Source organism: Hymenobacter saemangeumensis (genome assembly GCF_039541835.1).
In the GTDB taxonomy this organism is placed as follows: Bacteria; Bacteroidota; Bacteroidia; order Cytophagales; family Hymenobacteraceae; genus Hymenobacter; species Hymenobacter saemangeumensis.
The window spans coordinates 1-57,671 of record NZ_BAABGZ010000074.1 but is presented as its reverse complement, the minus strand read 5'-3'; the positions used below and the strand labels follow the sequence as shown (position 1 = coordinate 57,671).

Annotated in this window: 47 protein-coding genes and 1 tRNA gene (1 of these 48 running past the window's edge); 30 read left to right on the top strand and 18 right to left on the bottom strand. The window is 60.9% G+C overall.

Annotation, left to right across the window (positions count from 1 at the left end; all coding sequences use genetic code 11):
- The 10 genes from ABD919_RS18355 to ABD919_RS18310 form a co-directional block, all read left to right on the top strand.
- Window positions 1-743, top strand: partial view of an MbnP family protein gene (locus tag ABD919_RS18355; protein ID WP_345237511.1) — the 3' portion only. The gene continues 7 nt to the left of window position 1, outside the view; only the last 743 of its 750 coding nucleotides appear in the window; the start codon falls outside the window, past its left edge; its stop codon occupies window positions 741-743.
- A 163-nt stretch (window positions 744-906) separates the two neighbouring features.
- A complete protein-coding gene (locus ABD919_RS18350; RefSeq protein WP_345237510.1) occupies window positions 907-2,019 on the top strand; it encodes a cytochrome-c peroxidase in 1,113 nt (370 codons plus the stop codon).
- Window positions 2,020-2,272: 253 nt separating this feature from the next.
- The gene (kaiC, locus tag ABD919_RS18345; RefSeq protein ID WP_345237508.1) at window positions 2,273-4,021 is read left to right on the top strand and encodes a circadian clock protein KaiC; all 1,749 of its coding nucleotides are present in this window, start codon (window positions 2,273-2,275) and stop codon (window positions 4,019-4,021) included.
- Window positions 4,014-4,352, top strand: coding sequence for a circadian clock protein KaiB (gene kaiB, locus ABD919_RS18340; protein WP_345237507.1), 339 nt, complete (start codon window positions 4,014-4,016; stop codon window positions 4,350-4,352). Before kaiC ends, kaiB begins: the two co-directional genes overlap by 8 nt.
- Before the next feature lie 9 nt (window positions 4,353-4,361).
- Complete coding sequence (locus ABD919_RS18335; protein WP_345237506.1) at window positions 4,362-4,700, top strand: circadian clock KaiB family protein; 339 nt, start codon at window positions 4,362-4,364, stop codon at window positions 4,698-4,700.
- On the top strand, window positions 4,693-6,411 hold the full coding sequence (locus ABD919_RS18330) for a sensor histidine kinase (RefSeq protein WP_345237505.1): 1,719 nt from the start codon (window positions 4,693-4,695) through the stop codon (window positions 6,409-6,411). The genes ABD919_RS18335 and ABD919_RS18330 overlap by 8 nt, the downstream gene beginning before the upstream one ends.
- Before the next feature lie 59 nt (window positions 6,412-6,470).
- Window positions 6,471-6,893 carry a response regulator gene (locus ABD919_RS18325; protein WP_345237504.1) on the top strand — a complete coding sequence of 141 codons (423 nt, stop codon included), beginning with the start codon at window positions 6,471-6,473 and terminating at the stop codon, window positions 6,891-6,893.
- Window positions 6,894-6,939: 46 nt separating this feature from the next.
- Window positions 6,940-8,244: a sugar MFS transporter gene (locus tag ABD919_RS18320; RefSeq protein ID WP_345237503.1), complete on the top strand. Its 1,305-nt coding sequence runs from the start codon at window positions 6,940-6,942 to the stop codon at window positions 8,242-8,244.
- A 3-nt stretch (window positions 8,245-8,247) separates the two neighbouring features.
- On the top strand, window positions 8,248-8,961 hold the full coding sequence (locus ABD919_RS18315; protein WP_345237502.1) for a DUF92 domain-containing protein: 714 nt from the start codon (window positions 8,248-8,250) through the stop codon (window positions 8,959-8,961).
- Between the two features lie 179 nt (window positions 8,962-9,140).
- Window positions 9,141-10,022, top strand: a complete 882-nt coding sequence (locus ABD919_RS18310) for an ATP-grasp domain-containing protein (RefSeq protein WP_345237501.1) — start codon at window positions 9,141-9,143, stop codon at window positions 10,020-10,022.
- A 225-nt stretch (window positions 10,023-10,247) separates the two neighbouring features.
- Here ABD919_RS18310 and ABD919_RS18305 read toward each other — a convergent pair.
- Window positions 10,248-10,319: transfer RNA gene (locus tag ABD919_RS18305), tRNA-Glu, on the bottom strand.
- Between the two features lie 285 nt (window positions 10,320-10,604).
- On the opposite strand from ABD919_RS18305, the gene gap reads away from it, so the two are divergent.
- From gap to ABD919_RS18290, 3 genes are all read left to right on the top strand, one after another.
- Entirely contained in the window at window positions 10,605-11,612 is a 1,008-nt protein-coding gene (gene gap / locus ABD919_RS18300; RefSeq protein WP_345237500.1) for a type I glyceraldehyde-3-phosphate dehydrogenase, read from the top strand.
- Between the two features lie 122 nt (window positions 11,613-11,734).
- Window positions 11,735-12,604 carry a diacylglycerol/lipid kinase family protein gene (locus ABD919_RS18295; RefSeq protein ID WP_345237499.1) on the top strand — a complete coding sequence of 290 codons (870 nt, stop codon included), beginning with the start codon at window positions 11,735-11,737 and terminating at the stop codon, window positions 12,602-12,604.
- 100 nt (window positions 12,605-12,704) lie between these two features.
- Window positions 12,705-13,040 (top strand): translation initiation factor, encoded by a 336-nt coding sequence (locus ABD919_RS18290; RefSeq protein ID WP_345237498.1) that lies wholly within the window; start codon window positions 12,705-12,707, stop codon window positions 13,038-13,040.
- Here ABD919_RS18290 and kdsB read toward each other — a convergent pair.
- The gene (gene kdsB / locus ABD919_RS18285) at window positions 13,037-13,789 is read right to left on the bottom strand and encodes a 3-deoxy-manno-octulosonate cytidylyltransferase (protein WP_345237497.1); all 753 of its coding nucleotides are present in this window, start codon (window positions 13,787-13,789) and stop codon (window positions 13,037-13,039) included. The genes ABD919_RS18290 and kdsB overlap by 4 nt on opposite strands.
- Window positions 13,790-13,972: 183 nt before the next feature.
- On the opposite strand from kdsB, the gene ABD919_RS18280 reads away from it, so the two are divergent.
- Both ABD919_RS18280 and ABD919_RS18275 read left to right on the top strand, forming a co-directional pair.
- Complete coding sequence (locus tag ABD919_RS18280) at window positions 13,973-14,947, top strand: LysM peptidoglycan-binding domain-containing protein (RefSeq protein WP_345237496.1); 975 nt, start codon at window positions 13,973-13,975, stop codon at window positions 14,945-14,947.
- Window positions 14,948-15,235: 288 nt separating this feature from the next.
- Window positions 15,236-16,000, top strand: coding sequence for a TIGR02757 family protein (locus ABD919_RS18275; RefSeq protein WP_345237495.1), 765 nt, complete (start codon window positions 15,236-15,238; stop codon window positions 15,998-16,000).
- Window positions 16,001-16,096: 96 nt separating this feature from the next.
- Here the strand turns inward: ABD919_RS18275 and ABD919_RS18270 are convergent, their stop codons facing one another.
- The 3 genes from ABD919_RS18270 to ABD919_RS18260 are packed head-to-tail and all read right to left on the bottom strand — an operon-like array spanning window position 16,097 to window position 19,497.
- The gene (locus ABD919_RS18270; protein WP_345237494.1) at window positions 16,097-17,809 is read right to left on the bottom strand and encodes a hypothetical protein; all 1,713 of its coding nucleotides are present in this window, start codon (window positions 17,807-17,809) and stop codon (window positions 16,097-16,099) included.
- 29 nt (window positions 17,810-17,838) lie between these two features.
- Window positions 17,839-18,480 (bottom strand): hypothetical protein, encoded by a 642-nt coding sequence (locus ABD919_RS18265; RefSeq protein WP_345237493.1) that lies wholly within the window; start codon window positions 18,478-18,480, stop codon window positions 17,839-17,841.
- Between the two features lie 3 nt (window positions 18,481-18,483).
- Entirely contained in the window at window positions 18,484-19,497 is a 1,014-nt protein-coding gene (locus ABD919_RS18260; RefSeq protein ID WP_345237492.1) for a WD40/YVTN/BNR-like repeat-containing protein, read from the bottom strand.
- Between the two features lie 319 nt (window positions 19,498-19,816).
- Here ABD919_RS18260 and ABD919_RS18255 point away from each other — a divergent pair, with 319 nt between their 5' ends.
- The 5 genes from ABD919_RS18255 (at window position 19,817) to ABD919_RS18235 (ending at window position 28,689) form a co-directional block, all read left to right on the top strand.
- Entirely contained in the window at window positions 19,817-22,246 is a 2,430-nt protein-coding gene (locus ABD919_RS18255) for an endonuclease MutS2 (protein ID WP_345237491.1), read from the top strand.
- Between the two features lie 228 nt (window positions 22,247-22,474).
- Window positions 22,475-22,903 carry an inner membrane protein YiaA gene (yiaA, locus tag ABD919_RS18250; protein WP_345237490.1) on the top strand — a complete coding sequence of 143 codons (429 nt, stop codon included), beginning with the start codon at window positions 22,475-22,477 and terminating at the stop codon, window positions 22,901-22,903.
- A 102-nt stretch (window positions 22,904-23,005) separates the two neighbouring features.
- Complete coding sequence (locus tag ABD919_RS18245; protein WP_345237489.1) at window positions 23,006-24,346, top strand: cation:proton antiporter; 1,341 nt, start codon at window positions 23,006-23,008, stop codon at window positions 24,344-24,346.
- A gap of 226 nt (window positions 24,347-24,572) precedes the next feature.
- The gene (locus tag ABD919_RS18240; RefSeq protein ID WP_345237488.1) at window positions 24,573-25,175 is read left to right on the top strand and encodes a CDP-alcohol phosphatidyltransferase family protein; all 603 of its coding nucleotides are present in this window, start codon (window positions 24,573-24,575) and stop codon (window positions 25,173-25,175) included.
- Between the two features lie 655 nt (window positions 25,176-25,830).
- Entirely contained in the window at window positions 25,831-28,689 is a 2,859-nt protein-coding gene (locus ABD919_RS18235) for an MSEP-CTERM sorting domain-containing protein (RefSeq protein ID WP_345237487.1), read from the top strand.
- An 80-nt stretch (window positions 28,690-28,769) separates the two neighbouring features.
- Here the strand turns inward: ABD919_RS18235 and ABD919_RS18230 are convergent, their stop codons facing one another.
- The 5 genes from ABD919_RS18230 to ABD919_RS18210 all read right to left on the bottom strand — a co-directional run bounded on the left by ABD919_RS18230 (window position 28,770) and on the right by ABD919_RS18210 (window position 35,746).
- Entirely contained in the window at window positions 28,770-31,151 is a 2,382-nt protein-coding gene (locus ABD919_RS18230) for a phospholipase D-like domain-containing protein (protein WP_345237486.1), read from the bottom strand.
- 120 nt (window positions 31,152-31,271) lie between these two features.
- Entirely contained in the window at window positions 31,272-32,267 is a 996-nt protein-coding gene (locus tag ABD919_RS18225; RefSeq protein WP_345237485.1) for a hypothetical protein, read from the bottom strand.
- A gap of 241 nt (window positions 32,268-32,508) precedes the next feature.
- Window positions 32,509-33,546 (bottom strand): UDP-N-acetylmuramate dehydrogenase, encoded by a 1,038-nt coding sequence (murB, locus tag ABD919_RS18220; protein WP_345237484.1) that lies wholly within the window; start codon window positions 33,544-33,546, stop codon window positions 32,509-32,511.
- A gap of 113 nt (window positions 33,547-33,659) precedes the next feature.
- Window positions 33,660-35,057 (bottom strand): sugar MFS transporter, encoded by a 1,398-nt coding sequence (locus ABD919_RS18215; RefSeq protein ID WP_345237483.1) that lies wholly within the window; start codon window positions 35,055-35,057, stop codon window positions 33,660-33,662.
- Between the two features lie 128 nt (window positions 35,058-35,185).
- Window positions 35,186-35,746, bottom strand: coding sequence for a hypothetical protein (locus ABD919_RS18210; RefSeq protein ID WP_345237482.1), 561 nt, complete (start codon window positions 35,744-35,746; stop codon window positions 35,186-35,188).
- 172 nt (window positions 35,747-35,918) lie between these two features.
- On the opposite strand from ABD919_RS18210, the gene ABD919_RS18205 reads away from it, so the two are divergent.
- From ABD919_RS18205 to ABD919_RS18175, 7 genes are all read left to right on the top strand, one after another.
- The gene (locus tag ABD919_RS18205) at window positions 35,919-37,079 is read left to right on the top strand and encodes a THUMP domain-containing class I SAM-dependent RNA methyltransferase (protein ID WP_345237481.1); all 1,161 of its coding nucleotides are present in this window, start codon (window positions 35,919-35,921) and stop codon (window positions 37,077-37,079) included.
- A gap of 132 nt (window positions 37,080-37,211) precedes the next feature.
- On the top strand, window positions 37,212-39,470 hold the full coding sequence (recQ, locus tag ABD919_RS18200; protein WP_345237480.1) for a DNA helicase RecQ: 2,259 nt from the start codon (window positions 37,212-37,214) through the stop codon (window positions 39,468-39,470).
- A gap of 201 nt (window positions 39,471-39,671) precedes the next feature.
- On the top strand, window positions 39,672-40,319 hold the full coding sequence (locus tag ABD919_RS18195) for a DUF2306 domain-containing protein (RefSeq protein ID WP_345237479.1): 648 nt from the start codon (window positions 39,672-39,674) through the stop codon (window positions 40,317-40,319).
- Window positions 40,316-41,212 (top strand): hypothetical protein, encoded by an 897-nt coding sequence (locus ABD919_RS18190; protein WP_345237478.1) that lies wholly within the window; start codon window positions 40,316-40,318, stop codon window positions 41,210-41,212. Before ABD919_RS18195 ends, ABD919_RS18190 begins: the two co-directional genes overlap by 4 nt.
- Window positions 41,213-41,458: 246 nt before the next feature.
- Window positions 41,459-42,082, top strand: coding sequence for a hypothetical protein (locus ABD919_RS18185; RefSeq protein WP_345237477.1), 624 nt, complete (start codon window positions 41,459-41,461; stop codon window positions 42,080-42,082).
- A 116-nt stretch (window positions 42,083-42,198) separates the two neighbouring features.
- Entirely contained in the window at window positions 42,199-43,035 is an 837-nt protein-coding gene (locus tag ABD919_RS18180; RefSeq protein ID WP_345237476.1) for a helix-turn-helix domain-containing protein, read from the top strand.
- A 137-nt stretch (window positions 43,036-43,172) separates the two neighbouring features.
- Window positions 43,173-43,895, top strand: a complete 723-nt coding sequence (locus ABD919_RS18175) for a pirin family protein (protein ID WP_345237475.1) — start codon at window positions 43,173-43,175, stop codon at window positions 43,893-43,895.
- A 302-nt stretch (window positions 43,896-44,197) separates the two neighbouring features.
- On the opposite strand, the gene ABD919_RS18170 is transcribed toward ABD919_RS18175, so the two are convergent.
- Window positions 44,198-45,052: a hypothetical protein gene (locus tag ABD919_RS18170; RefSeq protein WP_345237474.1), complete on the bottom strand. Its 855-nt coding sequence runs from the start codon at window positions 45,050-45,052 to the stop codon at window positions 44,198-44,200.
- A 296-nt stretch (window positions 45,053-45,348) separates the two neighbouring features.
- On the opposite strand from ABD919_RS18170, the gene ABD919_RS18165 reads away from it, so the two are divergent.
- Together ABD919_RS18165 and ABD919_RS18160 are read left to right on the top strand one after the other, a co-directional pair.
- A complete protein-coding gene (locus ABD919_RS18165) occupies window positions 45,349-46,293 on the top strand; it encodes a fasciclin domain-containing protein (RefSeq protein WP_345237473.1) in 945 nt (314 codons plus the stop codon).
- An 81-nt stretch (window positions 46,294-46,374) separates the two neighbouring features.
- Window positions 46,375-47,934, top strand: a complete 1,560-nt coding sequence (locus ABD919_RS18160) for an alpha/beta hydrolase family protein (RefSeq protein WP_345237472.1) — start codon at window positions 46,375-46,377, stop codon at window positions 47,932-47,934.
- 100 nt (window positions 47,935-48,034) lie between these two features.
- On the opposite strand, the gene ABD919_RS18155 is transcribed toward ABD919_RS18160, so the two are convergent.
- The 7 genes from ABD919_RS18155 to ABD919_RS18125 all read right to left on the bottom strand — a co-directional run bounded on the left by ABD919_RS18155 (window position 48,035) and on the right by ABD919_RS18125 (window position 56,602).
- Complete coding sequence (locus tag ABD919_RS18155) at window positions 48,035-49,870, bottom strand: M2 family metallopeptidase (protein ID WP_345237471.1); 1,836 nt, start codon at window positions 49,868-49,870, stop codon at window positions 48,035-48,037.
- A gap of 90 nt (window positions 49,871-49,960) precedes the next feature.
- Window positions 49,961-50,902, bottom strand: a complete 942-nt coding sequence (locus ABD919_RS18150) for a zinc-dependent peptidase (RefSeq protein WP_345237470.1) — start codon at window positions 50,900-50,902, stop codon at window positions 49,961-49,963.
- Between the two features lie 35 nt (window positions 50,903-50,937).
- Window positions 50,938-52,245: a hypothetical protein gene (locus ABD919_RS18145; protein WP_345237469.1), complete on the bottom strand. Its 1,308-nt coding sequence runs from the start codon at window positions 52,243-52,245 to the stop codon at window positions 50,938-50,940.
- Window positions 52,246-52,266: 21 nt separating this feature from the next.
- Window positions 52,267-52,626, bottom strand: coding sequence for a low molecular weight protein tyrosine phosphatase family protein (locus tag ABD919_RS18140; RefSeq protein ID WP_345237468.1), 360 nt, complete (start codon window positions 52,624-52,626; stop codon window positions 52,267-52,269).
- Window positions 52,627-52,635: 9 nt separating this feature from the next.
- A complete protein-coding gene (locus ABD919_RS18135) occupies window positions 52,636-53,940 on the bottom strand; it encodes a M24 family metallopeptidase (protein WP_345237467.1) in 1,305 nt (434 codons plus the stop codon).
- 95 nt (window positions 53,941-54,035) lie between these two features.
- Window positions 54,036-55,463 (bottom strand): DEAD/DEAH box helicase, encoded by a 1,428-nt coding sequence (locus ABD919_RS18130; RefSeq protein ID WP_345237466.1) that lies wholly within the window; start codon window positions 55,461-55,463, stop codon window positions 54,036-54,038.
- A 197-nt stretch (window positions 55,464-55,660) separates the two neighbouring features.
- Window positions 55,661-56,602 (bottom strand): YihY/virulence factor BrkB family protein, encoded by a 942-nt coding sequence (locus ABD919_RS18125; protein ID WP_345237465.1) that lies wholly within the window; start codon window positions 56,600-56,602, stop codon window positions 55,661-55,663.
- 87 nt (window positions 56,603-56,689) lie between these two features.
- Between ABD919_RS18125 and ABD919_RS18120 the strand changes: the two genes are divergently transcribed.
- Window positions 56,690-57,220 carry a DUF2062 domain-containing protein gene (locus ABD919_RS18120; RefSeq protein ID WP_345237464.1) on the top strand — a complete coding sequence of 177 codons (531 nt, stop codon included), beginning with the start codon at window positions 56,690-56,692 and terminating at the stop codon, window positions 57,218-57,220.
- The last annotated feature ends 451 nt before the right edge of the window (window positions 57,221-57,671 follow it).

Sequence of the window (57,671 nt, the reverse complement as noted above, 5' to 3'; positions counted from 1 at the left end):
TCTCTACGCTATTGCTAACCCTGCCGCTGGCCGCCACCCTACTCAGCAGCTGCAAAAAAGACTCCGATACCCTCACCGGCAGCGTGGGCGTGCACTTTGATGCCCAGGCCAACGGCAACTCTTTCGCCCTGGGCCGGGCCGTCACCAAGTCGGATGGACAGAGCTTTACCCCCACGGCTTTCAAATACTACGTTTCCAACGTGCGCCTGCTCCGGGCCGATGGCAGCGACTACGCCGTGCCCGAAAGCTACTACCTCATTGATGCCGCCAAGCCCCTCACGGCCCAGCTGAGCCTGCCCAGCATTCCCCTGGGCGAGTATACCGGCATCAGCTTCCTGGCCGGTGTTGATGCGGCCCGCAACAGTGCCGGCGCCCAAACCGGCGCCCTCGACGCCGGCCAGGGCATGTTCTGGGACTGGAACCAGGGCTACATCTACAGCAAGCTCGAAGGCAGCTCGCCCGACTCGCCCACCGGCGCCATCACCTTCCACATCGGTGGCGTGCCCAACATCCGGCCCATCACCATCTCCTTCGGCACCGCCAAGCTGGCCGTAGGCGACCACGGCGAGTCTTCCATCCACATACCGGTAAATCCGCTGGCCATGTTTGAGAGCAGCAACGCCGCCAACCGCATCAGCTTTGCTACCACCTACCGCGTGATGTCGCCCACGGGAATTTCCAACACCATGGCCGACAACATCGCCGCCGGTATGTTCCTGGCTGCCCACGTGCATAATCATTAGGTATTAGGTATTAGGTATCAGGTATTAGGTATTAGGTATTAGGTATCAGGTATTAGGTATTAGGTATCAGGTATTAGGTATTAGGTATTAGGTATCAGGTATTAGGAAGTTCTTTGTTCTATTCCGCTAGGGTACTAACAACACTTAACAACCGCCACTGCGCATGAGCTCACCGCGTCCTGCTCGTTTTCTGTTCTGGCTGCCGGCAGCGCTGCTGGCATTGGGGGTGCTGTCCTGCTGCAACGACCCCAACGAGCCCAACCCGGTACCAGAGCCCACGGTGTACCGGCTGCAGATTCCCGAAAACTTCCCGCAGAACCCGGCCCAGCCCGCCAACAACCCCCTCACCAACGAAGGAGTAGAGCTGGGCCGCCACCTGTTCTACGAAACGGCTCTGTCGGTCGACAACTCGATTTCCTGCGCCTCCTGCCACCGGCAGGATAAAGCTTTTGCCGATGCCCAGCCCCGCGCCGTGGGCGTGAACGGGGCCCGGCACGCCCGCAACTCCATGCCCCTGCAAAACCTGCTTTGGGAAGACAAGCTGACCTGGGACGGGGCCTCGGCCACGCTGGAGCAGCAGGCCCGCGTGCCCCTCGAAAACCCCATTGAGATGCACCTGCCCCTTACGGCCGGTGTGTCCCGCCTCAAGGGCATGCCCAAGTACGTGGACCTGTTCCGCAAGGCCTTCCGCGGGCAGGACATCACCGAGGAAAACACCCTCAAGGCCCTGGCCCAGTTCGAGCGCACCCTGATTTCCGGCAACTCCCGCTTCGACCGCTACCGCCGCGGCAACCGCACCCTGCTGAACAGCGACGAGCTGCGCGGCCTGCAGCTGTTCGTGACCCACCCCGACGGCCGCGTGCGCGGCGGCAACTGCAGCGACTGCCACGCCGGCGACCTGCAAACCGACCGCGAGTTTCGCAACAACGGCCTCGATGCCACCCTCACCGACCTGGGCCTGGGCGCCGTGACGGGCCGCGCCTCCGACAATGGCAAGTTCCGGGTACCCTCCCTGCGCAACATCGAGCTGACGGCTCCCTACATGCACGACGGCCGCTTTGGCACGCTGGAGCAGGTGCTTGACCACTACAATGAGCACGTGGCTCGCAACAGCCCCAACATCGACCCGCTCATCGTGAATGCCACCAACGACCCATTCCAGGCTCCGAGCAGTCAGCTTGGACTCACAGCCACGGAAAAGCGGCAGATTATTGCTTTCCTGAAAACCCTGACCGACTCCAGCTTTGTCCGCGACCCGCGCTTTGCCCGGCCCTAACCCGTATTTACCCGTAAAAAGGCCCGGACGCACGCTGCGTCCGGGCCTTTTGCTTTATTCAGACCGGACCAGCGGCCCGGGTTATAACTTGCATGCAGGAAGCAGGTTGATATAAACAGCGGTTCTGCTTTTCAGTTGTTATTATTCGAAAATTGAAAGACTTAGCTGGTTTAAATTAAGAGCTAGCCATTGTTTATAATCTGCTGCGTTATGCCTTGGTCCGGTTAAATTTGTTGGATTTACCTCTGTTTCCATGCCCGAAAACGAACCCCAGGGAAGCGTTGTGCTGCCCCAACTGCCAAAAGCTCGCACGGGCATTGACGGTCTCGATGAAATAACCGAAGGCGGCCTGCCGCTGGGCCGCCCCACGCTGGTGTGCGGCAGCGCCGGCTGCGGCAAAACCCTGATGGGAATCGAGTTCCTGGTGCGCGGCATCTTGGAGTTCAACGAGCCGGGCGTGCTGATGGCTTTTGAGGAAACCGCGGCCGAGCTGGCCGCCAACGTTACCTCCCTGGGCTTCGACCTGCCCGGGCTGCAAGCCCAGAAGATGCTGCGCGTCGACCACGTACACGTGGACCGCTCCGAGATTGAGGAAACCGGCGAGTACGACCTCGAAGGCCTGTTTATTCGCCTGGGCTACGCCATCGACTCCATCGGGGCCAAGCGCGTGGTGCTCGACACCATCGAGTCGCTGTTTTCGGGCTTCCCCAACCAGGGCGTGCTGCGCTCGGAAATCCGGCGCCTGTTTCGCTGGCTCAAGGACAAGGGCGTAACTACCCTCATCACCGCCGAGCGCGGCGAGGGCACCCTCACCCGGCAGGGCCTGGAAGAGTACGTGTCGGACTGCGTCATTCTGCTCGACAACCGCGTGGTGGACCAGATTACTACCCGCCGCCTGCGCATTGTGAAGTACCGCGGCAGCACCCACGGCACCAACGAGTACCCGTACCTGATTACCGAGGAAGGCATTTCGGTGCTGCCCGTCACTTCCCTCAAGCTGAAGCACGAGGTGTCCGACCAGATAGTGTCGTCGGGCGTGCCCGGCCTCGACGACATGTTTGGCCGCGGCGGCTTTTACGAAGGCAGCAGCGTGCTGATAACCGGCACGGCGGGCACGGCCAAAACCACCCTGGCGGCTTCCTTCGCCAGCAGAATATGCGAGCAGGGCAAGCGCTGCCTCTTCTTTGCCTTTGAAGAGTCGCCGCAGCAGCTGGTGCGCAACATGAAGTCGGTAGGCATCGACCTGGAGCGCTGCGTGGCCGGCGGGGAGCTGCGCATCGAGGCCTCACGGCCCACCCTCAACGGCCTGGAGCGCCACCTGGTCACCATCCACAAAGTCATTGCCGACTACCGGCCCGACGCCGTGGTAATCGACCCCATCAGCAACCTGGTCACGGTGGGCAACATCAGCGAGGTGCGCAGCATGCTCACCCGCCTCATCGACTACCTGAAGGTGAACGGCATCACGGCCCTGTTTACTTCCCTGGTGAGCGGCCGCAACGTGCAGCAGGAGATGACCGAAGAAGGCGTGTCGTCGCTGGTCGATACCTGGATTACCGTACGCGACCTCGAAGGCATTGGCGAGCGCAACCGCGGGCTGAGCATTCTCAAGGCCCGGGGCATGGCCCACTCCAACCAGGTGCGCGAGTTTATCGTGACCGAGCACGGCATACAGCTGCTCGACGTAGTAATTGGGCCCACCGGCATCGTGACGGGCGCCAGCCGCCTGTCGCAGCAGCTCAAGGAAGAAGCCGAAGCCCTGGCTTACCGCCAGGAGATGGAGCGCAAAGACCGGGAGCTGGAGCGCCGCCGCCGCCTGCTGGAAGGCACCATTGCCAACCTGCGCACCGAGTTTGAGTCGGTGGAGGAGGAGCTGCGCCAAATCAACAGCGAGGAAAAGCACCGGCAGCAAACCCAGGTGAAAAGCCGCCAGCAGGTGGCCAGCCCGTTCCCGGCGCAGAAAAACTCGCCGTCTGCCGACATGCCTACGCCCAATGTCTAACCGCGCCATGAATCAGGAAACCACCCACATTGCGCTGGCCAGCGCCGACGAAACCTGGGAGCTGCGCCTGTATGTAGCCGGCCAGACGCCCAAGTCCGTAACCGCCATTGCCAACCTGAAAAGCTACTGCGAGCAGTACCTGAAAGGCCGCTACCAGCTGGAAGTAATCGACCTGCTGAAAAACCCGCAGCTGGCCGAGGGCGACCAGATTCTTGCCATTCCCACCCTGGTGCGCAAGGTGCCCGAGCCCATCCGCAAGATTATCGGCGACCTTTCCAACGAGGAAAAGGTGCTGGTGGGCCTCGACATCCGGCCCCTGGACCACAAATAAGCCGCGGGCATGGACGAGAGGGAATTAGAAGAGTGGCTAAGCCAGCCCGTAGACGACTATGTGCTGCACCTGTTCATTACCGGCGCAACGCCCAACTCTACCCGGGCCGTGCGCAACATCAAGGAAATCTGCGAGCAGTACCTGAAAGGACGCTACGAGCTGGTGATAGTCGACATCTACCAGCAGCCCGAGCTGGCCGAGCAGGAGCAGCTTATTGGCGTGCCCACCCTGATTAAGAAAAGTCCCGGCCTGGTGCGCCGCCTGGTAGGCGACCTTTCCGACCGGCGCCGGGTGCTGCAGGCCCTGGGCCTGCGCGAATCCGACGAGCAAGACGCTGGCCATGGATAAGCCGACCGCCCTCGATAGCCTTGGCCAGCTGGCCCGCGAAAACGCGGAGCTGCGCTACCAGCTCGAAGAAGCCCAGGAGCTTATCCAGGCCATCCGGACCGGGGCCGTGGATGCGCTGGCCGTGCAAACCACCGACGGGCCGCGCATCTTCACCCTGCAGGGAGCCGACCAGGAGTACCGCACCCTGATTGAGGAGATGAACGAGGGCGCCCTGATGCTGAGCGACGACGCCACCATTCTGTACTGCAACGCCAGCCTGGCCCGGCTGCTTGACTGTGCCCTGGAAGAAGTGATTGGCCGTTCTTTCCTGGCCTTTGTGCCGGCCGACTTCCGCAGCAGCTGGCAGCAGCTGTGGGAAACGGGCTGGGCCGGCCGCGGCAAGGGCGAGCTGCCCTTGCGCACCAGGCCCGGCGTGCTGGTGCCCTTTTCGCTGAGCATGAACGTGCTGGTGTTTCACGAGATGCCGGCCCTGGCCGTTATCGTCACCGACCTGTCGGCCCAGCGCGAGATTGAAACCATCCGGGCGGTGGTGGCCGAGCAGAACGAGGTGATTGGGCGCACGGCCGAGGAGCTGGAAAAGCAGCAGGCCGCCCGCCGTGCCGTGGAGCGCGCCGCCGCCGAAGCCACCCGCGTGATGGAAGGCATCCCGCAGATTGCCTGGACGGCGAATCCTCAAGGCCAGAATACCTACCTGAACCGCCGCTGGTTCGACTACGCCGGCCCGGCCCCGCAGCCCCCCCAAGCATCCTGGCTGTCGGCTTACATCTACCCCGCCGACCTGCCCCTGGCGGCGGAGCGCTGGGCCGAAAGCCTGCGCACCGAAGAGCCTCTGGAAGTGGAGTGCCGCATCCGCCACCGCGACGGGCAGTACCGCTGGATGCTGGGCCGGGCCCTGCCCTCGCGCAATGCCGAAGGTCAGATTATTCAGTGGATTGGCACCTACACCGACATTCACGAGCACAAGCTGGCCCTGGAGCGCATTGCCCAGGCCCAGCGCCAGCTGCGCGACAACAACGAGCAGCTCACCCGCGCCAACGTCGACCTCGACAACTTCATCTACACGGCCTCCCACGACCTGAAGGCCCCCATCAGCAACATCGAGGGCCTGCTGCACGCCCTGCTGGTGGAGCTGCCCACGGGCAGCCACGGCACGGGAGAAGTTGATGTTATCCTGAACCTGATGCAGGACTCGGTGAACCGCTTCAAGAAAACCATTGAGCAGCTCACCGACGTGTCCAAGCTCCAGAAAGAGCACGGCAAGCCCACCGAAATTGCGGATCTGGCTGCCGTGGTGGCCGATGTGTGCCTGGACCTGCAGCCCCTGATTCAGGAAACCGGGGCCGTGCTCGACGTGGAAAACCTGGAGTGCCGGCAGGTGGTGTTCTCCGAGAAAAACCTGCGCTCGGTGGTTTACAACCTGCTCAGCAACGCCCTGAAGTACCGGGCTGCCCACCGGGCACCGCAGGTATGGCTGCGCTGCCACCCGGCCGGCGAGTTTGTGGTGCTCGAAGTGCAGGACAATGGCCTGGGTATTGACCTGAGCAGCGAGCAGAAGCTGTTTGGCATGTTTCAGCGCCTGCACGACCATGTAGAGGGCAGTGGCATTGGGCTTTACATGGTGAAGAAGATGGTGGAAAATGCCGGCGGCCGCATCGAGGTGAGCAGCCGGCTGGGGCACGGCTCAACATTTTCGGTCTATTTTGCCGTGTAAAACCACGCGCAAGCAGTGGTTTTCAGCACCCGACTGTTTCCCTGTTCCTCTGGCATGCCATGCAAAAGCTTTCCTGTGCCCTGTTGGTTGACGACGACCAAACGACCAACTACCTGAACCAGCTGTTGCTGCAGCGCCTCGACGTGGCCCGCAAGCTACTCGTGGCCCTCAACGGGCAGGAAGCCCTGACCCTGCTGCAGAGCCAGTGCCAGGAGGCCAGCGCGGAAAGCCCCGTGCTGGTGCTGCTGGATGTGAAAATGCCGGTGATGGATGGGTTTGGCTTTCTGGAAGCCTACAGCCAGTTTCCGCTGGCGCAGAAGAATGCCGTCATCATCGTCATGCTCACCACCTCGCTGCACCCCCACGATGTAGAGCGCATACAGCGCCTCAACATTGCCGGCTTCCTCAACAAGCCGCTTACCGAGGACAAAGTCCGCAGCATTCTGCAGCGGTACTATTCCAGCGCGGCCGACAACGCCTAGCGCCGCGCGGCCCCGCCTTCCGACTTCCATTCTTTACTGCGTTTCTATGGCTCTTGCCGCTCCTGCTTCCCAGCCCTCGGCTGCCCCAACGGCGTCTGGCCCCGCGCCGCGCTACACCTCGGCCCTGGCCTCGCTCACGGTGCTGTTCTTCATGATGGGCTTTATCACCTGCCTGAACGACATCCTCATTCCCTACCTCAAGGGCCTGTTTACGCTCAGCTATGCCAAGGTGAACCTGGTCAATTCCTGCTTTTTCGGGGCTTACCTGTTTATGGGAATCCCGGCCGGGCTGCTGGTAAAGCGCATCGGCTACAAAGGCGGCATGCTGGTGGGCTTTCTGGTGGCCGCGCTGGGCTGCTTTCTGTTTTACCCCGCTGCGGAAAGCCGCACCTTCGAGCTGTTCTTAGGCGCCTTGTTCGTGCTGGCCTCGGGCATTGTTACGCTGCAGGTGGCCGGCAACCCCTACGTGTCCATTCTGGGGCCGCCGGAGTCGGCCTCGGCCCGCCTCACCCTCACGCAGGCTTTCAACTCCCTGGCTACGTTTATTGCCCCTTTCCTGGGCGCCGCGCTTATCCTCTCGCACCTGCCCGACCTGAAGCAGCTCTCCGCCTCCCAGGCCGCAGCGCTCGACGTCTCGCCCGTGCAGATGCTCTACCTGGGCATCGGGGCCACCCTGATTCTGATTAGCCTGGCCTTGAGTGTTCTCCGCATGCCGCAGATAGCGCACGCACCGGCGGCGGCCGGCGATACCACCCGGGCCTGGAGCTACCGCCACCTGCTGCTGGGCCTGGTGGGCATCTTCACCTATGTAGGGGCGGAAGTGGCCATTGGCTCGCACATCGTCAGCTACCTCAATCAGCCCGAGGTGATGGGCATGACGGCGTTGCAGGCCGGCTACAAGGTCGGCCTCTACTGGGGGGCGGCCATGGTGGGCCGCTTCATCGGGGCCGCCGTGCTGAGCAAGCTGCGGCCGGGGCGGGTGCTGGTCTTTAACGCCGTGGGCGCGGTAGCGCTGGTGCTGCTCTCTATCAGCAGCCGCGGGGAGCTGGCCATGTGGAGCCTGCTGGCCGTGGGGCTGATGAACTCCATTATGTTTCCCACCATCTTCACGCTGGCCGTGGCCGGCCTGGGGCGCCACACGGAGGAAGCGTCGGGCCTGCTCTCGGCGGCTATCGTGGGCGGGGCCGTGGTGCCGCCCATGTTTGGCCTAATGGCCGACAGCAGCCTGGGTGGGGGAGGAGTACACGCCCTGCGCCTGGCGTTTCTGCTGCCCGTGCTCTGCTACCTCTACATTCTGTGGTATGGCCTGAAAGGGCATCAGCGGCAGGACCCAGCCGTAGCGCGGCCCTAGCGAATGACGACGCTTGCGTCTGTGCTCTGCGCGCTGCCGGTGCTGGCCCTGGGCATGGCCTACAGCTGGCGGGCCGGTAAGCTGACCGGCCCCGGGGTGGTGCTGGGCGGCTGTAGCGGCCTGGTGATTGCGCTGGGCGGCGGCCTGCTGAGCGTAGCACTCCTTACTTTGTTTTTCCTGCTGGGCTCGGCCGCCTCCGCCTGGAAAGTAGCCGACAAGCGCCGCCTGGGCCTGGCCGAAGCCAACCAGGGCCGCCGCACCGCCGGGCAGGTGTGGGCCAACGCCGGCGTGGCCACCCTGCTGGCGCTGGCTGCCTGCCTGCTGCCGGCTTACGCGCCCCTGGCCCGCCTTATGCTGGCCGGCAGCCTGGCTGCCGCAGCTGCCGATACCCTTTCCTCCGAGCTGGGCAACGTCTACGGGCGGAGCTACTACAACATCCTCAGCTGGCGGCCCGATACGCGCGGCGAGAATGGGGTGATAAGCCTGGAAGGCACCTTGTGTGGAGTCCTGGGTGCGGCTCTGCTGGCGGCGGTGTACGCCGTCAGCCATGGGCAGCTGCCGGCCTTCTGGTGGTTAATAATTGCCGGTACCGCCGGCAACCTGGCCGATGCGCTGCTGGGGGCCACCCTGGAGCGCCGTCACTACCTGGGCAACAACGCGGTTAACTTTTTCAATACGCTGGTGGGCGCGTTAGTGGCCGGATGGCTGGGGATGTGAACAGCCGAGCGGATAGCTCCCGTCAACAGGACAGAAGGAATAACTTATCGAAGCGCATTGAAGCTTTATGTTACCCGGCTGCGTAAGGCGGAGCGCCCCTCGGCCATGAGGAGACCAAACAAGCTTCCACTACATTGCCCAGCCTTGCTGCCTGGAGCAGTCAGCACTTTTCAAACTCTATGAACCTAGCTCTAGTAACGTCTCAGGTACTGGCCCAATATGCCAGCAACCAGGACGACGAAGACAGCCTGCTTCTACGCTACTTGCGCGAGCAGGGCCACCACGTCGATTACTGCCTCTGGACCGACCCGGCAGTGAACTGGCGCCAGTACGACGTTGTCGTGCTGAAGTCGCCCTGGGATTATTTCGACCGGGTAGGGGAGTTCTATCAGTGGCTGGATTCCCTCGACCAGCTGGGAGTGCGGCTGCTGAATCCTACTGCTACAGTGCGCTGGAACGCCGATAAAAAGTACCTGCGGGACATGGAGCAGGCCGGTGTGCGCATTGTGCCCACCCACTGGCTGCCCCAAGGCAGCAGCTTCCACCCCGACGAGCTGTTTGCCCAACTTGCTACCGAGCGGCTGGTGGTGAAGCCAGCCGTAAGCGGCGGGGCCAAAAACACCTTCGACCTAAACCGCGCCGAAGCCACCCACCGGGCCCCCGAGTTGACGGCCCTGCTAGCGCATGAAGACTACCTGGCCCAGCCCTTCCAGCCCCAGATTCAGCTGCAAGGGGAATGGTCGCTGATTTATTTGGGCGGCGCATTCAGCCACTGCGTCCTGAAAGCCCCCAAAGCCGGCGACTTCCGGGTGCAGCACTACCTGGGTGGCAGCATCGAGCCCCGCGAGGCGCCCGCATCCCTGCGCGCCACCGCCGACCGCATCGTGCGCGACTTTGCTCCCGGCTGCCTCTACGCCCGCGTCGATGGCCTCCAGGATACCAACGGCGAGCTGCTGCTCATGGAGCTGGAATTAATTGAGCCGTTCCTTTACCTGGAATCCGGCGGCCAGTCTGCCTATGCCCGCTATGAGCAAGGCCTGCGCCTGGCGGCAGCGCACTAAAATCTCCGGAACAGAGGCTGCAGGCTCACATAAAAGGCTAGCAGTGCTGGCAAAAGACAGCTGAAGCATGTTGAGCCTGGCTAGCAATGTTCATTCGTCGAAGCGGTGGCTTCTTCAAGTCAATTCTCCGGACTGTGTAGCTACAATTGCTCATTTAGCCCGAAAGACAGTTGAAACGCAAGGAAAACAAAAAGGCCCTCTGCGCATTGCAGAGGGCCTTTTTAGTAGTCCGTAGGGGAATCGAACCCCTGTTGGCAGAATGAAAATCTGCAGTCCTAACCCCTAGACGAACGGACCTTGTTTCGTTTTGGTGGTGCAAAGATACAGCAGCTTGTTTTCACTGCAAGGGTGTCTTCAAAAAAAAGTGCAGATAAGGGCAAAGGAGCTTGTTTTTCAGGGAGAAAAATTTTCAGCATAGGGCAGGGGCTGTCCGATAAACATGGAGTTGGCCGACGATATAGAACGAAATAAGGCTTAGCGGCGGGGTAATGATGGGCCTTCCTCTTATGCCTGCTATCTTCGCCCCGCGTTTAACGGGTTACCACGTGGGTGCCCGGTCACTTACTCTTTCCCCATTTTCCAATGGCAAAAATTAAAGTCGCCATCAACGGCTTTGGCCGCATTGGCCGCCTCACTTTTAAGTCGCTGCTCGAGCGCGACAATGTGGAAGTTGTTGCAATCAACGACCTGACCGACAACAAGACGCTGGCCCACCTGCTGAAGTACGACTCGGTACACGGCCGCTTCAACGGTTCGGTGAGCTATGACGAAAACAGCCTGACGGTAAACGGACAGCGCATCGCCGCCCTGGCCGAGCGCGACCCCAAGCTGCTGCCCTGGAAAGACATGGGCATCGACGTGGTGCTGGAGTCCACGGGCCGCTTCGTGGACGAGGCTGGTGCTGGTCAGCACATCACGGCTGGTGCGAAGAAAGTAGTGATTTCGGCGCCTGCCACGGGCAACATCCCCACCGTAGTGCTGGGCGTAAATGAGGACATCCTCACCGGCTCGGAAACCATTATCAGCAACGCCAGCTGCACCACCAACTGCCTGGCTCCCATGGCCAAGGTCCTGGACGATGCCTTTGGCATTGAGAAAGGCTACATCACCACGGTGCACGCCTATACCTCCGACCAGAACCTGCAGGACGCGCCCCACAAAGACCTGCGCCGCGCCCGCGCTGCCGCCTACAGCATCATTCCCACCAGCACCGGCGCTGCCAAGGCCGTGGGCCTGGTGCTGCCCCACCTGAAGGGCAAGCTCGACGGCGTGGCCATGCGCGTGCCCATTCCGGACGGCTCCATGACCGACCTGACGGTGATTCTGAAAAAGGAAGTAACCAAGGACGAGGTAAACAACGCCCTGAAAACCGCCGCTGACGGCGAGCTGAAAGGCATCCTGGAGTACAGCACCGACCCGCTGGTGAGCATCGACATCGTGGGCAACCCCCACAGCTGCATCTTCGACTCGGAGCTGACGTCCTGCAACGGCACGCTGGTGAAGGTAGTGGGCTGGTACGACAACGAAACCGGCTACTCTACCCGCACGGCTGACTTGATTCAGCGCCTGGGTGAGAAAATGAACGGCTAGCTGCCCTTCGCGTAAACCAAGCCGCCCGTTCCGCCCCAGTGGCGGGGCGGGCGGTTTTTGTGAGTACCCTGGCCATCTTTGGGCCTTTCATTCCTTTGCCGCAGGCTGCGCCTGTTTCCCGCATGCCCAAAACCTGTTTTATCCTCAATCCGATTGCCGGGCCCAGCCGGCGGCTGGACATGCCGGCGCTTATCGCCCGGCACTTTGGCGCCGTGGAGCCCGATTATGTCATCCGCCTGACGGAACGGGCCGGACACGCCGTGGAGCTGGCACGCGCAGCCGCTGAAGAAGGCTTTCGGGTGGTCGTGGCCATTGGTGGCGATGGCACCGTGAACGAGGTAGGGAGGGGACTGTTGGGCACCGCAACTGCCATGGGCATTCTGCCCCAGGGCTCGGGCAATGGGCTGGCCCGCCACCTGAAGGTGCCGCTGGCGCTGCCGGCCGCCCTGCGCCGCCTGACGGCGCCGGAGTTCAGCCACATGGATGTGGGCACCATGAACGGGCACCCGTTTTTCTGCACCGCCGGGCTGGGATTTGATGCCCACGTCAGCCAGCACTTTGCGCAGGCGGGCAAGCGCGGCCTGAGCACCTACCTGAGCGTGACCCTACGCGAGTACCGGCGCTACCAACCCGTGCCGGTGCAGGTGTATCTAAATGGTGAGCAGCGTCAGACCAACTGCTACGTGCTGGCCTTTGCCAATGCCTCGCAGTACGGAAACAACGCCTACATCGCCCCGCTGGCCGACCTGCGCGACGGCCTGCTCGATGTATGCCTGATTGACTCCCTGCCCGTGGGCCGGGCCCTGCGGGTGTCGCTGGGCATGGCCCTGGGCAACCTGCCCCAAAGCAAGGCCGCCGAGTATTTCCGCATCACGGCAGGACGGGTAGAGGCGCAAAGCCCCCTGGGCTTCCACGTCGACGGCGACTACATCGGCCATGCCACTACCTTCGACGTAGGCCTGTTGCCGCTGGCTCTGGAAGTGGCCGTGTAGAGGTTTCCGGATTCTGGTTGCTGGTTTCTTGTTTTCAATCAGACTGGCCTCCGACAACCAGAAACCAGGAACAAGAAACCAGGAACAAGTAACCAACAACATGAAAAAGAACCGCCAGGGAGTTGTGTACTCCACCGACCCCAGCTTCAGCTACCAGACCAATGAGGAGGGCGAAGCTGCTACCTTGCCGCCCCAGCAGCAGCAGCTGCGCGTGCAGCTCGATAAAAAGCAGCGCGGCGGCAAGCAGGTAACGCTAATAACCGGCTTTACTGGCGCCGATGCCGACCTGCAGGCCCTGGGCAAGCTACTGAAAACCAAGTGCGGCGTGGGTGGCAACGCCAAGGATGGCGAAATCCTGGTGCAGGGCGACTTCCGCGATAAAGTGCTGGAGGTGCTGCTCAAGGAAGGCTACAAGGCCAAGAAGGCTGGCGGCTAGCCAGCCGCCAGCCGCGCCCGGGCCCGCTCCACATCCTCGGGCGTATCGATGCCGAAGGCGTCGAGCTCGGTCTCGGCGCACTGAATCTGGTAGCCGGCTTCGAGCCAGCGCAGCTGCTCCAGGCTTTCGGCCGCTTCCAGCGGCGAAACCGGCAGGCGGGTAAGCTGTTCCAGCACGGCCGGCTTGTAGGCGTAGAGCCCCAGGTGGCGCAGGTAGCGGTGATGCTGCAGCCAGTCGCCAGGCACTTGCTGGCGCTGGTAGGGCAGGGGGTGGCGGCTGAAGTACAGGGCCTTACCCTGAGCACTCAGTACTACCTTGGGCAGGTGGGGGCTGAACAGCTCTTCTTCCGAAACCACGGGCTTAACGAGCGTGGCAATGTCGGGCGACTGGGCCGGGTCCTGGAATAAGTCGGTGAGGGCATTTATCTGGGCCGGGTGAATGAAGGGCTCATCGCCCTGAATATTCACGATGCAGCGCACCTCGGCCGGGCTGCCCAGCTGTTGGAATGCTTCCCAGAGGCGGTCGGTACCGCTGGGGTGCTCGGGGCGGGTGAGTACGGCCTCGCCGCCGAAGTCGTGCACATGGCGCAGGATACGCTCGTCGTCGGTGGCCACCACCACGCGGCTCAGCTGGGCCTGCCGGGCCTGGGCCACCACGCGCTGAATCATGGTTTGCCCACCTAAGTCAACCAGGGGCTTGCCCGGCAGGCGGGTGGAGGCAAAACGGGCGGGAATAAGTCCGAGAATCATGCGGGATAGAGGGAAAAGCACGAAATTAACGGCTCAAAGAACGCAACTTTGGCGTCAGAAGCCTGGCCCAATTAGTGCTTTGCACAACTGCCCGCTGCATTCTTCGTTATTTTGCCGCGTCCGGCCCCGGGGTCGTTGGCCACTGGCAGCACTTGCTGGTGTGGATTTTGATTGTTGATTCGTATGACCTTACTCGCATCTTTGTTGACAGTAATGGCCCTGAGCGGGCCCGGTACGACCAGCCTGACACGGCCCACCGTGGCCCCTCCCGATTCGATTGGGGTGGAAGTACGCGGCGGTCAGCGCTTTGTAAAGCACCGCGTAGCCAGTGGCGAAACGTTGTTTGCCCTGGCCCGCCGCTACCGCATCACCGTCGACCAGCTGAACGCGGCCAACCCGCAGCTGGCCAATGGCCTGGGGGTGGGGCAGATTGTATTTGTGCCCCGTGGGGCCAGCACCGCCGCCGCCCCAGCAACCAAGCCAGCGGCCAAACCAACCGCTGCGCCGGCCGGTACGCCTAAAACGCACACCGTGGCCAAGGGCGAAACGCTGTTTGCCATTGCCCGCAAGTACGACATGAGTCCTGCCGACCTTATCAAGCTCAACAAGCTGCCGGCCGAAGGCGGCGTTCGGCTGGGGCAGGTGCTGCTGCTCAGCGGTGGCGAAGGCACGGACGCCAGCAGCCCGGTGGCCGTAACCTACCAGCCCAAAACCAAGGCGCCTGAACCCGATACGAAAGCTCCCGACCCGGCGAAGCCCGCACAGATTGCAACGGTGACCACTACCGCACCGGCGGAGAAGGAACCCGAGAAGCGCGATGCCGATAAAAAGGAGCGCGAAAGCGAGCACGAGCGCGAAGACCGGGCGCCTACCCGCGCCAGCGAAGTGGTGACCCGCGTCACGGAAAGCGGCCTGGGGGCGGCCATCGACAAGAGCGTAACGGATAAGTACCTGGCCCTGCACAAAACCGCGCCGGTGGGCACCATCATGCAGGTGAAGAACAGCATGAACGGGCAGTCGGTGTACGTGCGCGTTATCGGCAAGCTGCCCGAAACGGGCGAGAACAACAACATCCTGGTGCGCCTCTCGCCCCGTGCCGTGCAAAAGCTGGGCACCCCCGACTCGCGCTTCCGCGTGGAGACGAGCTACGTGCCGTAGAGCCTGTCTGAACCACGGATTGACACGGATTTTTCGGATTACACGGATTTTGTAGACGATTTGCATTCGAGGGCAAGCCAAACAAAAAGGCAGCCGCAAGGCTGCCTTTTTGTTCAAGCCCGACCTTCGCCTCGTCAAGGCCGATAGGCACGGTTCTGCTGCGTTCCCAAAATCCGTGCAATCCGAAAAATCTGTGTCAATCCATGGTTCAGACATAGGGACTGAGTCGTCCACAACCGAAGGTCAGCGGAGCTAAAATCTGTGCAATCCAAAAAACCGTGTCAATCCGTGGTTCAGACAACCTTACAGGAGCTGCGCGCCCTGCTCGACGAGCGGTACGAGCGGTACAACCGCCCCGGCTTCATTGCCAACGACCCCATTCAGATTCCGCACCGCTTTACGCTAAAGCAGGACATTGAAATCAGCGGGCTGTTTGCGGCGCTGCTGGCCTGGGGGCAGCGGCCCACCATTATTAAGAAGTGCAGCGAGCTGATGCAGCGCATGGATGATGCGCCCCATCAGTTTATCACCCGGCACAGCGAAGAGGAGCTGAAAAGGCTGCTGAAGTTCTGCCACCGAACCTTCTGCGACACCGACCTGCTGTACTTCGTGCACTGGCTGCGCTGGTGGTACGGGCAGCACGACTCGCTGGAGCCGGCCTTCTTGCACGGCGGCACCCAGCGCGAGCGACTCGTAGCCTTTCACAACATCTTCTTCAGCCTGCCTGAGGCGCCGGCCCGCACCCGCAAGCACGTGGCCACGCCGGCCCGCAAGTCGGCCTGCAAGCGCATAAACATGTACCTGCGCTGGCTGGTGCGGCGCGACGACCGGGGCGTGGATTTTGGCCTCTGGACCGGCATGTCGCCTGCCGACCTTATTATGCCCATCGACCTGCACGTGGAGCGGCAGGCCCGTCCTCTGGGCCTGCTCACCCGCAAGCTCGTCGACTGGGACGCCGCCGAGGAGCTCACCGCCAACCTGCGCCTGCTCGACCCGCTGGACCCGGTGAAGTACGACTTCGCGCTGTTTGGGGCAGGAGTGGATAGGACTTAGGTATTAGGAACTTAGGGATTAGGTTTTAGAAGCCGATAGAATAAGCCCGGCGTATAACTCCTAAAACCTAAGACCTAAGTCCCTAAGCCCTACAATCTAGAACGTGTACACCTGCAGGCTGCCTCCTACCGGGGTTTTGCGCTCAACCACCAGGCCGTTGCCATCACCGGTGGGCATGAGGTGAAACTCGTGGAATGGCATTTGGCTGCCGCTGCTGCGGCGTAGCTTTTCCAGAGCCGCGTACACGGGAGGCTCGTCGGCACCGGCCCGCTCGTACACGCGGTAGTCGTGGGCATCGAACGAGTTCTTGTAGAGCCAGAAGTGCTGCGGAAACATCACCACGGTATACAGGTGCTCAGGGCCGTTGATTTTGTTGGCGTAGTCGTAGCGCTTGTACTTCATGTCCGGCGTGATGAACATGTCAATCATCTCATCTGAGCCGTACACGGAGTTCAGCCAGAAGCTGTACTGGGCTTGCTTCGAAAGTGGGTCGAGGTGAAAGCGGGTCTGGCGGCGGTAGTACATGTTGAAGCCGCCGGCAAAAAGGTTGTTTTTCTTCTTGGCGCGCATGGCTTCGCCGTATTTCAGCTGCACCTGCTCCTTAGGGCTGCCGTCGGCGGCGTAGCGGCGCTGGAAATAGCCTTTCAGGTCGTATAGCCGGCTGGCGGTGGGCAGCTCCTCCTCGTCGTACTCGCCGTAGATGATGACGTCACCGGTGGCGTAGTCGAGCCAGAAGCTACCGGTATGGCCCGTGTTGTTGTCCCAGCCGTCGTAAGTAATGGAGGAGCGGCCGGCCGAATGCGTGTAATAGAAGGGAATATGGTCGAGCTCGCCCAGGTTGCTGATGTCGCCCGAAGAGCGCGGCGCCGTGCCTTTGTCCAGCCCCAGGATGGTGCTGAAGTTGCCGGTGGTAGCGCCCTTGTCGTCGGTGGTCAGCACCTGGTACACCAGGGGCTGCTGCCCTGGTTTCTGCTCAGGCGCAGTGGTAAGCACCCGGCGCACAAAGTACGTCTGGTTGGGGCGGTGGCCCAGGTAAGCCCAATCCTGAAACCACTCCTTGAAAAAGTTCATGCCCCCGGGCTGCTTGGGATGAACCGGCAGGGTGAAAGGCTCGCGGCGCACCTTGCCCGAAGCCTGGTCGTAGTGGTCAAGGAAATACTCTTCGGTTTCCTCGCGCTTGTTGGTAACGCGCATAATCTCCACGTAGCCGCCGCCGTCGACGTAGCGGCCCAGGCAGTACTGCTCCGACTTGCGGGACTCCAGCTGGGGGCGGCCGTCGAATATGACCTTGCTTACTTTGCCCTGCCCGTCGATGCGGTGCACGTGGACCTGCCCGGCTTTCAGCGGGCTGCCTTTGGGCAGTTTCTTCAGGGCCCTTTCCTCCAGGCGCTCCACGGTGTAGATGGTGTTGCCCTCGCTGAGTACCTGCATGGCCACCAGCTTGGCCAGGTGCAGCTGCTCCAGCTGGGCCTGCGATTCCTTGGACTTAGGGGGCAGGAAAAGCTCGCCGATGGCCTTGAAGTTGTCGGCGTACCGGTCGCGCTGGTAGCGCTCCACGTTGGCTTCCCACACGGTCTTGCCTTTCGGGTCGAGGCACTGCAGGTGGATGTTGGGCGTTTCCGTGTCGGTGAGCAGCAGCACGGTGTTGCGGTCGGTCAGCTGAATGGTGCCGGCCAGGGCCGCATGCGTGCCCAGGGCAATGGACTGCACGGGCTGCAGCGGCGCGGGCGGGCCCGGCGGGGGCAGCATGGCAGAGGTAGTGGCCAGCAACAGGGCGCCCCCGGCCAGGGTAGCGTAGAAAAGCTTCATGAAGTAGGGGAAGCAAACAGGTGAAAAAACTAAAAGGACTTTCCAATAAGGCAGTTGAACTGGCGGATGCTGAGCACTTCCACCAGCCCTTCGCTGGAGTACTGGTTGTAGAACCGCATGGGCCGCAGGTCGGCGCTGAAGCGAATAAACCAGTCGGCATCGGCCGTGGCGTACACGCCCTCAACCATGGCACTGGGCGCGTTGAAGGGCAGGACGAACTTGCAGAAGCGGTAGCCCAGGCCCACGCCGAAGCCATAGTCCTTTTTGGCCTTTTTCACGGCTTTGGCCCCGTAGCGGTAAGTCACATACTCCGGAAAGTCCAGAATAAAAGACTTGTTGAGGCCGTCCATGTCCTGGCGGGTAGTGCCGAGCAGGCCGGCTCCGGCGTTGAGTGACACGCCCAGCGCCTGCTCGGTTTCGCCGAGGCGGTACAGTGCGGTATCAAAGCCCAGGTTGCCATTTAGCAGGAAGAAGTTGCCGCTTACGGTTTCCAGCACGTAGCCGTTTTCGAGGCCGGAGTAGCCATTTGGGTTGCCCTGCACGGGGCCGGTGGCCCGCAGGGGCACCAGGCCCACGCCCAGGTCGCCGTGAAACTTGCTGACCTGCGCCTGCACCGGGCCGGCGAGCATACAGCCAGCCATTAAGGCCAGCGGAAGTAAAAACTTAGTCATGGGCTACTGGTAGTGAAAGCGGTGAACAATGCCGCGGGTACCCACGGCGTAGAAAGTAGTGGGGTCGGCGAAGTCGGCGGCGATGTAGGTGGCTTTGTAGCTGGTGCCGTCGGGGGCATGCACGTACACCCAGGGCGTGTGCTGGCTGGTGCTGAACTCGGGGTGGCGGCGGATGATGCTGCGCTGGCCCACGGCAATGGCCGGGCCCTTGCGCCCGGCCGAAGCCAGCCCGTAGATGGTGAAGCCGTATCGCTCGTCGGGCGTGTAGGCATAGCTCTGGCTGGTCTCGAACGCCTCGAAGCCCCGCGGGCCAGCCTGCAGGTAGGTCTGGTCGTTAAAGCGCAGCACGTCGTAGATGGTGCTGTTGGGCGTGCCCGTCGACTGGTCGAGCCAGGTCCAGGTGCTGCCGCCGTTGGTGGTGCACCAGTGCGAATAGTTGGCGCCCACCACCGAGCCCGAGTCGGGCGAGGTAAACGACACGGCCCGGAACGTGTAGGCCTTGTCGCGGCGGAACTGCACCGGCGTCCAAGTGCTGCCGCCGTTGGTGGTTTTGTTGATGCTGCCCGAGCTGCCCACGGCATAGCCCACCTGGGGCGTAACGAACTGCAGGTCGTAGATGGCATCACCCGTGGAGCCAAAAACGTTGTAGGTGGGCACGTACTGCCAGGTTTGCCCGCCGTTGCTGGTGCGGAAAAGCCCGCTACCCGTGCCGGCCCAACCCGCAGTGGCGCTGGTGAACAGCAGCTTGTAGATGGTGCCCGTGGTAGGGGAGGAGCGCCGCGTCCAGGTCTGCCCGCCGTCGGCAGTAGCGAACAGGGCCCCGTTGTCGCCGCCTACGAAGCCGTCGCGCGTGGTAGCGAAGTCAACCGTTTGCAGGGCCATGGTGTCGGCGGCCGTAGGCAGGCGCAGCACGTCGTAGCGCATGGTAGAGTACACGTCCAGCACGTACTTCTCCTCGCTGCAGGCAGCTAGTCCCAGGCCCAGAATGGATAAAATACAAAAGGAAAGATGCTTCATGCAAAAGAATCAATTTTTAGAATGCAAATAGTGCCAAAGCTACGGGGCAGTTCCCTGTTGAGCCGCCTTATAAAGGATGGTTTGGAAAATTTCTTGTTCCAGCTAACCTGTAGCCGTTATTAATGCGGAAAGAGCAACCAATTGGCATATTCTGGACCAGGGAGTCTCAGACGCACGCTAGCCTAGGCCAGCCGCCAGGTCCTGCTCACATCGCAGGCTAACTCCCACCTCGCGCATTTGCGGCCCCACCTGCGAATCTTCCCGGCCCGGCTGCTGTTTACCTTCGTATCCTATTACCGAATACCGAAAGACTACTTACTTGCTCTTACCCCAGCACTTCGAACAAAAGATTGGCTTCAGCACCCTGCGCGAGCAGCTCGAAGCCAGCTGCCTTTCCGCCATGGGCCGCCAGTACGTGGCGCGCATGGAGTTTCAAACCAAGCACGAGCCGCTGCTGAAGCTGCTCCAGCAAACCGACGAATTCACCTACCTGCTGCGCTCCGGGGCCGACTTCCCCGCCTCGCACTACCACGACGCCCAGATTCACTTCAAGCGGGCCGCCCTGCCCGGGGCTTACCTCGACGTGGCCGCCTTCTACGAGGTGAAGATGAGCATGCGCACCATCCGCCAGGCGCTGATGTTTTTCAGCCAGGCCGAGGAGGGTATGTTCCCCACCCTGCGCCTGCTGGGCGTGGGCGTGCAGGTCGACCGCAACCTGCTGGCCGCCATCGATAAGGTGGTGGACGACGACGGGGCCGTGCGCGACGACGCCTCGCCGCTGCTGCGCCAGATTCGGCAGGAGCTGATTCAGCGTCAGGGCCAGCTGCGCCGGCAGATTGCCGGCATCCTGCGCCACGCCAAGGCCGAGGGCTGGATTCCCGGCGACGCCGAGCCCACCATCCGCGGGGGGCGCCTGGTGCTGCCCGTCATTTCCGAGCACAAGCGCCGCGTAAAGGGCCTGATTCACGACGAGTCAGCCTCGGGGCAGACCGTGTTTATCGAGCCGGCCGAGGTGTTTGAGCTCAACAACGACATCAAAGACCTTGACAACGCCTACCACCGCGAGCTGATTCGCATCCTGACGGTGCTCACCGACCAGCTGCGGCCCCACCTGCCCGACCTGCGTAAGGCCTACCACTACCTGGGCCTCATCGACTTCATCCGGGCCAAGGCCCGCCTGGCCGTGAGCCTGGGCTGCCAGCTGCCCCAGCTGCACAACAAGCCCCTGCTGAAGTGGTACGGTGTGCGCCACCCCCTGCTGCAGCTGGCCTTCGCCCAGCACAAAAAAGACTCGGGCGATGCCCGCGAAGTAGTGCCGCTGGATTTGGAGCTCAACCACGAGCAGCGCATCCTGGTCATTTCCGGCCCGAATGCCGGGGGCAAGTCGGTGACGCTGAAAACCGTGGGCCTGGTGCAGTTCATGCTGCAGATGGGCCTGCTCATTCCCTGCGCCGACAACTCCGAAGCCGGCGTGTTTGAGGACATCTTCCTCGACATCGGCGACGAGCAGAGCCTGGAAAACGACCTGAGCACCTACTCCAGCCACCTGCTGGCCATGAAGCAGTTTATGCTGCTGGCCGGCAAGAAAAGCCTGGTGCTGATTGACGAGTTTGGCACCGGCACCGAGCCCAGCCTGGGCGGCGCCATCGCCGAAGCTGTGCTCGACCAGCTCAACCGCTCCCGCGTGTTCGGCGTCATCACCACGCACTATACCAATCTGAAGAACTTCGCCGAGCGCACGCCCCACCTCATTAACGGAGCCATGCGCTACGACCCGGAGAAGCTGCAGCCGCTGTATCGCCTGGAAGTGGGCAAGCCGGGCTCCTCGTTTGCCATCGAAATTGCCCGCAAAATTGGCCTGCCCAGGGACGTGGTGGAGCGCGCAACGCAGCTGGTAGGCAAAGACAAAATCCGCTACGACCGCCTGCTCGAAGGCCTGGAAAAAGAAAAGACCGAGCTGGAGCAGCGCACCGCCGAAGCCGCCAAGGCCGAGCGCCGCCTCAAGAAAGCCGCCCAGGAGTACCAGGACCTCAAGCAGCACCTCGAAGACACCAAGCTCGAAACCCTGCGCACTGCCAAGCAGCAGGCCAAGGCCCTGCTGCACGATACCAACAAGAAAATCGAAGCCACCATCGGCGAAATCCGCCGCGGCAACGCCGACAAGGAAGTAAACAAGCAGGCCCGCGAGAAGCTGGAAACCTTCGTGCGCAAGGAGCTGCAGATTGAGCCGCCCAAGGCCCGTCCCAGCCGCGAGCTGGCCGAGGCCGGCGAGCTGCAGCCCGGCGACAAAGTGGCCCTGCTGGGCCAGGAAGGCCACGGCGAAGTGGTGAGCGTGAAAGGCAAAACCGCCGAAGTCATGTTCGGCGGCCTCAAAACCCTGGTGAAGGTGGCCCAGCTCGAAAAGCTGAGCCGCGCCGAAATCAAGGAACGGGAGCAGGCGGCCAAATCGGCCGCCGCCAAGCTGGGCACCGGCGGCAACATGAACCTGACCAGCCGCATGGCCGACTTCAGCCCCACGCTGGATTTGCGCGGCGAGCGCGCCGAAGATGCCCTGACCAAAACCATGGCCTTCGTCGACGACGCCGTGATGCTGGGCATGCCCGAAATCAAGTTCCTGCACGGCCGCGGCAACGGCGTGCTGCGCCAGGTGGTACGCGACTACCTGCGCAGCCAGCGCGCCGTGGCCAGCGTGGCCGACGAGCACGCCGATAGAGGCGGGGACGGGGTGACTATTGCGGTGCTGAAGTAAAGCTGCGAAAAGTCAGACTAAATTATCCAAGCCCAGGTCAAAATATGGCCTGGGCTTGCTGTTTTTAAAAGTTTAGGTGATACATGAGCGGGGGTGGTATCAGCTTTACAAAGTCATTTAAAAGTAAAAGTTGGCTGGCGCCTGGGGTAGCTAGCTTCCTACGTTTGTACTGCCTGTTGCGCTAATAGAAGCGACAGGTTAATTAACCTGTTTCATTTCAGCAAACCCATGTACTCCCAAACCGCCGCCACTCCCGCAGTTACCCAACAGCCATCGCCTGCTTTCATCGCGGCGTCCTGGGCCGCCTTGCTCATTGGCATCGTGGCCTTCTGCATTGGCCTCTGGAATGCCCAGATGGCCCTCAATGAAAAGGGCTACTACTTCGCCATTCTGATGTATGGCCTGTTTGCCGCTATATCCGTGCAGAAAAGCGTGCGCGACCGGCTCGAAGGCATTCCGGTCACCAACCTCTACTTCGGTATCAGCTGGGTGTCGGTGCTGCTCACGATGGTGCTGCTTACCGTGGGCCTGTGGAATGCCACGCTTACCCTGAGCGAAAAGGGCTTCTACGCCATGGCCTTTGTGCTGAGCTTGTTTGCCGCCATTGCCGTGCAGAAAAATACCCGCGACAGCATGCCGAGCACGCATCAGGAGTAAGCAGCAGCGCTTAGCTTTGCCGAATTTGTGACCCACACTTTTATGAATCGGCAGAAGGATACACTGTTTTACGCTGGCGTCGTCGGGCTTTTCTCGGCGCTGATGTACTGGGTGTTACGGGTGGGCAAGCAGCTGGAGGCGGGCCAGGGCCGGGCCCACAACCCATTGCCCCACGCTGCCTGGACTGATTTCATCGCCGCCTTGCAGCAAAGCTTTAGCTCGCCCCTGGCGGTGCTATTGGGCCAGATTCTGGCTATTGTGCTGGTTGCCCGGGTATTGGGCCGGCTCTGCCGGCTGCTGGGCCAGCCGGCCGTAGTAGGGGAGATGGCCGCCGGCATTCTGTTGGGGCCCTCCCTGCTGGGACGCTACTTTCCCGAAATCAGCGGCTTGCTCTTTCCGGCTAAGTCGCTCGATAACATCAAGTTTCTGAGCCAGGTGGGTCTGATTCTCTTTATGTTTGTGGTGGGCATGGACCTAGACCTGGCCGCCATTCGCGGCAAAGCCCACAAGGCGGTGGTTATCAGCCATGCGAGCATCATCATTCCCTTTGCTCTGGGCATGAGCCTGGCTTATTTCCTGTACGGCACCTTTGCGCCGGCCGGGGTGGGGTTTGCCTCATTCAGCCTGTTCATGGGCATTGCCATGAGCATCACGGCTTTCCCGGTGCTGGCCCGCATCGTGCAGGAGCGGGGCATGCACAAGACCCCGCTGGGCACGCTGGTGATTACCTGCGCCGCGGCCGACGACGCCACGGCCTGGTGCCTGCTGGCGGCCGTTATTGCCCTGGTAAAGGCCGGTACTTTCGTCAGCGCGCTCTACATCCTGGCGCTGGCCCTGGCTTATGTGCTGCTGATGTGGCGGCTGGGGCGGCCCCTGCTGCAGCGCATCAGCCGGCCCGGCACTGAAGGCCAGCTGCGGAAGTCGGCCGTGGCAACCTACTTTTTCACCCTTATCCTGTCGGCCTACCTGGCCGAGGCCATTGGCATTCATGCCTTGTTCGGCGCGTTTCTGGCCGGGGCCATTATGCCGGCCGAGGGGCATGTACGTGAAGTCGTTACGGGCAAAGTGCAGGATGTGGCCGTGGTGCTGCTGCTGCCGCTGTTCTTCGTGTACACCGGCCTGCGCACCGAAATCGGGCTGCTCAACGAAGGCTACCTCTGGGGCATCTGTGCCATCATCATTGCCGTGGCGGTGGCGGGCAAGTTCCTGGGCAGCGCCCTGGCAGCCCGCTTCGTGGGCCACGCCTGGCCCGACAGCCTGCGCATCGGCGCCCTGATGAACACCCGCGGCCTCATGGAGCTGGTGGTGCTCAACATTGGCTACGACCTGGGCATCCTTAGCCCCCGCATATTTGCCATGATGGTCATCATGGCCCTGGCCACTACCTGCATGACCGGCCCGGCCCTGAACCTGATTGAGCGCGTTTCGCGCCGCGCTATATGAGAAAGGTACTGGGCATTGCGTTGCTGTTTTTTGCGCTCGGCAGCGCTGGCAATGCACTGAAATTTTTGCTCAAAGCGCTGGAAATAAGTTCTTCCAGTTATGACATGCCGCATAAGCACTTACTGGCCCAGGAGAATTTCCTGGCCTTCGGCTTCACCCTGATTCTGGTGGGTGCCCTGGCCTGGGGAGGTATCCGGCAGCTCCGCAAGCACTAGCCTGACTCAACATGAAACACATTCCGATAAGTCTGATTTATGCCCGTCTGCTTATCGGACTGGCCTTGCTGGCCCTGAGCCTGGCTTCGGTGAGCCACTTCCCGGCCATTGCCATTGGGCTGATAACGCTGGGGCTGCTAACGGATGTGTTTGATGGCATTATTGCCCGGCAGCTGAACATCTCCACCGAGAAGCTCCGGCGGCTTGATTCTTCGGTAGACCAGGTATTCTGGGGCCTGGTGGTGGGCGCCACCTTTTTTAGCTGCCGGCAGTTCTTCAGCGACCACGGCGGCCGGCTGCTCCTGCTGCTGGCCGCCGAAGCCCTGGTATATGCGGTGTGCTATGCGAAGTTCCGCAAGGAAGTGGCCACGCATGCCTGGTCGTCGAAAGCCTGGGTGCTGGTTTCCTTCGCGGCCCTGGTGCAGGTTATTGCCACGTGTACATCGACGGTCCTGTTTGAGCTGTGCTTCTACGTTGGCCTCCTCAGCCGGCTGGAGAATGCCGCCATCCTATTGCTGCTCAGGTCGTGGACCAACGACGTGCCTACCGTTTACCACGCCTGGCTGCTGCGTCAGAACAAACCCATTAAGCGGCACAAGCTGCTGAATGGCTAGCTGGTCTACAGCAACCCCAAGTCGGTATGTAGGCGGCGTTCTACCGTCCGCCTCACCCCCCGACCCCCTCTCCGAAAGGGAAAGGGGGAGCCGGTCTAGAATAACCCTACACCAGCTTGGGATTCGCTCCAAGTTGTGGCTTATGTCGCCGAGCCCCAGCGGGGCGGCACTCGGCGGGCGAGTGTCGCCCCGCTGGGGCTTGTGCTGGCTTAAGCCAGCTCCTGTTCTACCGATAAGTCGCCCGCCGGGACAATACTGGACACCCCGCAACTTGGGTTAGGTAGGAGCGGGGCAGCCCACAGCAGCGCCCCTGCTCCAGCACTGCTTGGTTTTATTTACAGTCGTCGCAAATCAGGAAGAAGACGATGCCTGGGCTCACCATGGCACCTAAGGAACTGTGTCATCGGTGCTTGTTCTTTGTAAGCCATTTAACGTCATGTATTTAAGCCGGGGATGGCGCAGCCTATGGGTTGCGTTTTTTCATCAGCAGGGTAATGAGCGCAATTGACTGTGGGAGGCACAGGAGAGCTATTCTGGAGGAAGCAAAGGGCATTCGTTAAAATTAACTTTGAAATACAAAGTTCTTTTAAATACCTTTGCTCGCCCCGGTATTCCACCGAGGCCCTGCCTCAACCCCTTCCCTTCATTCCCCTCCATGCATAGTTTACGCAAGCCCCACTGGGTATTTCTGGTCAGCTCCCTGCCGGTGCTGCTGTTCACCTTGCTGTGTTACGGCGAGTTCTCCATCATCCACACCCTGCTGCCACCGGCCAGCCTGGCTTTGTGGAAGCTGTACGGCCTTGCCCTGGGTGTGCTGGCGCTGGGTACGGCCCTGGCTGGGTGGCTGGCCCTGGCGCGCCGCCAGCCACTCGGGCTGGCGTTCAGCGTGGTTCAGATGCTGGCGTACAGCCTGCTGCTGTGTATGCTCACCTACCACACCGACGAGCTGCTGCCCCGCAGCATTCCCCGCTGGATGGTGCCCACCGACCTGACCCTGATTGCCTGGACTTTCATCATGCCCACGGTGGCGCACGCCGTGCTGGGGCTGGTGGCCCGGTTTACCCCCGACGGCCAGCCCCAGCAGGTGGCGCCCAACCTCGGGCTGGCGGTAGCCGTGCCGGGTAGCTGGTTTATCATTTACCTCGTGCTGTCGCAGGCCGCTTCCGCCGTGCGCTGGAACGGGGCGGCAGCGGTTATCATGGTGGCCGTGCTGGTGCTCAGCACGCTCAGCTTTTTCTTTTTTCTGGTGCGGGCCGTGTACGTGATGACCCTGCGCAAAAGCGAGTTCTGGGCCAAAACCGGGCTGGTGTGGGGCATTATCATCACCATTGTGCTGCCCGTGCTGGGGCTGGCGGTAAACAGCGGCCTGTTTTTCGGGGGCGGCTTTCGCAGCAGCAGCGGCATCTTCGGTAACTTCTCCAGCCCCTGGTTTTACATTCTGGCGGTGCTGAATGGCGTGCTGCTCTGCCTACCCGGCCCCGGGGCAGCACCACTGCGGCTGCTGTTGTTTTTTGGGCGCAGCGTGCTGTTTGGCTACACGTTCTACTTCTTCCTGGTTTTTCTGCCATTTCTGCCGCTGTCTATCCCGGCCATTGTGCTCATCGGCCTGGGCTTTCTAATGCTGGCGCCGCTGCTGCTGTTTGTAGTGCACGTGCGGCAGCTCAGCGAGGACGTAGCTGCCTTGCGCCTGGCCTATTCCAGGGGGGCGGTGGTGGGGGCGCTGGTAGCCGGCCTGGCTACGCTGCCCCTGGTCGTCACGGCCGATTACTGGAGCCAGCGCCGCATCCTGCACCAGGCCCTGGCCTATGTGTATACCCCAGACTACGCGCAGGCGTATCGCCTCGATTCCGAAGCGCTGGCTGCCACGCTGGGCATCATCCGCCACCACAAGGAGCGCAACTGGGACCTGCTGACCGGCAGCCAGCAGCCTTACCTGTCGGTGTACTTCAACTGGCTGGTGCTCGACAACCTGATGCTGTCGGACCAGAAGATGGCCGAGCTGGAGCAGGTATTCCTGGGCAAAGTGGCAGAGGCCCGTCCGGGAGGCTGGGTCCCTACGCCCAGCCCGCCCGCCGAGGCGGTGCTGCAAAAAGCCAGCGCCACCAGTACCTACAATGCCCGCGAGCAGGCCTGGGTGAGCTGGGTAAGCCTGGAAGTAGCCAATGCCAGCTCCGCGGTGCCCGATGGGGAGTACCGCAGCAGCTTCACCCTGCCGCCGGGCTGCTGGGTGGGCGACTACTACCTCACCATCGGCAACCGGGAGGAGCGGGGCATCCTGGCCGAGAAAAAGGCGGCAGCCTGGGTGTTTGCCCAGATTGTGAACGAGCGCCAGGCCCGCGACCCCGGCCTGCTCAGCTACCTCGGCCCGGATAGCGTGGGCCTGCGCCTGTACCCGGTGATAGGCAGCGAAGTGCGCCGCACGCGCTTTCAGCTGCTGCACAAGGAGCCCTTCACCCTACGCCTCGACGGCCAGGAGCTGGCCCTGGGCAACGAGCAGGAAGCGGCTGCCCCGGCTGCCCCCATTGCCGCAGCCGGCAGCGGCCCGGTATACCTGAGCGCCCGGGCCAAGAAACGCCTGCCGCTGGTGCAGCGCCGGCCTTACTACCATTTTCTGCTCGACGCCTCCGCCAATACCGACGTAGGCCAGCTGCCTGCTTACCAAGCGCGCATGGCCCGCCTGCTAAGCCAGCCACTGCCCGGCGGCGCCCCGCCCCGGTACAGCCTGGTAAATACCTATACCACGTCCGTACCCGCCGGGGCCGACTGGCAGCCGGCCCTGCGCCAGGCCCCGCGCACCGGCGGCTTCTATCTGAGCGGGGCCATCCGGCGGGTGCTGTTCGAGGCCCAGCAAAGCCCGGCGCCTACGTACCCGGTTATTGTGGTAGTAACCGACAACCTGCAAAAAGCAGTGCTGCTGGATGCCGACTTTGCCGACTTCGCCAGCGCCTACCCGGAAAGCGAGGTGTTTTACGTGCTGGGAGCCGATGAGCAGCCCGAAGCCCACTCTCTGCGCTCCCGCTCCCGGCTGTCGCTGCCCGATTCGGTGGCATCCAGGGTGACGCCGGCGGTACGGGCCTGGCCCAGCGCAGCGCAGCCCCGGGCCTACCTACCCGACAACGAGCTGGCTGCCGTCGTCCCCGGCCCCGGGCAGCCGGTGCCCACTGCCCCGACGGGCAGCCGCTGGCTCGATGGCCTGGGGCTGCGGGGCTACAGCCAGTGGCAAAGCTTCCACCCCGAAAGCACCGAGCGCAACCGGGTGCCCTTTATTCAGGCCAGCTTCCGGGCCGGTATTATGACGCCGGCCACCTCCTTCCTGGCCCTCGAGAACGAAGCGCAGAAAGCCGCCCTTATCCGCAAGCAGGAGCAGGTGCTGGCCGCCAACGCCTCCCTCGACACCATGGAAGATACCGACCAGCGGGGCCCCGTGGAAACGCCCATCGATGGCGGGGTAGGGCTGCTGCTGCTGGCCGGGGCGGCGCTGGCCGCCTGGCACCTGCGCCGCACTGCCAGCTAAGCTGCGGATGCCGGCACCGGCAATAACAAAAAAGGCGGCCCCCGTAGTGGGAGCCGCCTTTTTTACTGAGCTGTGGGAGATTACTCAACCACTACGCGGGTCAGCTGAACTGCCTCCGGCGTGGTTACCTGCACCAGGTACAGGCCGGCCTGCAGGGCCGTGGCGTCGATGGTAACGTCCTGGCCGTTGAAGGCCTGGCTGCGCTCCAGGATGACGCGGCCGGTGGCGTCGCGCACCACGATGGTGGCGGTGCGGGCCGTGCTACCGGCCAGGCGCAGGTTGAAGCTGCCGCGGGCCGGGTTGGGGTAAGCCTGCATGGTGCTGGTTTGCACCGTGCCGCTGCGGGTGGCCAGCATCAGGCGGCAGGCGGTCACGCCGGCCACGTTCTGCTCGGCAATGCGGGCCGAATACTCCTGGTAGTAGCGGTTTACCGTGCGGCCATCGTGCACCACAAGCGTGTTCTCGTCATTTTCGAGGTCGGCCGAGTTAGTCCAGTTGTGCGAGCCCACGAATACCAGGGGGTCCGACTGGCTGGCGCCGGCGTCCACAATCAGGGTTTTGTGGTGCATGATGCCAGTCACGCGCTTAATCAGCAGGCGGTTGCCCATGGCGGCCTGCATGATGCGGAAGGAGAAGCCGGCCGTGCCGCTGGTGTCGTTCACCAGGCCGTCGGAGCACATGCCGATGCCACGGTTGGTAACCTGGGCGGCAATGGCGCGGGCCAGGTCGGCGCGGGTAATCAGCATGGACTCGATGTGCATGTCGTTGTCGGCCGAGGCAATGGCGCTGAGCAGGCGGGCATTCACGTTGTCGGTGGGCGAGAAGTACGATTCCACGTGGCGGCCGCCAATCATGAGGTGGTGGGGCGTGTTGTCGGTCTTGCGCGAGCCGAACAGGCGGGTGGTGCCCGGGGTGGCGGCGTTGGAGCCCCACATTTCTTCAAACTCCAGCGTGTACACGCGGGCCAGGGCCTGGTCCTGAATGGCAATAACGTTGTTGGGGTCGCTGGCCAGCTGGGCTGCCGTCCAGTTCATCGAGCCGGTCCATACCCAGGGCACGTTGGGGTTGCTGCTGTTCACGTCCACAATCACAAACTTGTTGTGCATGATGGCGCTGGTGTTCATGGTGCCGCTGGCCGGGCGCCCTATGCGGGAAATGGCCGGGTTCAGGCTGTTGATGCTGATGTTGGCGTTGTCGTCTTCGTAGATAACCCGCACCCGCACCCCCCGGGCGTGGGCCGCGTTTACCGCGTTGAGGATGGTGGGGCTGTTCCAGTTGTAGATGGCAATGTCCAGCGTAGCCGTGGCGCGGTTGATATAGGATGCCAGGGTATCGGCGGCGCGGCCCGAAGCCAGGTAGGTTGCCGTGTTGCCGGGCAGGGCCAGCGTGGCATCTACCGGGCGGTTGAAGTAGTTGCGGATTTTACCCGACGAGAGCGAAGCCGTAATCATGGGCACCACGCGCGACTCCGAGCGGCCGGTGGCGTTTACCGACACTGCCTGCACGTAGTACACGGTGGCCGGCTGCAGCCCGGTCAGGGCCAGGCTGTGGGTGGTAGTAGTGCTGCCGGCCGGGCCGTTCACCGTAGTGGTGGAGCCGGCGGGCAGGCTGGCCGAAGTAGAGTACAGCAGCTGGGTGCTGCCGGGGTTCTGGGTTGTGAAGTTCACCGTGAAGCCGGTGGTGGTGATGTTCACCGGCGTGGGGCTGCTGGTGAGGTTGGGCGTGTTGCCCTGCACGAAGTCGGCATACTTACGGCTCAGGAACTGGTAGCCGCCCACGGTGCTGGTAGCCGAAGGCGAGTACTGGCTCATGATGCCGATGGCGTCGAACGTTCCCGAGGGGCTGGGCTTGCCAATCAGGCCGTCTGGGCCGTTGGAGTTGGCCGGTACGTAGGTGATGAGCGGGCACACGCCGTTGAGGCGGTAGCTGTTTACGGTGAACGACGACACCGGCGTGCCGGCCGTAGTGCAGCTGGTCGGGTTGGTCGTAAGCGAGGTCAGGCCGTTGATGCGCACCAGCCGGCTTTCGTACTGCTCGGCGAATGCAGAAGTGGCATTGGCGGCCGTAAAAACCACCGGCGCGGGCAGGGGCCGGTTGCCGGCCAGTACCGTTACGGAGGTTACGGGGTCAATTTCCAGCAAGCCACGGAACATTTTCAGGCTGCCTGTTACCTCAATGCTGTCGCCGGGCACGAGGGGGTTGAGCATAGCGCCCGAGGCGCCGCCGGTGCTATAGGCCGCGATGCCGCCGGTGGCATCCTGCAGGTAACGAATAATGCTGACCGTGGAGCCCAGCTCGGCCCCGTTGGTAACAATGCCTCGTACGGTCACCGTAGGACCTTGCACGAGGTTGGCGGTGGGCGCCATGGCCCGGGCTGCTGCAATGGTAATGGCCGTCTGTGCCTGAGCCGGCAGGTAAGAAGCCACGGCCAGCAGCAAAGCCAGCAGAGTAAATTTCTTCATGAAGTATTAAGTGGGGGATAAAGTAAAAACCGGTGTTGGGTGGGAAGACAAATATCCTGAATTTCAGCCAGACTGTCGTTCATCGATAGGCTTGAAAGCCGGCTGGCGCAACAGCGCGACTTAGTTTTTAGTGCCCACGCGCAGCTTCTTGCCCGCGGCGGTGATAAACGGCACGGCCGCTGTCGACTCGGTGCCGGCCGCATTGGTGGAGCTCACCTCAACGTAATAGGTTGTGCCCGGAATCAGATTGTCGAGCGTAATGCTGTGGCGGGTTGTCAGGGCTGGGTCTACACGGCTGTCTTTAAGCTGTTTGGGGTCAAGGCCGTAGCGAACGCGGGTGTCGCCGGGGTTCAGGGTGGAGAATACCACTGTGAAGCCCGTTGTGCTCACGTCCACCGGCACGGGCTCTTCGGTAAGGCGGGGCAGCCCACCGCCGCGCACGATGTCGCTGGCCAGGCGGGGCTGCAGCTGGTAGCCGCCGGTGCCGCCCGGCGCGTATTGGCTCAGGATGCCGCGCACGTCGTAGGTCTCGCCCTTGGGCAACTCGTGGTCGATAAGCCCTTCCGGGCCGGTGCTGCTGCTGGCAATGCGCACCAGGGCACCCGGCTGCCCGTTGATGAGGTAGTTGGAATTGCCCGCTAGCGTAGAGGCATCGTTGCCACTGGGAGTGGCCAGCTTGGTTACCCCGGTAATCTCAATCAGGCGTCCTTCGTTGGCTTCCACCAGCACAGCGGCCGCCTGGTTGGAGGGCGCACGCAGGGTACGCAGCTTGCGCCCTGTGCCCAGCTTGTGGAAGGATTGCACCGGGTCCATTTCCAGCAGGCCGTTGTAGTTTTTGAGCTGGCCCGTTACCTGAATGCTGTCGCCGGCGCGCAGCTCCCCGTAGCCGGGCAGCTTGGCTGGCTGGGCATACAGGGCCAGGCCGGCATCGTTGTCCTGCACGTAGCGGAGGTTGCCCAGCTCGGTGCCATTCAGCACTACCGCCCGAACCGTGACGGTGGCTCCCGGGCCGGCCGCCCGGGCCGCCTTAACCGTGAGCACGGGTGGCACGCCAGCAGGAGGCGGAATAGTAGGCCCGGAAAGTAGATTACCCAACAACAGTAAGTTTAGAATCATCGCAATTAAAAGGTTGAAACGGGGGAAATGAAGCCTCTATAAACAAAGTTCGGTTACAAAATTCGCAATTTAGTTTTAGAGCGGCTCTCAAGCTGGTGTTCTCTTTTAGAAGAAGTTAAAAGTAAAAAGTCAACAAGCCGCCCTTTTACTTCTGACCAGCTTCTTTTAACGCTATCCATGAACCTGAGAAATGCTTTCAGTATGCCGTCAAACAGCTTGGTATTGAATAAGCTACCTGGGGTTACAGGATATTTACTTCCGGCTGGAGCTCCACGCCGAACTTATCCCGTACCGAGGCAATGATGTCGTACGCCAGGGCGCGCAGCTCACCGCCGTTGGCACCGCCCAGGTGCACCAGCACCAGGGCCTGCTTGTCGTGTACGCCGTGGGTATGGCCCTCGCCGCGCCGGATGCCCTTCCAGCCGGCCTGCTCAATAAGCCAGGCCGCGGGCACTTTTACCCCGCTGGGTACGGGGTAGCCGGGCAGCTCCGGGTACCGGGCTTTCAGGTCTTCGTACTGTCCCTGGGGCAGCTCGGGGTTTTTGAAAAACGAGCCCGCGTTGCCAATCTGGGCCGGGTCGGGCAGCTTGGAGCGGCGGATGTGCACCACGGCCCGGCTTACGTCGTGCGGGGTAGGCGCGCCGGTTACGCCCAGCTCCTTGAGCGTGTCTTCAAGGGCGCCGTAGCGCACGTTGGGGCGGGCCTCGCGGTGCAGGCGCAGCACCACGGCCGTCACCACGTACTGATTTTTCAGAGGGCCTTTGAAGACGCTTTCGCGGTAGCCGAAGCCGCATTCCGTGGCGCTGAACTCGCGCAGGTTGCCGGTACTGATTTCCACGGCTTCGAGCCGCTCGAAGGTGTCGCGCAGCTCGGCCCCGTAGGCACCGATGTTCTGCAGCGGGGCGGCACCCACCGTGCCGGGTATGAGCGAAAGGTTTTCGATGCCGCTCAGGTGCTGGTCCAGGCTGTACTCTACTAGGCCGTGCCAGCTTTCGCCGGCCCCGGCCCGCAGCAGGGCCGTGTGGGTGGTTTCGTCTTCGGCCAGAATTTCCAGGCCGCGAATCTCATTTTTCAGCACTACCCCCTTGAAGTCCTGGGTAAACAGCAGGTTGGAGCCGCCGCCGAGAATAAGCTTGTCGGCGGCTTGCACAGCGGGGTGCGCAAGCAGCGCCCGCAGCTCGTCGACGGAGCTGAACCGGGCAAAGTAGCGGGCCTGTACATCCAGGCCAAAGGTGTTGTAGGGGCGGAGGGAGACGTTTTCTTCGAGCTGGGGCATCATGGCCGCAAAGGTAGGGCAGGGCAGGTAGGGGTCCTGTAAGCAGCTTATTATGTTGGTATGGTCATTCCTTGCCCAAGCGAAGGGCTTTGAGCTGGGGTTACGTGTAAGCAATCCTACCGCACCCGGTAGCCGCTCAGCGCATAATACAGCAGGTACACGTAGCACAGCGCCGGCACTAGGAAGGCCACGCGTAGCCCACCGCCGTGGGTGGCCAGCCAGCCCATGAGCAGGGGCACCAGCGCTCCGCCCACAATAGCCATAATCAGGTAAGACGAGCCCTGCTTAGTGAACGGGCCCAGGCCTTTAATGGCCAGCGGAAATATGACGGGCCACATAATGGAGTTGCACAGGCCGCAGAGCACTATCAGCCACAGGGCAGCTTCGCCGTGCAGCACAATGGAGCCCAGTACCAGCGCGGCACCGGCTGCGCACACGCCCACGAGCAGGGGCCGGTCGGGCAGACTGCGCAGCAGCGGAATGCCCACGATGCGGCCCAGCATCAGCCCAAACCAATACGAAGCCACCAGCACGGCCCCAATGGCGGGCGTGAAGCCATTGGAGGTATCCACCGGCAGCGGCGATTGCCCAATGAGCAGCAGCCCGTAGTTGGTGACGGCGTTCAAGGCCTGCACCAGCGACTGCGTGAAGGGACTGAGCTGGCTAATCTGTTGGGCCTGCCCGTAGCGGATGAGGAAGTCGCCCAGGCCCACTTCCACCCCCACGTAAAAGAAGATGGCACCTACGCCCAGCACCAGGTGCCGGAAATCGAGGGCCGAGCGCCGGCCCTGCAGCAGGGCAGCATCGGCGGCGCCGGCTTCCTCATCGGCCGGGATGCTTTCCAGTTTAGGCAGGCGCACGAAGAAGAACAGCGCCGCCAGCGCAGCCAGGAAGATGGAAAGCCCGATGTAAGGCGACTTGACCAGGGCCGCTTCCTGGTTTAGCCGCTCGGCCACAGGTAGGTTGGCCAGCTGCTTTTGCAGCAGCGCCGTGCTGCCAAACAGCAGCAGCCCGCCTACCAGCGGCGAGAGCGTGCCCCCCAGGCCATTGGCCACGCCCACAATGCTGATGCGGCTGGCTGCCTGCCGCGCCGGCCCCAGCACCGACACGTAGGGGTTGGCCGCCACCTGCAGCAGCGTAATGCCTGCGCCCAGCAAGCTTAGGCCCGCCAGAAACAAGCCAAACGTGCGGGCCTCGGCCGCCGGCACGAACAGCAGCGCACCGGCTGCCATCACCAGCAGGCCCAGCACAATGCCGCGTTGGTAGCCAATACGGCTCAGCACAAAGCCCGCCGGTAGTGACATAAGAAAGTAGGCTGCAAAAAAGGCAAAGGGTATCAGCGAGGACTGCAAATCCGTGAGCTGGCACACGTCCTTGAGGTAGGGCATGAGCACCCCGTTGAAGTTGGTGACGGCCCCGAACAAAAAGAACAGGGTGGTCATCAGCACCATGGGCCCGGCGTAGGAGCGAGTAGGTGCAGCAGCCGTAGCCGCAGAAGAAACTGGAATAGCCATACGCGGCGGAAGGTACAAAAAAACCGGCCTTGCGAGGGCCGGTGGTTTTGTTTGATGGAGACGGCCTCTTTGTACTGGCCTTTGCCGCCGTCGACTGAGGCCTGCAGATTACCTCATGTAGGTAATCGTCATCTTTTGTTAATTATTTCAATAGTCGGGTACTCTAAATAAGCGAAGGTTAACCGCCAGCCATTACTCCCTTTATTGAACTCTAAATTCCCTACTCTCGCCCAATCACCATTTAAAGTATAATGCCTCCCTGGCACTATCGTGTGTCTTATTATTCCTAACTGTGTAGTTTTTATGTCTTTCCCTGTGGAATCAATGTCAGAAACTGGCTCGTCCAAAAAAGTCTGGAAAACTTTAGGAAATTCAGCCTTGTCATATTTTACAAGCGGGTCGCTATCCATTGGCCCTCTAGTTTCAAATGGAAATTGAGTCAGTTTATAGATTGTCGAATAATCTTTGTTTATAACTGCAGTTCTAAAGTCTTTCCAGAATTCTGGGAATTGGTAATAAACTCTGTCAAGGTTGTCGTTTTTTGCAGAGTGATTTGAGGCAGAGTCGTTTGTTGTGCTGCCTCGTTCTTTTACTGATTTTTCATGACTGTTCTCATTTCTTGAGCAGGCAAACGAAAAAGCTAAAATTAATAATAGAAGATTTTTAATTGGAAGTATTTTTGGGCTCATTACTAATAACATTTATATTCCCGTAACTACTGGTTGCGGGAAGCATGCCAAATCGGGATGAGTACCGCTATTGACTTGCGTAAATGTAGGTAACGGTAGTCTGATACCCGCAATGCGGTTACCGGCGCCAGGGGCGGGGCTTCGATGCCATTCATTGCCGACCTTTGCGCCCATGCACCTAACCGCCACCACCCAGTTCGGCCTGGAAGAGCTTCTGGCCGATGAGCTCTACGACCTCGGCGCCGACATCACCCACGTAGGCAGCCGCGCCGTGGAGTTTATCGGCGACCAGCGCCTGCTCTACAACACCGTGCTCTGGAGCCGCCTGGCCATGCGCCTGCTGCGCCCCTTCGCCGGCTTCCACGCCCCCGACGAGAAAGCCTTGTACCGCGAGGTAAGCCGCATCGACTGGATGGACTTCATCGGGCCGGGGCAGACCTTCGCCATCACGGCCGTGGTGCACAAGTCCACCTTCGAGCACTCCCTGTTTGTGGCCCAGCTTACCAAGGATGCCATTGTGGACCAGTTCCGCAAGCGCACCGGCGAGCGGCCCAGCGTGGACGTGCGCAACCCCGACATCCGCCTGCACCTGCGCATGCTGGAAAACGAGGTAATCCTGAGCATGGACGCGGCCGGCGACTCCCTGCACCGCCGCGGCTACCGCCAGCACACCAACGAAGCCCCGCTGAACGAGGTGCTGGCCGCCGGCCTGGTCCTGCTCTCGGGCTGGGACGGCAAAAAGCCCCTCATCGACCCCATGTGCGGCTCGGCCACTATTCTCACCGAAGCTGGAATGATAAGCCAGCGCATCGCCCCCGGCCTCTTTCACCAGGGCAAGTTCGGCTTCGAGAACTGGTACGACTTCGACGAAAGCCTCTGGCAGCAGCTGCGCGAAGAAGCAAAGGCGCAGCAGATTGAAGAGCCCCAGGCCTACCTCGCCGGCTCCGACCTCGACCCCAAGGTCATTGCCCAGGCCGCCCAGAACATCGAAGCCGCCGGTCTCGACGAGTGCATCCGCCTGTCGGTGCGCGACGTGAAAGACGCCGCCCCACCCAAAAACCAGCCCCCCGGCCTGGTCATTACCAACCCGCCCTATGGCGAGCGGATAGGGGAGGAAGCCCGCATGGCCGGGCTCTACAAAACCATTGGCGACACGCTCAAAACCAGCTTTCAGGGCTACGACGCCTTTATCTTCACCGGTAATCTGGAGGCGGCCAAGGCCGTGGGTTTGAAGGCCGCCCGCCGCTACCCCTTATTCAATGGCCCGATAGATTGCCGCCTGCTGAAGTACGAGCTGTACCAAGGTTCGCGGCGGGCACCCAAGTCTGCCTAGTTAAGGATGATTTATAAGGTGTTAGGTTTCAGTGATTAGCTAACGCCACTACCAGTAGGCTGCTAATATTTTTGGCCGGCCTTGGAACTTCCCGCCCCATCCCGTTATTTTAGCTTTCTTATCCCCGCTACCATGTCCGACCTGTTTACCATCACCGCCGAGCCCCTGGCTCCGACCATTGAATCAGCCCGCAAGGCCCTGAAGCGGTATTACGGCTACGACAGCTTCCGGCCTATGCAGGAGGATATTATCAGGAATATCCTGGCGGGCAAAGACACCGTGGTGCTTATGCCCACGGGCGGGGGCAAGTCCATATGCTTCCAGATACCGGCGGTGGTCAGCGAGGGCACCTGCATCGTGGTGTCGCCGCTTATTGCCCTGATGAAAGACCAGGTGGAGGCCCTGAAGGGCAACGGCATTCCGGCCGCCTACATCAACAGCAGCGTGGGCCAGAGCGAAGCCAACGACATTGCCCGGCAGGCCGTGGGCGGACAGCTCAAGCTGCTGTATGTCAGCCCAGAAAAGCTACTGTCTGAAGGGTTCCTGCAGTTTCTGCGGCGGGTCAACATCAGCCTGTTCGCCATCGACGAGGCGCACTGCATTTCCAGCTGGGGCCACGACTTCCGGCCCGAGTACACCCAGCTCAGCGCCCTGCGGCGGCACTTTCCCGGCACGCCCATCATGGCCCTCACGGCCACCGCCGACCGCCTCACCAAGCGTGACATTATCACCCAGCTGGAAATGCACGAGCCCCGGGTGTTCCTGTCCAGCTTCGACCGGCCCAACATCAACCTGATAGTGCGCCCCGGGCAGAACCGCGTCGATGGCGTGCTCGACTTCATTGCCCGCCACCCCGGCGAGCCGGGCATCATCTACTGCCTTTCGCGCAAGCAGTGCGAAACCCTGTGCGCCAAGCTCACGGCCAAGGGCCTCAAGGCCGGGCACTACCACGCCGGCATGACGCCCCTGCAGCGCGGCAAGGTGCAGGAAGCCTTTCTGCAGGACGACCTGCAGGTGATTGTGGCCACCATTGCCTTTGGCATGGGCATCGACAAAAGCAACGTGCGCTGGGTGATTCACTACAACCTGCCCAAGAACATCGAAGGCTACTACCAGGAAATCGGCCGCGCCGGCCGCGACGGGGCCCCGGCCACCGCCGTGCTGTTCTACAGCTTCGCCGACGTGATGCAGATGCGCGAGATGGTGACCAAGGATGTTCCCGCCCGCCAGGCCCAGCTCAACACGGCCAAGCTCGAGCGCATGCAGCAGTTTGCCGAGGCTGCCTCCTGCCGCCGCAAAATCCTGCTCAACTACTTCTCCGAAAGCCTGGGGCAGGACTGCAACAACTGCGATATCTGCCGCAACCCGCCCACTACCTTCGACGGCACCCTTATTGCCCAGAAAGCCCTGTCAGCTGCCGCCCGCAGCCGCGAGCGGGTGGCCATCAACCTGCTCATCGACATCCTGCGCGGCATGCGCAACCAGGCCGTGCTCAGCGGGGGCTACGACCAGATTAAAACCTACGGCGCCGGCTCCGACTTGCCTTACCTCGATTGGTACAGCTACGTTCACCAGATGCTGAACGATGGCCTCTTCTACATCGCCTACGAGGAAGGCTACGCCCTGAAAATAACCGAGCGCGGCCAGCAGGTGCTCAAAGGCCAGCTTACGCTTAACCTGAAGAAGTTTCAGCCGGCCGAGAAAGCCGAGAAGCCCACCCGCGCCAGTAAGAAAGCCGCCGCCGATGCCGCGGCGGTATTCACCGGCACGCCGGAAGCCCGCCTGTTTGAGCAGCTGCGCAAGCTGCGCAAGCAGATTGCCGACGAGCAGGGCGTGCCGCCCTACGTGGTGTTCTCCGATGCCACCCTGCAGGAAATGGCCGTGGAGCAGCCCAGCAGCCGCGTGGCCATGCTGGCCGTGTCGGGGGTGGGCATGAAGAAGTTCGATACGTACGGCGAAGCCTTCATCAAGGTGATTCTGGAGCATGGCACGCCCAAAGCCATCCCCTCAGAAGATGCCGTTGAAGTAGCCGCGCCCCGCCCCCGCGCTGCGGCCAAGTCTGCGGCTTCGGCTACCGATGTGAATGACTCGGAAGATGCTACTTTCCAGCTGCACCGCCTGGGCCTCAGCCCCGAGGCCATTGCGGAGCGGCGCGGCCTGGTGGTATCAACCGTGCGCCAGCACCTGGAGCGGGCCTATGCCAAGGGCCTGGACCTGCGCGTGCACGACTTCGTGACGGATTCTCAGCTGGCCGAAATCGTAACCGCCCGTGCCCAGCTGGGTGGCGAGCCGGCCCTGCGCGACCTGTTCGACCACCTGCGCGAGAAGTACGACTACTTCCAGCTGCGTCTGGCGGTGCTGTACCACAAGCGCCTGCGGGGCCAGGCCTGATTCCAGCTGGCCCGCCCCCACCGCTCCCGCTGCTCTTTCGAAGCTGTACTTGGAAAGAGCAGCGGGGCAGTAGGCGAAGCACATACAATCAAAGCCGGCTTCTGCGTTAGCTTAGCGGCACCCCGGGGCATATTGGCCGGGGTGCCGCTTTTTATGCTGCCTTCCGCTCGCTTCTCTTTTTCACAGGTTGTTTTATTTGTTGTGGCCCTCTTCGTGCTGGCCTTTGCCGCATTAATGGCCTACAAAACCTACCCCTATCTGGGGTTTGAAAAAGGGGTTGAGTTTTTGAGCACCAAAAGCGAGGAAACCAACGACCATCCGGTATTCCGGCTGGGGTTCTACGTGCACATCACCAGCAGCCTGGTGGTATTGCTGGCCGGGTTGCTGCAGTTTATCCCCTTTCTGGCCGCCAAAGGCCCGCAGCTGCACCGCCGTCTGGGCAAGGTATACATTGTTGGCATTCTTGGATTGGCAGCGCCTTCCGGCCTCATCCTGGCTTACTTCGCCAACGGGGGGCTTGTCTCGCAGGTCGGCTTCACGCTGCAGTGCCTGGTGTGGTGGCTCTGCACCTGGAAGGCCTACCGGGCTGCCCGGCAGCGGCACTGGCCCATGCACGTCGACTGGATGCTGCGCTCCTTTGCCGTCACGCTGGCGGCCCTGGCGCTGCGCAGCGAAAGCTACCTGATGTACTACTTGCTTGAGACCAAGCCCATTGAGACCTATCTCACCGTAACGTGGCTGTCGTGGGTGGGAAATTTGATTTTGATGGAAATCCTGCTGGAAGTGGGAGTGGGGCGGTACTTCCTGCGGCAGTTTTCGGGGAAATTAATTGGTAAATTGGCGGCATGAAAAAGCTGATTATGTGTTTGTTGGGGCTGAGCCTGGCTAGCTGCCAGCAAAGTGCCCCATTGATGCAGCGCGAAGCAAAAGTGCCAGCTGTTAAGCCAGAGGTTGTGGAAAGTAAAGCCCAGGCAAGGCAGGAATTACCGGTCTTATTTGCCGCTTCCGATACGCTGACCCAGCCGATGCGCGAGTTTTTAGCACAGCATGACTTGTCAGCGCTGTGGGCAAATGAACAGGATAGTGCCTACCCGGACCCTTCATTTGAAGGTTTTTTTGGCCCCGACTATTACCGCTTTGGAATGGTCTTCAATAAGGTGAGGCGTGACCTCACTAACCCAGCCCTGTACCATGTGCAGGGAAAGAGCTGTTACTTTAAAAGTAAAAACGTCCGCCCATTTAGCGGCAAACTCACGGTCCGGCGCTTAGTTGATTTGCACTACCCAGGCTTCTTAAAGCAACGAGCCGAGCAGTTCTCCAGTGCCGCTGATTCCCTAGCCGGCCATACTTACACCGCTTATGGCCAGCTACAGCTTCAGGAGGAAAGCCAGGAAAACAGTGGCCGTATTGAGGGCGAGGTGGTGCTCGATTTTTTCATTGTACCAGGACAGGCACCAGCCTACGTGTATGTTTTTGACCATGACGGTCGTGATGATAAGCTGCCCACCCGAGGTGCAAGGCTACTGCTGCGAGGCAACCGATTGAATCTTACTACTGGCCAGGTGAAGAGCTTTTTGGTGGCGCCCGATGTATCGGCAATTGCTCCGGACCTGTTCAAAGACTTTATGCTGGATGAGCGGATGGGGCAAATCAACCCCAAATACGCCAAGCTGGGCTGGAACGAATACTGGAAAAACGACGAGTGGTGGGCTGAGTCACCCAAGCCTTTCCGAGCCTTATAATACTAACAATAGGCCTGGAATCGTTGGATAAATAAGCGGCTGTATTCGAGTCCTTTTCTAACTTTAACACCTTAAACCACCGGTCGTATGCGCTTTAAGCTTTTATTGCTCGCTTTGCCTGGGCTGCTTTTGGCTGCCCGGCCTCATTCCTCTTCGTCCGCTGCTGGTGCCCCACCTGCTTCGCCAGCCCGTGTTGCCGGCGCAGGCTCGACTTTCGCGGGGTTTAACCTGGCCCCATTATGGCGAATGCCCAATAGTCTGGACGGCAGCTCGGATAAAGTGCATAACGGTTTTTTCGGCTACAGCTATCAGCGCCTGGAGATGGTATTCACCAGCGTGCAGCGCGACGCAAAATCTCCCAACATCTACCATGTGCAAGGGAAAAACCGGCGCTACAAGATTGTACGGGCTTTCTCCGGTACCATTACCCTCAACGAGGTTCATCCCTACGATAAATCCAAGCCTAGTTACGGGGCTGAAAAAGGGGAGCAGGCTTATACAGCCACGGGCAAGTTTGTGCTGCGGGAGGAGGCGCGCCGGGGCGATGATGCCTACGGCACCTTCAGCGGTGACCTGGCCGTTGACTTTTCCCGCCGGACAAAGGGGGGCCTGCAGCTCAACACCTACACCGCCAACAACCAGACCCGCAACGGCGGCTTTCTGATGGATGGCATGTGGAAAGATGCCGCCACCGGTGCTGAGGTAGACGTGCTAATCAAAAACGGCATGGCCGTAACGCGCCAGGTAATACACGACTTCAAGGTAGGTGACCGGATGATGCACACCAGCCGCAAATACACCCGGGTAGGCTGGGATACTTACTGGGGCAACGAAGAATGGTGGGCGGAAAAACCCATGGCGCGAAAATAAAGGGGTGAGCAGGAATTTTTTAGCTAAATGAATTAGTAACTTCGTGTCCTTGTTGCTAACTTCACAAGCCGATTTCGCGTTGAGGCCAACGCCACTTCCCCGGCTTCGCCCTCCCCATGATTAATACCAACCTTAAATTTTGGCGGCGCGAGCTGGCGCTCACGCAAGCCCAGATGGCCGACAAGCTTGGCATCAAACGCTCCCTGGTGGGCGCCTACGAAGAAGGCCGCGCCGAGCCGCGTCTGGCTACTCTGGTCAACATGGCCCGCCTGTTCGGTATCAGCCTGGACCAGCTGGTAACCACTGACTTCAGTAAGAAGAAAAACGCCAAAGCTGCCGCTGGCATGCGCCAGGCCCAGCCGGTGCTGGCTGGTGCCGATGGCCCCGACGACGGCGACGACCAGCCCGAGCCGCCCGCTGGCGGCAAGCTCCGCATCCTGGCCCTTACCGTCGACAAAGACCAGAACGAGAACATTGAATGGGTACCCCAGAAAGCCGCCGCCGGCTACCTGAATGGGTACGCCGACCCGGAATACCTCGAGGTGCTGCCCAAGTTCCGGCTGCCCATGCTGCCGCAGAGTGGCACTTACCGCGCCTTTGAAATCAGCGGCGACTCCATGCTGCCCATCGCCAGCGGCACCGTGATTGTGGGCCGCTACGTCGACGACTGGACCAGCATCAAGGACGGTACGCCTTGCATTGTGGTGAGCAGCAAAGACGGCATCGTGTTTAAGCGCGTGTACAACAAGCTGCGCCAGAACGCCATGTTTGCCCTGCACTCCGACAACCAGCAGTATTCACCCTACGACGTAAGCGTTGACGAGGTAGTAGAAATCTGGGAAGCCAAAAGCTACATCAGCAGCACTTTCCCCATTGCCGATTTGTCGCTCGAGCGCGTAGCCAGCCTCGTGCTCGACCTGCAGAAACAGGTGGCCATGCTGCGCAAGGTGTAAGTACAGCATGTCCTGCCCTGGCGGGTCTGCCCTTCAAGCCCTTCTGCTGCCGCAGAAGGGCTTTGTTTTTCCCGGGCTACTAACTTCGGCCCGCATCGGCGCGTATGCCATGCATTCACTTTCCCTCAATTCGTGCTATGCTTAAGTACATCCCTGCAGCCGACCGCCACCACGCTTCGCCCGCTTCCTGGCTGAACAGCTACTTCCTGTTTTCCTTCGCCGATTATTTCGACCGCGACAACATGCACTTTGGGCCATTGCGCGTTTTCAACGACGACAGCGTGGCGGCAAACTCAGGATTTCCGCAGCATCCGCACTCGGAAATGGAAATCGTAACCTTGGTGCTGGACGGGGAAATCACGCACGAGGATACCATGGGCAACAAAACCACCATCAAGGCCGGCGAAGTGCAGCGCATGACGGCCGGCACCGGCCTGGCCCATTCCGAGATGAACCGCAGCGACAAGGCCCTGCACCTCTACCAGCTCTGGTTTATTCCCAGCCAAAAAGGCCTGGCGCCCAGCTATGAGCAGAAAGACCTGGGCTTTCTCAGCGGCAACAAAAACGAGCTGGTGCCCTTGGTGACCGGGCAGAAAGTGCTGGAAGATGTGGTGTATATGAACTCCAACAGCACGGTGTACTGGGCTAACCTGGGCGAAGGCAATGAAATTGAGTTCAAAACATTCCGCATTCGCCTCACCTTCATCTATGTGAAGGAGGGCATCATCTTCGTAAATGGCACCGAGCTAGGCCCCAACGACCAGGCCCGGATGACCGATGAAGACGTGGTACATATCCGTGCCGACAAAGCCGCTCAGTTCGTGCTGATTGACTTACCGGCAACGGAGGCGAACTACTAGACCAGCTCCTAAATTGGAGTATCCTTTTGGAAAATGTTAAACGTGGAGAGTTAACAGTTAAATAGCCTAATGGCCTTTAACTGTTAACTCTCCACGTTTTAACTCTATCCCTAACCTGGGAAATGGGTAAAAAACGTACGCCAGGCATGCTGCACATTGTTTGCAGCTAGCCAAAGGGAAGGACCTTAACGGGAAGGAGCGGGCAGCTGGTTTTGCCCGACGCTCTTTGCCGTTAAGGTCCTTTCCTTTGTAATGAATACCGGCTGGGGGCCCTGCTGGCGCAGAATGTGACCCTCTGCGGGCTACAGATTATAGGAGATGCCGGCCGAGAAGCCAGTGGACTGCCCCAGGTTGCGGCCCGCAACGTAGGTGTTGGCCCCCAGCACCACGCCCACTCCCTTGGCGATGGGTCGGAAAATGCTCACCCCCACCCGCACGTAATCGACCTTGGTGGCGGTGAAGAGGCCATCGAAGCCCGGCTGCAGAATATCGGTGCCGCCATCCGACTTCTGGAAGGAGGCGTAGGCTTCTACATACGTTTTAGGACCGGCATAGCCTACTTTGGCTTCCCCCACAAACGCATTGGGTACGGGGTTTTCGCGCAGGCTGTAGCCCGCCTGTCCCGTGAGAAATACCCCCGAGGCCGTCTTCAGATGGGCTACGCCCGCAGCGGTGTATTTGGTGGCCCGGTTGCCAATGGCAATAATGTACTCCAGGCCCTGGCTGGTTTCGTAGTTGCTGATGGGCGTGCTTACGCCGGCTACGCCCAGTACATCCAAAATGCTGCTACCCAGCTCCCGGGAATACAGCTTGTACTTGAGTATGCCGCTGAAATCCTGGAAGCCCTGACGGGAGTTGGTGTAGTTCGGGCTGGTAAATATGCGCGGGTCGGCCTTGCCCTCCGAACGGATGTAAGGCACGCTCAGAATAACGTCGAGCTTGTCGGTGATGCCGTAGGTGCCGTACAGGTTAAGCGAGCTGACGCGCACCTCCTCGAAGATGGGAACGCCATTTACTTTTTCCGGCACCAGAAAGACATTCTTGTACTGCTCCGTAGTGCCGGAAATTACCACCGAGCCCTGGCCCTTGCCAGCCATAAAACCGCTGACGAGGCTTTGGGCGCGGGTAGGGGAGGCAGCAAGAGAAAAGGCAAGCACTAGTGCAGAAATGGTAACGTACGATTTTTTCATGAAGGTCAAAGCTTGACGTGTGCAGTTCCTGGGGGGAGAGTTGAGAGGTTTCGAAGTGCGGCGAAAACAAAGTATCGTGCAAAGTGTTCAGAAGCGACTTCGGCCCACTTACGGCGACGGATTAGAAAGTGGATTTGCAGAACAGCAATCCACTCACCTTTTTTTTTCGTTGGTCGTTTTGCTCCCGGGCGCCATATCTGAATCACTTTCACCCGCCATTAACTAATATGAAGTACTTTTCCTTTAAAAGGATAGCGCCTGTAATGTTGAGCCTGCTGCTGCTGAGCAGCTGCCACAAGGATGAAGGCGTAGACCCTAGCATCGCTGGCATTGCGGTAGCTAACTCCGACTTTCAGGTATTGGAAGATGCCGCAGTGCGGGGTGGTGTAGTAGATATTCTATCCAATAAAAATCCAAATCCGGCTTCGGGCGGGAACTACACGGTATTTGCCCCCAACAACGCGGCCTTTGCGCGGTTGGGTTTGAACAATGCTACTGACCTGACCTCGTTGCAGATTCCTTTTCTGCGCAACACGCTATTTTATCACGTCACGGGGGGCATCATGGCCAGTAGTGCCCTCACACCGGGCAGCACGACGCCATCGGCGCTGGGGCCGGTGCGTCGCATCATCCGCCGGGCCGATGGCAGCCTGTACGTGAACGGCTCAAAAATCATAGCTACCGACATCAAGGCATCCAATGGGACCGTACACGCCATCGATAAGGTGCTGCTGGCAACTGGTGGTAACATCGTTGAGTCGGCCATTGCGCTGCAAACTGCCCAGGTTTTTGTAAAGTCGGAGCTGACGTTTCTGGTAGAAGCCGTGGTATATGCCAACCTGGCCGGTACCCTCTCCGGCCCGGGGCCATTTACCGTATTTGCGCCCACCGACCAGGCTTTTAAAGACCTGGGCGTTCAGCTGGGGGTGCCCATGAACCAACCCCGCGACATTCGCCAGCTTCCCATGAGCCTGGTGCGCGACGTGCTGCTGAACCACACCTTGAGCGGGGCCAGCTTCAGCAGCGAGCTGCCCGAGAGCAGCCGCCTCCCCAATGCCCTGGGGGCAAACCTCAGCACCGGAGCCTTTATAAACGGAACCATGACGGTGAAAGGAAACGGCAACGCTGTGCCGGCCAACATGGTCATTCCGGATGTGCAATGCACAAATGGGGTGGTGCATGTCATCGACCGGGTTCTTTTGCCGTAACTTTGCAGCCCCATTTTGGGGTTGTCTTAGTGGCCACTGTCCTCTACCCGGCACTAGTGGCGATGTATTGTTGAACTTGCGATGAAGAATATTTCCCCGCTGCTGACGTGCTGGGTACTCATTTTAGCGTTGCTGCCAAAGCTGGCCGCCGCACAGACTCCTGCTGCCCCTAGCCTGGCGGGCATCTGGAAAGGGCCCCTGCCGGTGCCTGGCGGCTCACAGCCCGTGCAGATTGGGATTCAGGAAACAGGGGGGCGCACCATAGCCGAGCTCACCCTGGCCCTGAAGAAAGGCACCCATTACCCCATGACCATGACGCGCCGCGGTGATACCGTGGTGTTTTATGCGCCTACTGCCGACTGCCGCTTCATCAGTCGCCTGTCGGCCGATGGCAAAGAGCTGCGTGGGCAATGGATTCAAACCGGCTTCAAGGCCCCACTGGTGCTGAGCAAACAGGTAGCAGAGCCGGTAGCAAAGCCGGCAGCAGCGGCCCCGGCGCCGGCCCCAACGGCAGCTCCGCTCATTGTTAGCACCTTTCGTACGGAGACAGTCACCGTTAACAGCGTAGCCGATAAGGTGAAGCTGGCTGGCACCCTCACCATGCCGGATGGTAACGGCCCGTTCCCGGCCGTGGTGCTGCTGTCGGATATTGGCGAGCAGGACCGTGACGCCACCTGGGGCGACTATAAGCTTTTTGGCGGGCTGGCTACTTACCTTTCCCGCTACGGCATTGCCGTGCTACGCCTCGACGACCGCGGCGTAGGCAAGTCAATGGGCAGCAGCAAAACGGCTACTACGGCCGACTTGGTGCGTGATGCCCAGGCCGCCCTGACTTACATGCGCACGCTGCCTAAGGTAGACCCGGCCCGCCTGGGTGTTATCGGGCACGGCGAGGGAGGCAACGTTGCCCTGCTCACTGCTGCCCGGGTGCCTTCGCCCAGCTTTGCGGTGACACTGGCAGCCGGCGGCGTGCTGGGGCAGGAGCTGCTGGCCCGTCAGCCCGAACCCTTTAACCAGGTCGACACGGCCCGGCTGGGCACCGAGCGGCGCGCCGCTCAGGCTGAGCTGACCAAGCAGGTTGCCAAGCTGCGGGCCGGTGGGTCCAATGCTGCTCAAATCGACACCTATGTGGCCCAGCAGCGCCTCAAGCAGAAAGCCGATGAGCGTAAGCAGATAGAGGCCACTATCAAATTCCGGCGCGCCATGCTGGAAATTGTGAAGCAGACGCCCAACGACGACCAGGCCCAGGCCATCTTGTTTAACATGCTGCGCCAGCGCTATCCCAACGAAGACCCGGGCGAGCTACGGAACCGAGCGCTGGACCTGACGACGCCCTGGAACCGCTACTTCCTGACGTTCGACCCCAAGGACGAGCTGGGCAAGATTCAGTGCCCGGTGCTGGTGCTGCAAGGCCTGGAAGACAACTTAGTTGACCCCACGGAAAACCTGGCGGTGCTGGAAAAAGGCCTTAAAGGCAATAAGAAGGTTGTGGTACGCCGCCTCCCCGGCATAAACCACCTGTTCCAGGCCCCGGAGGCCTCCCTGCTGGCCGGTTCCGACGGGCAAAAGCCAGCTGCCATCATTGCGCCGACGGTGCTGGAAAGCATTCGCGACTGGGTACTGCAGCAGACCGGAAGCTAAGCTCCGTAGCTGCCGGTGCCTCTGGCAGTGCCAAACGAAGAAGCCCGGCCCCGGGAAGCAAAGCTGCTTCCCGGGGCCGGGCTTCTTCGTTGCCGGTGCGTTACATCGTGTACTTGCGGCCTTTGTTCTGGGCTTGCAAATAAGCCATCAGCGGCTGGAAGTAGTCAATCATGGCGCGGGCGGAAAGGTCTTCTCCGGTTTTCTCTTTCAGCACCACGCGCCAGTCGCGGCTGGAGCCGGGCGCCATGATGTCGCGCAGGAAGCTGCCCACTGCCTTGCTGCCGTAGTAATTGGTAGCATGCGGGTCCTGCTTGAGGATGTTGCGGGCAATGTGGTCGTGGAGCTGGAACAGGATGACGTAGCTCAGGGCGTAGTCGTAGTACTGGGCCGGGTCGTCGTTGATGTGGGTTTTGGTGGCTGGGTCCAGGTAGTTCTCGCCGCGGCTGGTGGGCGGAACCATGCCCTGGTACTGCTTGCACAGCTCCCACCAGCGGGCGTTGAGCTGGTCGGCGGGCAGCTTTTCGGCATAAAAGCTGTTTTCCCATTCGCTCATCACCCCCGAGGCGAAGGGAATAAACACCACATAGCTCAACGCCTCCTTCAGCAGGGCCTGGGTCTGGTCGGTTTGGGTGTTGGGGTCGATGAGGCCTAAGCCGGCCAGGAAGGGCTTTTGCTTGGCGGCCAGGCCCATCATGGTGCCAATGGCTTCGTGGTAGGCGCGGTTGGCTCCCTGCCGGAGTAAGGGCGGCACCTCCGGGGTGGAGTAGCTGCTGTAGTAGTAGATGTGGCCCAGCTCGTGGTGGGTGGTTTCGTACCACTCGGTGTTGGCCTCCACGCTCATCAGGCTGCGCAGGTCGTTGTTCAAGTCCATGTGCCAGGCCGAGGCATGGTTGTTTTTCTTATACTGCGCGTCTTTGGGCAGCGGGTAGAGGCTGCTTTTCTCGTAGAATGAGGCCGGTAGGGCGGGAAAGCCCAGGCTCTGATAGAAGCGTTCGGCCTGCTTCACCTGCCACTCCGGGCCCTTCTTGGCCAGTACGGCGTCGAGGTTTAAGCCCTTCACTTCCACCAGGCTGCCCCAGTCCTGGCCCCAGCGGTTGGGCAGCCAGTGGGCCGGCAGGTAGTCGGGCACCTGCTTTACCCCATACTTTTTGGCCAGCTCGTAGCGGGCGTAGGTGTGCAGCTCGCGGTACAGCGGACGCAGCTCGGTGTTGATTTTGCGCACCAGGGCCATCATCTCGTCGCGGCTCAGCCCGTAGTCGCTGGCCTGGTAGGTGAAGTAGTCGGGGTAGCCCAGGGCCTGCACGGTCTGGTTGCGCAGGTCGCGCAGGTTGAGCAAGCCGGTTTTGAGCGTGGGGCCAATGGCCTTGCTGGCTTCCCACACGGCCAGGCGCTTCTGCGGATTTGTTTCCTTGCGCAGCAGCTCGTCGAGGTCGTTGGTAGTAACCGACTTGCCGGCGTACCTGTAGTCGAAGCCGTAGAGCTTCTCCGTTTGGGCTGCCTCGGCCTTGATGCGGCGCTTCACCACGTCGGCTACGGTCTGCGGGTTGTTGGCTGCGTTATAAAGGGCCGTTTCCAGCTGCTTTACCTGAAGGGGCGTGAGCTGGTCCCTGTGCTCGAGCAGCTCCTTAAGCTGTTTGATGTTCTCGGCGCTGCCAGTGAAGGCGGCGGTGCGCTCATTGGCCCGGGCAGTAGCCGCGGCGTTCGCCGTGTCGCCGGGCACTATGTGGGTGTTGGAGCGCCATTCCGCCTCGCTGGCGGCAGTGTACAGGCGTACGTATTCCTCGGAGTACGCCTTCAGAAACTGGTCGGCCCGGGTCTGGTACTCGTTGGGGGCAGTGGCCGCTTGTTCGGCGGTGGCCGCGGTGGTGGATGTGTTTTCGGACTGACAGGCTACCAGTGAGGCAGCAGCCAACAGTGTGAGCAGGTGCTTTTTCATAAGGTAAGAATACGGAAGCGCCCGGATTTGACAGCTAAGCCGGCCAGCGCCAAAGTTGAATCCCAGCCTTAACACCCCGAGCGGGTGCAGCTACGCGGCCTTGGCCACATTCAGGTGGCAGTCCTTGTACTTTTTGCCGCTGCCGCAGGGGCAAGGGTCGTTGCGGCCCAGCTTGTTGCGGCTGCGCAGCTGCTTCAGCCACTCGCGCGGGTCAACATCAAAGCGAAGAAAGCGCTTTTTGGGGTTTTGCCTAAAGGCGCGGCTGAGCAGCTCATACAGCTCGGGGTGGTTTTCCTGCAGCTTTTCGGGCTTTTCAAAGAAGTACTCCGTCACTACTGCAAAAAACTCGGCCTCGTTGGTGCCGCCGTAGCCGTTTATCTCCGACTTACCGGCCCGTATGGCCGCAATCTCACGCTGCATCACCTCGGCCCAGGGCTGCAGCAGCTCTGGTGGCAAGGCAGCTTTGGGCACCCCGTCGATAACACCATCGGCCTCGTCGAGCATGTGGGCAAACTCGTGCACCCCCACATTTTGCCGGTCCATGCCATCGCGGAAGCCTTGTTCCAGTGAGGCTTTGGACAGGCGCATGTAGTGCTGGTTCTGGAAGTTCTGCACCGAGCCCAGCAGGGTGCCCTGCAGAGGCTTTACTTCCTGGTTGGGGTTGTTTTTCAGCGTCCAGGCATCGGGCACAATCAGCACTTCGCCCAGGTTGTGGTACTCCCAGTCGCGGAATCCGAAGATGGGAATCAGGGCCGAGGCAGCTACCAGCAGGCGGGTGGTGTCGTCTACTTCGGTTTGAATGCCGGTAATGCGGGTATCGGCCAGAAAAACCTGCACCTGCTTTTCAAACCGTTCTTTCTCATTTTTAGTCAGCGAGAGGTAGAAGGCTACCCGCTCGGACAGAATCTGGCGCCAGGCCGCGGGAAACTCCAGGGCCAGAGCGGCTGCCCGGCGGCGCTTATCCGCCGTGGCGTAGCGGTAGAAGGCGTATATGATTGCGGCCAGTACCGCAGCAATAATCAGGTAAGACATGGGCCGGTCTAACGCGTAATTACGGCAGAAGTTGGCTACGGACGGGCCGGGCGCTTGGCGGCTTGGTCAGGGTTTCTACCCAGACGATAGTTCATGCCCAGCCGGAGGGTGTAGTAAGAGCCAATAAAGTGGCGGGAGATGTCCTCACCATGAGAACGGTACATCTGACCTTCGGCAAGCAGGGTGAGGCGGTGGCTCCGCCAGCCAAGGCCGAGGCTGGGTAGCAGCGTGCCGGTGAGAAAGCCGTACACGTCTTCTTGCTCCGGTATCCTGGTAGGTACCGGCGAGGTAATGCTGGGAGTCGAAACCCAGTTACTCTCATAAGTAAAGCTGAGCAGCCACTGCCGGTCGTGCGGCCGGGGTATAAAGTACCGGACCCCGATGCGGGCAGTAGTGAGCCAGGCATTGTAATCAAAAGAGACGGCAGAAAAAACTCCGGTTCCCGTAGTTAGGAGACGCAGCCCCTGACCGCTAAAGCGGCTCACACTTATTTCGCCGTACAAGGCAGCCGAGCGGCTGGGCTGAAACACTTCGGTATACAAGCCCGCGGTCGGACGGAGCGTGCAGTCGGTGCAGCCGGCTGTGGGTTGCGTTCCCGCCCAATTTCCGGGCAAGGAGTTAAAGCGCAGACCAGCGACCACGCCACCCTGCCACGCCACCCGCCGCTCGGGGCTGGATAACGCAACCCAGCTGGCACCGGCTTGCCGGACGGGGCTGCATCCTTCGTTATAGGCCTGCACCACGGCTGCCAGTCCTGGCGCCGTGAAGCCAGCCAGCTGCGCGGCCTGCTTGGCCGCGGGGCAGTCGAGAAAATACAGACTCAGCTGGTTGCGAAAGTTGTTACCATCCACCACTGCCCAGCTACCCTGCTTATTCTGACGGTAGTACAGCCTTTCGGCCAGCGCCAGGATGGGCTTATTGGGAATGCTTAGAAAGTAATGGGTAGATTTTGAGCTGACTACCCGGAGCAAAGAGCCGAGGCCTGCCACCAGTACCTCACTCAAAACCGAGTCGATGCGAACATCGGGGGCATAGCCGCGGGTGAGCATATTGGGCCGGGTTTCGGCCGCGTGGTCGATGGGCAGGGCCTCGTAGCGGAAGTAGCGACCATTGGCAAAGCTCACGGCCCGAAGCTGCCGCGGCTTGTAGAGCTCACTGGGGCTGCCGGATGTGCGACGAAACCGGATGGCTGTAGGCGCTTCTATCCAAAAGCCATTCTCTACTTCACCCCGCAAGGTGTCGCCGTTGCTGCGAACAAGCCACCCGGGCTCGTAGACCTGCGCCTGGGCCTGGGCGGTAATCAAAAGCAAATAAGTCAGCAGCCAGATTACCCGTGCAAGCATAAGAGTCGGTTAGTGAGCCGCCTAAAGTAAGGGCAGATAGGTTAGTAACCGCTCATTCAGCAGCGCAATCAGCCTGGGGTCCTGAAACGGGTACTTATCCGGGATGCGCAGGGCGATGAGGGGCTTGCCCTCCAGCTCAGCAGCGAACTTTTCGCGCAGGCGGTCGGCGTGGCGGCGCTCCATCACGAAAATGGCCTCGGCCCAGCCCAGGTGGCCTGCCGTGACGCGCACCCGGGCGCCGGGCTCAGTACCCGCGGAGCGGGCCTCGTAGTGGGCATGACCCTCAAAAAGGTATTCAGCCGTAAGGCTGCGCCATTTATTCTGGCTGCAGATGAATAGAATCCGGCGGTGGTCCTGCCTTATTGGAGTGGAAGTTGGCAAGGTTCGTATTTAGCGGGCCTGGTCGGGATGGCGGCTCAGGCGGTAGCCAAGACCCAAGCGCAGCGCATAGTTTGCGAAGAAAAAGGTCCCATCATTTTCTGGCGCTACGCTTTTATAGGCTTGGCCGTCGAGGCTTAGCGTGAAGCGTTGGCTGCGTAAGCCCAGGCCCAGGTGAGGAAGCAGGGAAGGCGCAGCGTATTTGTCCATTGAAACGTCGTCGGCGTACAGGGGGGGAGGACTAGTGGTGCCCGTGACCCTTGGGCTGAAAACGAAGTTGAGCTCGTAGCCCGCCGTAATAAACCACTGCCACTCCTGGGGGAGGGGGAAGAAGTAGCGCAGCCCAAGGCGGGCCGTGCCCAGCCAGGCCTGGTAGTCGACGCGGCTGAATAGATAGGTACTGTTCTGGCTATTATAGCCAGCAAACTCACGTACTTGGCTATTGAATTTGCTGCCGCTCAGCTCGCCGTATATTGCCAGATTACGCCCTGGCCTCAACAGCTCGGCGTAAAGGCCCGCGAAAGGGTGTACGCCACAATCGACGCAGGGGCCAGCAATGTTGGCGCTGGGGCTTTCGATGCGGTTGTAACGAAGGCCTGCCAGCAGGCCGCCCATAAAGGCCAGCTTGCGCCGGGGTATTAGGGCTTGCGGCTGCGCCAGGTAGCTGCGACCGGGCTGCCTGGTGGGGCCGCATTGCTGGTTATACGCTTGTACCAGTGTGACCAGGTCGCTGGTAGTGAACTCGGTTGTTTGGGCGGCATCGCGGGCAGCCGGGCAGTCGCCGAAGTAAAGGGTGAGCTGTGCACGGTAGTTGTTACCATCGGCAATTACCCAGGTGCCATTGGCTTCCGCCCGCAGGTACTTCCGTTCACTCAGCTCCAACACGGGCCGCCCGGCCTGCTGAATGAGGTAGTGCGTGGTGCCGGGCCGCACCACCCGAAACAGGGTAGCATGGCCTTCGAGTAGCACTTCGGCTAGGAGGGAGTCCGTTTGTACATCGGTCTTATTACCCCGCGGCAGCGACACCAGGTTGGTTTGGGCAGCATGGTCGATGGGCAGGGCCTCGTAGCGGAAGTAGCGTCCCCCGCGGAAGCCTACTGCCCGCAGCTGCCGCGGCCGGAACAGCTCGCTGGGGCTGGCCGCGTTGGGTCGGAAACGAATGAAGGTGGGCGGCTCCACCCAAAAGGCGTTTTCAACCTCGCCTTTTAGGGTGTCGCCGCTACTGCGCAGTACCCAGCCAGGCTCATAAGTTTGCGCCTGGACGGCAGGAGTGAATAGGCATGCAGCCAGTATCCAGCGGAGTAGACTGTTGGACATATGGGGTGGTATGAAAAAGTCAGATAGAGCTGCCTTGCTTTCGCTTCCGGTCCCAATTCGGTGCCCTCAACAGCAAGTCAGGGTAATCGGGGTTGTTATCGAATCAAGGCCACCTTTACCTTTTTGCCCTTCACCTTGGCGCCCTGCATCTTGTCGAGTACAGCTTCAGCCTGGGCTTCGGGCACGGCCACAAAGCTGTAGTGGTCGAATACCTCAATGCGGCCCACGGCTTCGCGCTCAAGGCCACCAATGCTGACGAAGGCACCCACCAGGTCGTGGGCACTGATTTTTTCGCGTTTACCGGCCGATATATGGAGGGTAATGGTGGTTGCGCGGGGCGCTTTGGGGGCCGCCGCCGGCAGCTTGGCCGGCCGCATAGCGGCCCATTGTACCGAGGCCGCGGCTGGCCAGGCCTGCAGCTTGCCTTGCTCGGGGGGCGTCACCAAAAGGTGGGCGGTGCCGGCTGCGCCGGCCCGGGCCGTGCGCCCGGCACGGTGCTGGAAAGTGTCCGCCTGTTCGGGGGCATCGTACTGAATAACCGTATCCAGCTCCGTCACATCAAGGCCTCGGGCTGCTACATCGGTGGCCACCATCACGGTAGCCGAGCCATTGCGCAGCTTCATCAGGCTCTTGTCGCGCTCGGGCTGCAGCATCTTGCCGTGCAGGGCTTCGGCCAGTACCCCACGCCCGCGCAGGAAGCGGGTCAATTCCTCTACCCGGTCGCGGGTATTGGCAAATACAAGGCAGCGCCCGGCAGCGGGCTGGGTTACAAGCTGGAACAGGGCAGCCGGCTTCTGGTCGGCGGCGCCTACCACATGGCCTTTCAGCGTGAGGCTGGCGGGCAGCGTGCTGGCATTGGCGCCGCCGGCATTCATCACGCGGGGACGGGTAAGGTTGGCGCGTACCAGGGCCAGCACCTTATCGGGCATGGTGGCCGAGAACAGCAAGGTCTGGCGGCGGCGCGGCAGCCGGCTGATGATGGTGGCAATTTCTTCCTGAAAGCCCAGTTCCAGCAGCTTGTCGGCCTCGTCCATCACCAGTACTTTCAGCTGGTTGGGAATGATGGTGCGCCGCTCCAGGTGGTCGAGCAGGCGGCCCGGGGTGGCCACCACCACGTGGGGAGCCTGCTGCATGCTTTTCACTTCTTCGCGCATGGCGTGGCCGCCGTAGTAAGCTGCCACGCGAAGGTTGGGCAGGTGCTTGCCTAACTGCTTAAGGGCGCCCTGCACCTGTAGTACCAGCTCACGAGCGGGTACCAGCACAATGGCCTGGGTGCCCTGCACGGTGGTGTCGAGCTGCTGCAGCACGGCGAGGCCATAGGCCGCGGTTTTGCCCGACCCGGTGGGAGCCTGGCCGGCTACGTCCTGCCCGTCGAGTACGGCAGGCAGCACCAGGGCCTGCACGGCGGTAGGCTCAGTAAAGCCCATCTCGGCCAGGCCGGCAAGCAGGGTAGGGGCGAGGGCAAAAGCGCCGAAAGCAGAGGCTTCGGGGGCGGCGGGCGTGGGGGTTTCTTCGGTATTCACGAAGTAAAGGTACGGCGGGCAAAGGCGGCCTGCCTACCGGTGTGCCCCGCAAAAGGATGCGTATACACTTTACCCTTTTGGCAGCACGATAAGACAAAGGAGTAAGCCCAGGTATTTATAAACCGGGTCGGTAGAATTAAACGTGCTGTGCTGGTAGGAATGGTACATCTTAGGTGACAGGGAGAAGCAGCACGTGGCTAGCCTTCCTCTTGCACATTCACCAGCTTGTAGCGCACCGCCTGGCGCTTGGGGCGTATGTCCAGACCAATACGGTGAGCGTAAGCCTTGGTAAAGGCCGCGCCGAAGTAGAATATCATTGCCGAATAAAATACAAACAGCAGCATGAGCACCAGGCTGGAGGCCGGGCCATACACCGGGCCAAGGTCACGGGCCACCAGCAGCTTCCCAAGAATAAGCTCACCTATGCTGATGAGTAGAGCCGTCAGTGCGGCCCCGCGCGTAACGGCCCGCCATGGAACTTTGGCCAGGCTGAGTGTGCGGAAGGTGATGCCAAACCACACGGCCAGAATCAGCCATCCAACCAACGCATTCAGCAAGCGCACCATGTAATAGACGAAGGTGGCATCGAAGTCACGAATCAGCTCAGCAAACAATCCCAGCGCGGCATCGGCGGCAAAAGCCAGTAAAGACAGAAAGGCCGTTGCCAGGATAATGCCTGCCGAGCGCAGCCGCTCGCGCAGAGCAATTGAAATCTGCCCCGAGCTGGGTCGTGGCCGTATCTGCCAAAGCTGGTTGAGCGAGTGTTGGATAATGGTAAACAAGGTAGTGGCCACGAACAGCAGAAATACAAAGCCCGCAGTCGTCACCAGCCGACTACGCGTGGGGTCGGCAACATTTTGGATAATCTGAGCTACTAGTCCACCGGCATTAGCCCCCAGCATGTTGCTGATTTTGTCAAGCAGCATCATGCGCACCAATGAGCTGGGATAGAGCGTACTCAGCAGCTGCATCAGAATAATAAGTATAGGCGGCAGGGCAAAAGACGTGAAGAAAGCTGTGGCTGCGCCTAACCGCAGCGGGTCATTTGCGCCCAGTTCACGGCCGGCACGGCGCAATAATATAAGCAGCTCACGCCACCAGGGGCCCGGCAGCTCGGCGGGCAGGGTTACTTTTGTCATTGGATACTACAAGCCGGGCAGCCCCTAAGCACAATGCTTTACGCAAACCCACCCCGGCGAAGATACGGGGCCCTGGCCCGCACCCTTATGTCGCAGCCTGTTGCCTCGCCCGCTCCTGATTCTACTCCGCTTCCCACGCCGCCACCCCAGGGAAGTTGGTTTCGACGCAAGCTCATACTGCCGCTGCTCGACGTACTAAAGCAGGGCCTCTCACCCGAACAGCTGGCACTCACCTTCGCGGTCGGCATTGTGGTTGGGCTGATACCCGTATTGGGGGCCATTACTACAGTAGCTGCCCTATTGGCTTTACGCCTGCGCTTAAATGTGGCCGCTATGCAGGTCATCAGCCATATGATGACACCCTTGCAGTTGTTACTCATTGTGCCACTACTGCGCTGGGGTGCTCGTCTCTTCGGGGCCACCGAGAAAAGCGAGCTCACCGTGCATAGTATCAAACAGCTCTTCGCCAACGACTGGCGGGCCGCCCTGCAGCTGCTCTGGCGGGCCGAACTGGGCGCTATCTCAATCTGGCTCCTGGCAGGGATGCCGCTTATCGCCATCCTTTTCTACGCCCTACGCCCCATGTTCCGGAAGATGGCAGCGAAGAAGCTGTCATAAGCTCCGGTGCGTAATTAAAGAAGCCGGGGCATGTAATTAGCTTCGCTAGCAATGAGATGTTACAAGGTCTACCGCATCTCATTAAAGCTAGCCTTATACCCCAACTCTTCTGGGTCTAAATAAAACTTGCTCGCGCATTATCACGCAAGTGACTAAACAAAGCTTTGCGCCAAGAGATAATTTGTGCATGCAATGTTAAAAACATCTGATGTTTGACAACGAGAGCAGAGAATCCTAAAAATAGTACCTCGTCTGTTTAAAGTGGAAATCAAGCATGGTATGGCTCTGCTTAATCACTGGCTTTATCATAACTATTACTTACATACAGCATAAGTTATAGCTTTCGGGTAATAGGGTAGGGGATAGCGCCCTAAAACGGGAGAGGCCCCCCTGTTGCTGGTGAAAGCATCAGGGGGGCCTGCTCAGGAGCAAAGGTTGGCGGCGACCGACT

Excerpts from the sequence above, each read along its gene's own strand:
- ABD919_RS18350 (WP_345237510.1), top strand. The coding sequence starts at position 907 with ATGAGCTCACCGCGTCCTGCTCGTTTTCTGTTCTGGCTGCCGGCAGCG.
- kaiC (WP_345237508.1), top strand. The coding sequence starts at position 2,273 with ATGCCCGAAAACGAACCCCAGGGAAGCGTTGTGCTGCCCCAACTGCCA.
- kaiB (WP_345237507.1), top strand. The coding sequence starts at position 4,014 with ATGTCTAACCGCGCCATGAATCAGGAAACCACCCACATTGCGCTGGCC.
- ABD919_RS18335 (WP_345237506.1), top strand. The coding sequence starts at position 4,362 with ATGGACGAGAGGGAATTAGAAGAGTGGCTAAGCCAGCCCGTAGACGAC.
- ABD919_RS18330 (WP_345237505.1), top strand. The coding sequence starts at position 4,693 with ATGGATAAGCCGACCGCCCTCGATAGCCTTGGCCAGCTGGCCCGCGAA.
- ABD919_RS18325 (WP_345237504.1), top strand. The coding sequence starts at position 6,471 with ATGCAAAAGCTTTCCTGTGCCCTGTTGGTTGACGACGACCAAACGACC.
- ABD919_RS18320 (WP_345237503.1), top strand. The coding sequence starts at position 6,940 with ATGGCTCTTGCCGCTCCTGCTTCCCAGCCCTCGGCTGCCCCAACGGCG.
- ABD919_RS18315 (WP_345237502.1), top strand. The coding sequence starts at position 8,248 with ATGACGACGCTTGCGTCTGTGCTCTGCGCGCTGCCGGTGCTGGCCCTG.
- ABD919_RS18310 (WP_345237501.1), top strand. The coding sequence starts at position 9,141 with ATGAACCTAGCTCTAGTAACGTCTCAGGTACTGGCCCAATATGCCAGC.
- gap (WP_345237500.1), top strand. The coding sequence starts at position 10,605 with ATGGCAAAAATTAAAGTCGCCATCAACGGCTTTGGCCGCATTGGCCGC.
- ABD919_RS18295 (WP_345237499.1), top strand. The coding sequence starts at position 11,735 with ATGCCCAAAACCTGTTTTATCCTCAATCCGATTGCCGGGCCCAGCCGG.
- ABD919_RS18290 (WP_345237498.1), top strand. The coding sequence starts at position 12,705 with ATGAAAAAGAACCGCCAGGGAGTTGTGTACTCCACCGACCCCAGCTTC.
- kdsB (WP_345237497.1), bottom strand. The coding sequence starts at position 13,789 with ATGATTCTCGGACTTATTCCCGCCCGTTTTGCCTCCACCCGCCTGCCG.
- ABD919_RS18280 (WP_345237496.1), top strand. The coding sequence starts at position 13,973 with ATGACCTTACTCGCATCTTTGTTGACAGTAATGGCCCTGAGCGGGCCC.
- ABD919_RS18270 (WP_345237494.1), bottom strand. The coding sequence starts at position 17,809 with ATGAAGCTTTTCTACGCTACCCTGGCCGGGGGCGCCCTGTTGCTGGCC.
- ABD919_RS18265 (WP_345237493.1), bottom strand. The coding sequence starts at position 18,480 with ATGACTAAGTTTTTACTTCCGCTGGCCTTAATGGCTGGCTGTATGCTC.
- ABD919_RS18260 (WP_345237492.1), bottom strand. The coding sequence starts at position 19,497 with ATGAAGCATCTTTCCTTTTGTATTTTATCCATTCTGGGCCTGGGACTA.
- yiaA (WP_345237490.1), top strand. The coding sequence starts at position 22,475 with ATGTACTCCCAAACCGCCGCCACTCCCGCAGTTACCCAACAGCCATCG.
- ABD919_RS18245 (WP_345237489.1), top strand. The coding sequence starts at position 23,006 with ATGTACTGGGTGTTACGGGTGGGCAAGCAGCTGGAGGCGGGCCAGGGC.
- ABD919_RS18240 (WP_345237488.1), top strand. The coding sequence starts at position 24,573 with ATGAAACACATTCCGATAAGTCTGATTTATGCCCGTCTGCTTATCGGA.
- ABD919_RS18235 (WP_345237487.1), top strand. The coding sequence starts at position 25,831 with ATGCATAGTTTACGCAAGCCCCACTGGGTATTTCTGGTCAGCTCCCTG.
- ABD919_RS18230 (WP_345237486.1), bottom strand. The coding sequence starts at position 31,151 with ATGAAGAAATTTACTCTGCTGGCTTTGCTGCTGGCCGTGGCTTCTTAC.
- ABD919_RS18225 (WP_345237485.1), bottom strand. The coding sequence starts at position 32,267 with ATGATTCTAAACTTACTGTTGTTGGGTAATCTACTTTCCGGGCCTACT.
- murB (WP_345237484.1), bottom strand. The coding sequence starts at position 33,546 with ATGATGCCCCAGCTCGAAGAAAACGTCTCCCTCCGCCCCTACAACACC.
- ABD919_RS18215 (WP_345237483.1), bottom strand. The coding sequence starts at position 35,057 with ATGGCTATTCCAGTTTCTTCTGCGGCTACGGCTGCTGCACCTACTCGC.
- ABD919_RS18210 (WP_345237482.1), bottom strand. The coding sequence starts at position 35,746 with ATGAGCCCAAAAATACTTCCAATTAAAAATCTTCTATTATTAATTTTA.
- ABD919_RS18205 (WP_345237481.1), top strand. The coding sequence starts at position 35,919 with ATGCACCTAACCGCCACCACCCAGTTCGGCCTGGAAGAGCTTCTGGCC.
- recQ (WP_345237480.1), top strand. The coding sequence starts at position 37,212 with ATGTCCGACCTGTTTACCATCACCGCCGAGCCCCTGGCTCCGACCATT.
- ABD919_RS18190 (WP_345237478.1), top strand. The coding sequence starts at position 40,316 with ATGAAAAAGCTGATTATGTGTTTGTTGGGGCTGAGCCTGGCTAGCTGC.
- ABD919_RS18185 (WP_345237477.1), top strand. The coding sequence starts at position 41,459 with ATGCCCAATAGTCTGGACGGCAGCTCGGATAAAGTGCATAACGGTTTT.
- ABD919_RS18180 (WP_345237476.1), top strand. The coding sequence starts at position 42,199 with ATGATTAATACCAACCTTAAATTTTGGCGGCGCGAGCTGGCGCTCACG.
- ABD919_RS18175 (WP_345237475.1), top strand. The coding sequence starts at position 43,173 with ATGCTTAAGTACATCCCTGCAGCCGACCGCCACCACGCTTCGCCCGCT.
- ABD919_RS18165 (WP_345237473.1), top strand. The coding sequence starts at position 45,349 with ATGTTGAGCCTGCTGCTGCTGAGCAGCTGCCACAAGGATGAAGGCGTA.
- ABD919_RS18160 (WP_345237472.1), top strand. The coding sequence starts at position 46,375 with ATGAAGAATATTTCCCCGCTGCTGACGTGCTGGGTACTCATTTTAGCG.
- ABD919_RS18155 (WP_345237471.1), bottom strand. The coding sequence starts at position 49,870 with ATGAAAAAGCACCTGCTCACACTGTTGGCTGCTGCCTCACTGGTAGCC.
- ABD919_RS18150 (WP_345237470.1), bottom strand. The coding sequence starts at position 50,902 with ATGTCTTACCTGATTATTGCTGCGGTACTGGCCGCAATCATATACGCC.
- ABD919_RS18145 (WP_345237469.1), bottom strand. The coding sequence starts at position 52,245 with ATGCTTGCACGGGTAATCTGGCTGCTGACTTATTTGCTTTTGATTACC.
- ABD919_RS18135 (WP_345237467.1), bottom strand. The coding sequence starts at position 53,940 with ATGTCCAACAGTCTACTCCGCTGGATACTGGCTGCATGCCTATTCACT.
- ABD919_RS18125 (WP_345237465.1), bottom strand. The coding sequence starts at position 56,602 with ATGACAAAAGTAACCCTGCCCGCCGAGCTGCCGGGCCCCTGGTGGCGT.
- ABD919_RS18120 (WP_345237464.1), top strand. The coding sequence starts at position 56,690 with ATGTCGCAGCCTGTTGCCTCGCCCGCTCCTGATTCTACTCCGCTTCCC.